We start from the raw sequence: 41,862 nt of genomic DNA, 5'->3' as shown, positions 1-41,862 counted from the left end.
GCCGCATGGATGCGGCGACCAAGCCCCCATGGATGGGTTTACGGCGTCCCCGCAAACCCACAGTGCCCCGCCATCCCACGGAATGCCCGCTATTGCTGTTGCTCTGGCTTTGGCCGTTGCATTGAGCAGGTGCAGGGGTGCAAGCCCTGCATCAAAAAACCCTTACTTCTTACGCTCGCGGGTGGGGAACGGCTCCATCGCGCGGAAGCGGTTGCTGTACTCATCGGTCAGCGTCCGCGCTTCCTGCCCGTTGCGCACGATCGTCGGGGTCAGCAGCACGATCACCTCGGAACGCTTGTTCAACCGGGCCTTGTTGCCGAACAGACCTCCCACGATCGGCAGACGGCTGAGGCCGGGCACGCCCTTGGAGCTATCTTCGTCGGAATTGGTGATCAGGCCCGCCAGCATGATCGTGTCGCCGCTCTGCAGCGCCGCCTCGGTGGAAATCTTGCGGGTGTTGATCGGCGGGTTGCAGGTGGTCTTGGTCGGGTCGCAGCCGGTCGGCACGGCGCCGGCCGAGCTGACTTCCTGCACGATGTCCAGGAACACCACGCCATCACGGGTGATGCGCGGGCGCACCTTGAGGATCACGCCGGTGTCCAGGTACTGCACCTGGCTGTAGGTGCTGTCGCTGATGCCGGTGTTGACCGACACCGAGTTGATCGGAATCTTGGTGCCGACGTTGAGCTGCGCTTCGGCGTTGTTGCGCACGAAGATGGACGGGGTCTGCAGCAGGCGCAGGTTGGTCACCTGGTCCAGCGCGCTCACCACCGCGGCAGCATTCTTGCCGAGGAAGGTCCAGCCGGTCTCGCTGCCGGTGATGGCGCCGGCGAAGCTGCCCCAGATGTTGCGGCCCAGCGCGCTGGGCAGAGTGGCGCCGCCGGTGGCACCGGTGAAGCTCTGACCTTGGACGGCGTTCTCGAAGAACCAGTTGACGCCGTACTTCAGGTCGCCGTTGAGGTCGACCTCTGCCACCTGCGCTTCGATGTGCACCTGCAGCGGCATCACGTCCAGCTTCTCGATCACTTCGCGGATCGAGCGCCAGGCCTGCGGGGTGGCGCGCACCAGCAGTGCATTGGTTTCTTCCACCGCCGAGACGCCGACCGTGTCACCTTCCACATCGAGGCTGACGCTGATGTTGCCTTCCTGCCGCTGCGGCAGGTTCATCGTGCTGGCCATGCCGCCGTTGGCGCTGGACGAGGTGCCGGTGCCGTTGGTGTTGTTGCTGCTGCCATCGCTGGTGTTGCTGAAGGTGTCCCCACCCCGGCTGTCCAGCTGCATCGGCGTCGCGCCCGGCGCCAGCCCGGCGCTGGAACCACGGTTGTTGCGGTTGTTGCTGCTGGCGAAGGCTTCGGAGAGGCGCTGGGCCAGGTCGCGCGCCTTGATGTAGCGCAGCTCGTAGGAGAACAGGCGGGCGCTGCCACCGGCGGTGTCGATGCGGTCCAGCCACTGCTGGATCTGGTCCAGGTAGCGCACCTGCGGGGTGATCACCAGCACGGCGTTGGCATTTTCCAGCGGCAGGAAACGAAACATGCCGGCGCTGGGCGTCTTGCTGTCTTCGCCGAATACTTTCTCCAGGTCGCTGGCGACCTGCTCGGCCTTGCCTGACTGGATCGGGAACACGCCCACCGACATGCCCGACAACCAGTCGACGTCGAAGATCTCGACGGTGTGCAGGTAGTTTTCCAGCTCGGCGCGGGTGCCCCCGAGGGTGATCACGTTGCGGCCGGTATCGACGTTGACGATGGCATTGGGCCGCGCGTACGGCTCCAGCACCTTCTTCATCTCGCTGGCGGAAATGAACTGCAGCGGCACCACGCGCACTTCGAAGCCGCGGGCACTGGAGGCCGGCGCGGTGCTGGGTGCGACGGTGCCGGCCAGCGCCTGGTCGGCGGCGACGATGTTGTAGCGGCCACCGCTGTAGACCATGCGGGCGTTGTTCCAGCCCAGCACCATCTCCAGCAGGTTGAGCGCCTGCGCCGGCGACACCGGCTTGGGCGTGGCCAGGGTGACCGTGCCCTGCACGCCCGGCGCGATGACGTAGTTCTGCCCCAGCATGTCGCCGAGGATCGCCTTGACCACCGCGTGCACCGACTCGCCTTCGAAGTTGAAGGTGGCGCTGCCGCCGCTGGCCGAATGCAGGGCCGGTGACGGCGCGCGCGCGGCCTCGCGGTTGATCATGGTGCCGCTGCCACGGCGGATTACCGCCTGCGGCGTGCCGGCGGCAGCATCGCCTTCGACCACCTGGGGATCGGCGGCGGCGGCACCGGCTTCCGGTGGCGGCGTGGTGGCACTGCGATGGACATGCGGGCCGGACACGGTGGCGCAGCCGACCAGCAGCGTCAGGGCAAGGGACCAGGGCAGAAAACGCAGGTTCATGCATTCACTCTATCGGTTGGAGCCATCGCCCGGGGGCGGCGACGGTTGTTGCTGCTGTTGCTGCAGCTGACGGCGACGGGCCTGGATGCGTTCGCGGATGGCCTGCATCTGCGCTTCGCTGGGGCCGTTGTTGGCGGGGGCGGCCGGCGATGGCGCGCTTGCCGGGGCGGCCACGGCCCCGGCGCCGCTGACGACATCGGGGCTGGGCCGCGCATTGGATGCGGCAGCAGCGGCGGGTAGCGGCGGAGGCGGCGGCACGACACCGGCGGGCGGGACTGTGCCATTGGCACCGCGCAGCACGGTCGGCGGTTCACCGCCCTGCCCGTTGAAGGTGGCCAGTTCCAGCACCTGGCTGCCGCTGGGGCCGATCACCGTGGCCTGGCGAGGCTCCAGCGCGACCAGCTGCCAGCCATCGACCGCCTCACCATTCAGGCGCAGGCGCACCGAGCGGTTCTGTTCGGTGGTGAAGGTGGCCATGCTGAAACTGTCAGTGAGCAGCACGCCGGTCAGGCGCAGCGCGGCACTCGCGGCCGGTTCGCTGCCACCCAGCAGATACGGGCGCGGCCGCCGGTCTTCGGCGAACAGGGGGCGTTCGCCGATGGCGCTGAAGCTGTCGGCAGCGGCCATGCGCTCGGCAGCCATCGGCGGCAGGGCCGGCAGCGTGGCCTGCGCGGCGGCATCACTGTCGGCAGCCGGCAGGCGACCGCCGAGGCCGAAGCCGGTAGCCAACCAGGTGGCGCCCGCCCAGCCAGCCAGGGCCAGCAGGAAGCCGGTACGCAGGGTGATCGGGTCACGTTTCATCGGTGCCCTCCGCTTCCACCGGCGGCTCGGCCGGTGTAGGGCTGGCATCGGCGGCAGGCGCCGATGAAGGGGCATCCGTCGCAGGCGCGGCGGCGGCATCGCCACCGGCCCCGGGCAGCAGGTAGCCGGCCAGTTCAAACGACACGTCCAGGCCCAGGCCCGATTCGTTCGTCGATTGCTGGAAGCGCTGCGCGATCATGTTGAGGTTGTCGACGAACAGGCGCGGGCTGCCGGTTTCCAGGCTGTGCAGCACGGTGGCCAGTTCGGCCACGCCACAGCGCAGACGCACCTGCATGGCCACGCGCACGAACTCGGCATCGCGGCGGTTGTCAGTGAGCGGCGTGCGGTTGCTGATGGTGCAGCTGCGGTTGCCCGGGCTGGCGGTGGCGACCGCATCCTGCACGCGCGCGCCGAGGGCCGCGGCAGCGGCTTCGGCGGTGGCCTCACGCAGGAAACCAGGCCGCTGCTGCAGGGCCTCGCGGGTCTGCTGCAGGCGCTGTTCGATCTGCGGCTGCTGCTGCAGCTGTGCCTGCACGCGCTGCTGGCGCTCGCGCAGCGCGGCTACGTCGTCGTTGATGGCCAGCAGCGGCTGGGTGAACCACGGGTGCACCAGCAGCAGGTAGGCCAGGCCCAGCACTGCCACCAGCAGTACCAGCGCCAGCCAGCGGTCACGGCGTGCGCTTGGCATCGGCATCGGCCGCCTCCTTGGCTGGGGCGGCAGGGGCGGCGGCAGGGGCGGCGGCAGGGGCCACCGGCACCGGCTGCAGCTCGGCGGTCAGGGTGAAGCGATCACGGCCGCTGCCGGCGCCGTCGGCCTGCAGCACGCCGGTCAGGTTGACCTTGCGCCACTGCGGTGCGTCCTGCAGCAGTTGCACCAGCTGCGAGGCTTCGCTGCTGAGGCCGATCAGCTGCAGGTTGTTGTTCTCGATGGCCAGTTTTTCCAGGTAGGTGCCGTTGGGCAGGCGCTGGGTCAGTTCGTTCCACAGCTCCACCGTGCTGGCGCGCTGCGCGCGCTGCTTTTCCAGGAACGCGGCACCGTCCAGCAGCGCCTGCAGTTCGCTGCGCTCGCTGGCCACGCCACGCGCACTGCGGGCGCTGCGCTCGACCTCGTCGCGCAGCGCGTCGGCAGCCTCGCGGCGGTTGTCCAGCAGCTGTGCGGCAGCCAGCACCAGCATCACCAGTGCAGCCAGGCCGAGCAGCAGGTTCCAGCGCCGCATCGGGTCATGCCGCGGCTGGCGCTGGGCCTGCGGCAGCAGGTTCACCTGCAGCGGCTGGCCCTGCGCGTCGAGGGCATCGACACCGGACATCGCATCGGCCCAGGCGCCGACCTGGCCGCGCCAGGCATCGAGCTGGCGCAGCGGCCAGGCCACCAGTTCAACCTGCAGCAGGCCTTCGCCGGAACTGCCGCGTTCGCGCACGTCATAGCTGACCTGGCTGGATTCGAATGGCGTCTGCCGATCAATTTCATAGCCGACCACCGCCCGCAGGCGGTCGCCGGCGGCCATCGGCAGGCGCAGGTTGCGGCGCAGGACCTGCGGTTCGGCCAGCAGCCAGACCCGCGGCAGGCTGCGCAGGCGCGCGTCGAGGACGCGGTCCAGTTCAGCCGGCTGGGTCGGCCATGGCAGGCTGGCCACGGGTTCCAGGCCCTGCCCGGCTTCGCGCCAGACCTGCAGCAGGTCGCCCTGCCGCTGCAGCAGCAGGCGGGTCTGCGACCAGCCGAGCGCCCACTGCCAACGCGCCGGTACCCAGGCCAGCAGGGACTGCCGCCACCAGCGCAGGAAACGGCCCGCACCTGGGCCGATCCGCCCCTGCACCTGCCGCAGGCTGTCCTGCCATGCCGTCATCTTGCTGCCATTCCCTGCTCCCAGCGAAGCACCGTGTAGGTTCGTCCGGGCACACCGCCCGATCCATTGCGTACCACCGCCTGCAGGACCGACAAGCGACCGCTGCCGTCGATGGCACGGGTCTCGATACTATAGGTGCCGCTGCCGCTGGCAAGCATTGACGGCGCCGCACCGGAACCTTCGTCACGCTCCTGCTGGGCGCGCTGCGCCAGCACCTGCTCGGCATCCAGGCCCAATGCGGTCAGCACCGGCGCCCCCGCCACGCGCGGATCCGGCCGCGCCTGGCGGCTGTACAGCGTCAGATACGGCAGCATCACCGTGTACAGCGAGGCACGCATGCCAAGCACGCGCTGCAGTTCGCCCAGGGTTTCGAAGCGCTTGTTGCGCGGCCCATACGGCAGGCCCGCCGCTGCATAGTCCGGCGCCTCGGCGCCACCACCGGGCTGCAGAAGGCTGTCTGCGTCGCGCCAGTCAATGATGGCACCGGCCAGCTGCCGGGCCTGCTCGGCAGGTTCGCCCAGCGCCTGCAGGAATGCAGTCAGCAGCGTCGCGTCGGCCAGGTTCAGGTTGATCTTGCCGTTCTCGTCCAGCACCCGGATCTCGACCGGAACATCGTCGTACTGCCAGCGGTAGGTGCGTCCATCGGCCTGCCAGGCCGGCCGCTGCGGGTCCGGGCGCAGGCGCAGCAGTGCATATTCCAGCCCGGCACGGGCACGTTCCTGGCCACGCGCATCATCGTCGAGCACGCGCTGCTGCAGGTGCTCCACGCGTGCGGTCAGCGCGAAGGCACCGACCAGCGCGGTCATCAGCGCGATCAGCCACAACACCAGCACCAGGGCGGCACCGCGCTGTGCCTTCATCGTGCACCGCCCATGCCGCCGCTACGCGGTGCGACCACCAGCGGCGGCCACGGCGCGCCACGCTGCGGCACGATCTGCACTTCCACCAGCAACGGCAGCCGCCGAGTGTCGTCCCAGCGCGGCAGCCAGTCGCTCATCTGTCCGTTGGCCGGATCGATGCCGCGGTAGCGCAGCTTCACTTCTTTCAGTGCATCGGCCAGCACTTCGGGTGGGCGCGGCGGCGTTTCCGGCAGGCGTTCACCTTCCTGCAGCAGCACCAGGTGCAGCAGCAGGCGGCGCTGGCCGGGCGCGCCATCCACCTGCAGGGTATGCAGGTAGGGCCCGCCGCGACCGAGATAGCCGGGCAGATCGGCGACGAACTGCATGCCTTCGTCATCGCCCTGGAAGAACACCGGCTCGCGGGTCGGATCGGGCACCTCGATCGGGCTGCGCAGCGCACCACCCAGCTGGCGCCGCAGCAGCGCCTGCACCGCGCGCATGCGTTCGCTGTCGGCCGCGATCTGTTCGCCGCGTTGGCTGACCGCCATCGCCGCACGCACGCTGGCGAATGCCAGGGCCAGGCCACCGGCCAGCAGCACGGTGGCCAGCATCACTTCGACCAGGGTGAAGCCGGCGGCGCGACGCTTCATCGTGCGCCCTCCAGGTCCGGTGGCAACAGGCGCAGGCTGCGCCACTGCAGTTTCTCGCGTTCGCCGTCGCCCCAGCGCACCTGCAGCTGCAGTTCGGCCAGCCACGGCGCACCCGGTGACTGCGTCGGCGCGACATCACCGGCACGCGGCTCGCTCCATGGCTGCACCTGCAGCTGCCAGTGGTAGCGGCCCTGTTCCCATTCGCCACTCTGGCTGCCGACCTGCAGCGGCGCGTCGACGCCGGCGCTGGCCAGCAGCGACTGCGCATGCAGCACCGCACGGGTACGCAGCTCGCCACCGCGGACCTGTCGCGCGCCGCCGGACAGGCTGCCCAGCAGCAGGGTCAGGGCCAGGCCCAGCAGGGCGAAGGCCACGATCACTTCAAGCAGGGTGAACCCACGCGCCGACTGTTTCATTGCGGCCGCCACGGACCGGAGCGGACCTCGCCGGTCAGCCAGCCGACATCGATGCGCCATTCGGCGGCGTCGCGCTGCAGGCGGATGCGGCCGCCACTGGAACCACCATCGGGATGGAATTCGATCACGCCCTGCCCCGGCGCATCGCTGAGCTGCGCGGCGCCTTCAAACACCACCTGCACCGGTTCGGGCACGCTGCCACGGCGCTCGTTGGCGCCCTGCCAGCGGTGCTCGGCCGGCTCGATGACGAAGCGCTGCGGTTCACCGCGGGCAATCGCCTGCGCGCGCACCATGCGCAGCTGGCTGGCGATGTCCTTGCCCGCGCTGCGCAGCTGCATGCCGGCAAAGCCACGCGACAGGCCAGCCGCCGTGATCAGGCCGATGGCCGCGATCAACGCGATCACCAGCAGCATCTCCAGCAGCGACAGGCCGGTCGCGCGCCTGCCGTGCAGGCGCGGGCTGGGCAGCCGGCGCGGCAGGTACGGCGTCATGCGGGATTACGGCTCGTAACGGATGTCAGCATCGACGCTGCTGCCGCCGGCCTTGCCGTCCTTGCCCAGGCTGATCAGCTCGTAGGCCTGGCCTTCGCCCGGCGCGCGGTATTCCAGCGCGTGGCCCCACGGATCGTTCAGATCGGCAGGCTTGGCATACGGACCCAGCCAGCCACCGACACCGGCCGGCGAGGTCACCAGGTCATTGAGCGAACCGGGCAGCTTGCCGGTGTCGATCTGGTAATTGTCGATCTTGGAGGCGACGGTCTGCACCTGCGCCTTTGCGATGTTCGCCTTGCCGCGGTCGGCGCCGCCGAGCACGCGGCTGGCGACCAGGGTCAGCACCGCGCCGATCAGCACGATGACGATGATGATTTCCAGCAGGCTCATGCCGGTCTGGTGGCGTGCGCTGGCGAAGGACAGGCGGATCGGGCGACGGGAAGCAAGCATGGTCGGTCCTTTCAGTTGCGGTGAGTCGGGGTTGCAGGGAAAGCCATCATCAACCGATGGCGTTGGTGAGGTCGTACAGCGGTACGAGCACGGCCACGATGACCGCGCCGACCACCGAGGCCAGCACCAGGGTGATGGCCGGCACCATCGCCGCCAGCAGGCGGTCGATGCGGCGGGCGCTGTCCTGTTCGAAGGTGTCGGCGGCCTTCAGCAGCATGGTGTCGAGCGCGCCGGATTCCTCGCCGACCTGGATCATCTGGAGGGCCAGGCGCGGGAAGCGCTTGCCGCGCGACAGCGCCAGCGACAGGCCGGCACCGTTCTTCACTTCGTCGGCGGCGGTGTCCAGATCGGCGGCCAGCGCGCGGTTACCCAGCACGTTGCGGGCGATGCCCAGCGCGCCCAGCAGCGGCACGCCGTTGCGCAGCAGCGTGCCGAGGGTGCGGGCCAGGCGTGCGGTTTCCAGCTCGCCGAGCAGGCGGCCTATGCCGCGCCGCTGCAGCAGCCAGCCATCCAGCGCCAGGCGCGCGGCGGGCTGGCGGAAATGGCGTTCCAGCAGCAGTGCCAGCACCGCCGGCACCACCAGCAGCAGGATCCACCAGTCACGCACGAACAGGCCCAGCTGCAGCACCGCGTTGGTGAACCACGGCAGCGCCACGTCCAGGCTTTCATACATCTGCGCGAACTGCGGCACCACGTAGCCAAGCAGGAACAGCAGCGCACCACCGACCACCACCAGCAGGATGGCCGGGTAGACCAGCGCGTTGACCACCTTGCCCTGCAGCGCGCGGCTGCGTTCGAGGTAATCGGCCAGGCGCTGCAGGGTCTCGTGCAGGCTGCCACCGGCTTCACCGGCGCGCACCATGTTCACGTACAGGCGCGAGAACAGGCCGTGCTGCCGCTCCAGCGCGGTCGACAGCGGCGCACCGCCGCGCACCACGTCGCGGATGTCGGTGATCGCGCGCCGCGAACGTTCGTCCTCGGGCAGGCCGAGCAGGATCGACAGCGCACGGTCCAGCGGCTGGCCGGCGCCGAGCAGGGTCGAGAGCTGCTGGGTAAACTGCAGCAGCGCCGCGCCCTGCAGCGGACGCGGGCGGAACAGGTTGCCCAGGCTGCTTCCTCCTACCCCGCCACCCTCGGCAGCCAGGCGTGTTTCCATCGGCAGATGGCCCTGGTCCTGCAGGCGGGCGATCAGCTCGGCTTCGCTGGCCGCTTCCATCTGCCCGTCGAAGACCTCGCCGTGCGGGTTCAGTGCCTTGTAACGATAGGTGGGCATGTCAGCGTCGATCTCCCGCGCGCATCAACCCTCCTCGGTCACGCGCAGGACTTCCTCGATGGTCGTCTGCCCGCTCAGGGCCTTGGACAGGCCGTCTTCGTACATGGTGCGCATGCCGGCCTCGCGGGCGATGCGTTCGATCTCGCCCATGCCGTCGCGACGCATCACCGCGCGCCGCAGCGCGTCGTTCATCACCAGGAATTCCATGATGGTGGTGCGGCCCAGGTAACCGGTCGGTGCCAGTGCCGAGGGCTTCGGGCGGAACAGGTGGATTGGCCCCTGCGGCTGCAGGCGGCGCAGTTCGAAACGTTCGATCTCCTCCGGCGAGGCTTCGTAGCGCTCGGCGTGGGTGGGTTCCAGGCGGCGCACCAGGCGCTGGGCGAGGATGCCGTTGATGGTGGACGTGAGCAGGTAATCCTCCACGCCCATGTCGAGCAGGCGGGTGATGCCGCCGGCCGCGTTGTTGGTGTGCAGCGTGGACAGCACCAGGTGGCCGGTCAGCGCCGACTGGATGGCGATGCGCGCGGTTTCCAGGTCGCGCATTTCGCCGATCATGATGATGTCCGGATCCTGGCGCACGATGCTGCGCAGCGCGTTGGCGAAATCCAGGCCGATCTGCGGCTTGGCCTGGATCTGGTTGATGCCTTCGATCTGGTATTCGACCGGGTCCTCGACCGTGATGATCTTGACGTCGGCGGTGTTGAGCTGGCTCAGCGCGGTGTACAGCGTGGTGGTCTTGCCCGAACCGGTCGGGCCGGTGACCAGCAGGATCCCGTGCGGCTGTTCCAGCACCTTGCGGAACTGCGGCAGGAACGCATCGGTGAAACCAAGCCGGTGGAAATCGAACACCACGGTTTCGCGGTCCAGCAGTCGCATGACCACGCTTTCGCCATGCGCGGTCGGCACGGTGCTTACGCGCAGGTCCAGTTCCTTGCCCTGCACGCGCAGCATGATGCGGCCGTCCTGCGGCAGGCGGCGCTCGGCGATGTTGAGCCGGGCCATGATCTTGATGCGGCTGATGACCGCGGCAGTGAGGTTGGCCGGCGGGCTTTCGCCTTCCACCAGCACGCCATCGACGCGATAGCGCACCTTCAGGCGGTTTTCAAAGGGTTCGACGTGGATGTCCGAGGCGCGCAGTTCCACTGCACGCTGGATGACCAGGTTGACCAGACGGATGACCGGCGCTTCGGAGGCGAGGTCGCGCAGGTGTTCGATGTCATCGACCGCGCCGCCTTCGCCGTCCGCGGTTTCCACGATGGCGCCCATCGCGCTGCGGCCCTGGCCGAACCAGCGCTCGACCAGATCGTCGATCTCCGCGCGCATGCCAAGCACCGGGCTGACCGGCACGCCCAGCGCCAGCTGCACGGCCTTCTGCGGGTAGGCATCGTGGGCATCGGCCAGCCACAGGCGGACGCCGTGTTCATCCAGCGCCAGCGGGCAGACGTGGAACTGCTTGAGGAAACGCAGCGACAGCGGCAGGCCTTCGGCCAGCGACTGCGGCGGTGCCTCGGGCAGCTGTTTCGCTTCCAGCAGCGGCAGGCCCAGCACGTCGGCGCTGGTCTGCGCCTGGTCACGTTCGGACACCAGCCCCAGCCGCACCAGCAGGCCCAGCAGGCTGCCGCCGGCTTCGGCGTGCAGCGGCCGCGCACGCGCCAGATCCCCTTCCTTGAGGCGCCCGCGCGCCAGCAGCGCATCGAGGATGCGGCCTTCGGCGTCGTCGATGGCGGTGGCAGCGAGCGCGTTCACATGACTCTCCTGTCGATCCTCCCGACTTTAGCAGTTCAGCCCGGACTTCCGCTGCCTTGTGCGCGCAGGACCAAGAAAGACGACGCCCGTCACCTTCCGGTAACGGGCGTCGCCAATTCACTTACGACATTACGTGCAACCGTGGCCCTTACTGGGTGGCCAGGATGGTCACGCCGTTGAAGGCCGCTTCGCCCACCACCTTCACGTAGTAGGTGCCGGCCACCGGCTTGGCCACGCGCACGGTTTCGGTGTTGCCCGGGCGGCTCGACTTGGCGTCGTTGTCGGTGGCGGTCGGCACACGGCCCTGCGCCACGTACACCGAGACGTTACCGGTGCCGCCGTAGGTCAACACGCTCAGCTGCTTGCCGGCGACGGCTTCGAAGGTGTACACGGTCTCGCTGCCGGTCGCACCGGCAACACCGGCGAGAGCCACCTTGTTGGTCAGCGGGATGCCTTCGGGTTCGCAGTTCTCGGTGCACGGCTCGGCCAGGGCCTTGGCCAGCGCGGCCTTGGCGTCGACGATGCCGGTGCCGATCGGGGTCGATGCCGGAATGGTGACCGGGAACGGACGCGCGGTTTCCTTCAGCAGCGTACGCATCGCCGCCGGGGTCAGCGGATCCTTGCCACTGGCGATGAGCGCGCTCTGCACCAGCGCAGCAACGCCGGCCACGTGCGGCGAGGCCATCGAGGTACCGCCCAGGCCCATGTAGCTGTAGGCGCCCGAATCCGGAGTGGTTGCCGCATCCGAACCGGCCTGCCAGATGTAGCCGCCCGGGTTGCCGTCCACGCTGCCGCCACCGCCCGGGCCGGACAGGTCCACGCGCGTGCCGTAGTTGGAGTAGTAGGTGATGCCACCGGTGATGCGCGTCGCACCCACGGTCACCACGCCGTCGCAGCTGGCCGGGCGGTAGTTGGCGGCGTTGTCGGTGTCGTTGCCGGCGGCCACCACCACGGTGGTGCCACGCGAGATCGCGCCGCTGATCGCATCCTGGTAGGCGCCTGCGCAGGCACCGCTGCCACCCAGGCTCATGTTGATGATTTCGGCCGGGTTGGTGTTGGCGGGAATGCCGGCGACGGTGCCACCGGACGCCCAGGTGATCGCGTCGGTGATGTCGGAGAGGTAGCCACCGCATTTGCCGAGCACGCGCACCGGCAGGACCTTGGCCTTGTGTGCGACACCGGCCATGCCGACGCCGTTGTTGGTCTGCTCGGCGACGGTGCCGGCCACGTGGGTACCGTGCCAGGAGCTGTCTTCCGGCTGCGAGCCGTTGTAGCACTCGTTGGCGTTCTCGACCCAGTCACCGTAGTCCTGTGCACCCGGCACGCGGTCGTCGGTGGAACGGCGCGAGGTCTCGGCATCGCTGATGAAGTCGTAGCCCGGAAGCAGGTTGCCGACCAGGTCCGGGTGCTGCGGCAGGATGCCGGTATCGAGCACGGCAACGACCACGCCCTCGCCCTGCGAGACGTCCCAGGCCGACGGCGCGTTGATGCCACCGGTCGGGTTGCTCAGGTGCCACTGGTACTGCGCGTAGTAGGGATCATTCGGCACCAGGGCCGGCTTCACGTCGCCCGCGCGCAGCTCGGTGCGGCGCAGCTTGACATCGGCTTCGGCGTACTTGACCGAGGGATCGGCCTTGAGCTCCTTCAGCACGCGCTGCAGTTCCGCCGGGGCCAGGCGGCCCTGCAGGCGGATCACATCGGCACCGATGCCGAGCTTGCGCACCACCTGCGGACCCATCGCGCTGGCGCGGCTGGTGCCACCGGACAGGCTGGCGCGGGTGAGTGCGGACTGCACGGTGGACAGCTTGGCCGAGCGATCGCTGGCGGCCAGGGTGCCCTTCGCGTACATCACGATGATGCGGTCGGTGCCCGTTTCGGCGGTGCTGGCCTGGCGTACCGGCTCGCGGGTCGGCAGGCCGGCAGCGTGGACCGCGCCTGCGGCGGTCACCGACAGCAGGGCGGCGGCAAGCACGTTGATGCGAAGGTTCTGCTTATTGATCACGTCACATTCCTCTTCTGGGTCATGGTTGGATCCAACACTGCGGCCATCAATCCTTGACGGATCCCGGCTGGCCGAGCCGGGGTTGCCGAGACCTCCCCTCAGGCCCTGTAGCAGAAGCAGCACCGGCGGCGTGACCGCCGGCGCGTTGTTGCCTTACCAACCGAAGCCGGCACCGACGCCGACCGAGGCGTCATCACTGCTGAACGCACCGCCGAGGGTGACCGTGGCGCGATCGCTGATCGCACGCTGGTAACCCAGCGACATCGCCGATTCACCGCCCTGGAAACCGATGCCGACGCCGACCCGGTTCTGGGTGCGGATGCCGGCGGCACTGGTGGCCATGTTGAGCATGGCCGCGCTCATCGCGCCCTGGCGGTCGATGCGGCGATCCATGTGGCGCAGGCGGCCATCCACTTCGCCCTTGAACACATCGAAGCTGTCGGCGACGGCCTGCACGCGGCTGTCGGTGTAGCTGTTGGCGGTGGTGATACCGCGGTCCAGCTGGCCCTTGTTCACCGCATCGGTGGCCGCGGTACCTGCGGCCACGTTGGTGACCTGGCGTTCGTTGCCTTCGCTGCCCACCGACACCGTGTTGGCGCGGTCGGCGACCGAGCCCTGGCCCAGTGCAACCGCATTGGCGGCGGTGGCCGATGCGCCCTGGCCGATGGCCGTGGACGAAGCGCCGCTGGCGACGGCGCCGTCACCCATGGCGACTGCGTTGGCACCGACGGCCGGCTGCGCCGCCGTGGCGCCTTCGACGCTGGGCTTGGCCACCACGTTCGACCGCGAGGCCACTGCATCGGCCTCGGCCACGGTGGCGACCTGGGCGGTGCTCGCCTGCACGCTGGCGCTGCGCAGGCTGGCCGTTGCCGTGCGGCTGGTGCCACCGGCAGTGCGCTGGTCAAGCTCGGTCACCTTCCTGTCCAGTGCACCCAGTGCGTCGCCGACATTGCTGTAGGTCGAGCCCTGGATGACGTAGTTCGGCGCGATGAACACCCCCTGCATGCCGACGCTGGCACCGCCGCCGAGGATGCTGGCGGCATCGCTGAGCGACTGGAACAGCTGGCCGCCGTTGATCGCCTGGCGGCTGCCGGACGCGATGCTGCCGGCGCCGACGTTGTTGATGACGGTGCCTTCGATGCCGGACAGGGTCAGCTGGTCGCGGGTGGCATCGTCGTAGGCCACCGCGTTGGCCGAGGTGGATTCCACCGTGGCGATGCGCGAATCGAAATCACCGACGCGGGTTTCGACTGCACCCACGCGCTGGTTGGTGACGTTGAGCTGCGAACCGGTGACTGCGTCGCTGCTGCCGGCGGCAATGCGGCCGTCGGCCACGTTGACGATGCGGCGGGTGGCTGGACCATCGGTGCCGTTGCCGCCACCGACCGAGACCACGTTGGCTTCCACCGCACGCGCGCCGACACCCAGGGCCACCGAGTTGTTGCCGCTGACCGCACTGTTGGCACCCAGCGCCAGCGATGCATTGCCGATGGCGTTGGCGCTGCTGCCCACGGCATTGCTGCGGTTGCCGCTTGCAGTCGCGCCCGAACCCACGGCCACGGCATCGGTGCCGGTGGCGGTAGCCACGCCACTGCCATTGGCCTTGAAGCGCTGGCCGACCGCATCGGCGGTAGCGGCCACGGCGTCGAGCTGGCCCTTGTTCACCGCATCGGTGGTTTCGGTACCGGCGGCCACGTTGGTGATCTGCCGCTGCGCGGCCGCGTTGCCCACCGACACCGTGTTGGCGCGGTCGGCCTGCGAGCCGTTGCCGAGCGCGACGCTGTTGGCCGCACTGGCGGTGCTGTTGGCACCCAGCGCGGTGGCATCGGTCGCGTCGGCCCAGGCGTTCCAGCCGATGGCGCTGGCGTAGTCGCTGGTCGCCCAGGCACCGGCACCGAAGGCCGCCGCGCCGGTACCGCTGGCCCGCGCCGGGATCAGGCCGAAGTAAGTGCTGCCACCGATGGCCACGCTTTCATCACCCGTGGCTTCGCTGGACTGGCCCATCGCCACCGCGTTGGCACCGGCCGCAGCGGCACCGAAGCCGACCGCGGTGGTGTTGGCGCCGGTGGCCGCCGAGCCGTAGCCCAGTGCGGTGCCGAGGCGGCCGCTGGCTTCGCTGTAACCACCGACGGCGGTGGTGCCATCGGCGGTGGCGGAGGCGCGGAAGCCGCTGGCCAGCGACTGCGCGCCGCTGGCGATGGCTTCGGCACCGCTGGCCGTGCTGTAGACACCCGTGGCCTGCGCCGCGTTGCCGGTGGCGGTGCTGCTGATCTCGCTGGCCACCGCGCCGCTGCCATAGGCCGCGCTGTTCTCGCCGGTGGCCTGCGCCTCGTTGCCGACGGCCGCGGCATTGCCGCCGGTGGCCAGGCTGTTGAAGCCGACCGCCGTGGCATTTTCAGCCAGGGCGGTGGCGCCGCTGCCCAGCGCGGAGGCGCCGTTGCCGATGGCGTTGGAGGCTTCACCGGCAGCCAGTGCGTTGTCGCCTTCCACATAGGCGCCGGCATCGCTGTCGGCGCTGCCGCTGGCTTGAACGTACTTGCTGGTCTGTTCAGCAGTAGCAGCCACGGCATCCAGCTGGTTCTTGTTCACCGCATCGGTGCCTTCGGTACCCGCTGCCACATGGGTGACCTGGCGTTCGCCGCCATCGCTGCCGACGGCCACCGTGTTGTCACGGTCGGCCGTGGAGCCTGCGCCCAGCGCGACACTGTTGATGCCGTTGGCAGTGGCCCCGGCACCCAGCGCGGTGGACTGCACTGCGCCGGCCCAGGAGTTCCAGCCGATGGCGGTGGCGTAGTCGTCGGTCGCCCAGGCACCGGCACCGAAGGCCGCCGCGCCGTAACCGCTGGCCCGCGCCGGGATCAGGCCGAAGAAGGTGCTGCCGCCGATGGCCACGCTTTCATCGCCCGTGGCTTCGCTGGAATCACCCATGGCCACGGAGCTGGCACCGCTGGCGGTGGCGAACACGCCGGCCGCGGTGCTGTTGGCACCGCTGGCCAGGGTGCCGTAGCCCATGGCGGAGCCGAGGCGACCGCTGGCTTCGCTGTAGCCGCCGACGGCGGTGGTGCCATCGGCCGAGGCCGAGGCACGGAAGCCGCTGGCCAGCGACTGCGCGCCGCTGGCGATGGCTTCGGCACCGTTGGCAGTGCTGTACGCGGCAGTGGCCTGCGCGCCGGCACCGGCGGCGGTGCTGCTGGTTTCGCTGGCGACGGCACCGCTGCCAAGGGCGGCGCTGTCTTCGCCGGTGGCCTGGGCGTTGTTACCGATCGCTGCGGCGTTGCCGCCGGTCGCCAGGCTGTTGAAGCCAACCGCGGTGGCGTTGGCCGCCACTGCGGTGGCACCACTGCCGAGCGCGGTAGCACCGTCGCCGATGGCATTGGCGGCCTCACCGGCGGCCAGTGCGTTGTCGCCTTCCACATAGGCGCCGGCATCGCTGTCGTCGCTGCCGCTGGCCTGGAAGTACTTGCTGGTGTTCTCCGCGGTGGCGGCGACGGCATCCAGCTGGTCCTTGTTCACCGCATCGGTGCCTTCGGTGCCGGCCGCGACGTTGGCGATCTGGCGCGTGTTGCCAGCACCACCGACCGAGACCGTGTTGTCGCGGTCTGCAATCGAGTCGGCGCCCAGGGCCACGCTGTTGGCGCCCTGTGCTTCGGCTGCATTGCCCAGCGCCGTAGCGTTGGTGCCCGGTGCCCAGGCACCACCACCGACCGCGGTGGAGTAGTCACCCGACGCTTCGGTGGCGAGCAGGCCGAACAGCGAACCACCGATGGCCACGCTGTTCACGCCGGTGGCCAGGCTGCCCTGGCCGGTGGCCGTGGCATAGGCACCGGAGGCTTCCGAATCACCACCGAGCGCCACGCTGTTGGAACCGGAGGCGTTGGCGAAGTTGCCGAACGCGGTGGCGTTGAAGGCCGATGCGCTGGCATAGCCGCCGATGGCGGTGCTGTAGCCGCCGGTGGCTTCGGCACCGATGCCGAACGCTGCCGAAGCGGTACCGCTGGCGACGCTTTCGCTGCCGACCGCGGTCGCGGCTTCGCCGCTGGCGGTGCTGAAGTAACCCACCGCCACGGCTTCCTCACCGCTGGCTTCGGACAGCACGCCGGTGGCGGTGCTGCCGGCACCACTGGACACGGCAGCGGCACCGAAAGCCGCACTCTGCTCGCCGCTGGCTTCGCTTTCCGCACCCTGCGCGGTGGCGTACTCGCCGGTGGCCTGCGCGTTGGCGCCGATGGCGCTGGCGTTGTCCGCCGTGGCCAGGGCATTGAAGCCGATCGCCTGCGCGTTGCTGCCGATGGCATTGGCACCGCTGCCCAGTGCGACGGTGCCGTCACCGATGGCATTGGCGGCTTCGCCGGCGGCCAGGGCGTTGTCACCTTCCACGTAGGCGCCGGCATCGCTGTCGTCGCTGCCGCTGGCCTGGAAGAACTTGTTGCCGGTGCCTGCGCTGGCGGCCACGGCATCCAGCTGGGCCTTGTTCACTGCATCGGTGGCCTGGGTGCCGGCGGCGACGTTGGTGACCTGGCGTTCGCTGCCGGCGCTGCCGACCGACACGCTGCGGTCGCGGTCAGCCACCGAGCCTGCGCCCAGGGCCACGGCATTGTTGCCGTTGGCGGTGCTGCCGGCACCGAGGGCGATGGCACTTTCGCCACCGGCCACGGTATTGGTGCCCACCGCGATGCTGTTGACGCTGTTGCCGAGTGCCTGGAAGCCCAGCGCCAGGCTGTAATCGCCGTAGCTGAAGGCACCGCGACCGACGGCGGTCGAGCTGACACCGTTGGCCCAGCTGTTGTAGCCGATGGAGGTCGCGCCGTTGGCACTGGCCCAGGCCGCCGGGCCGAAGGCCGAGGCGTTGGTACCGGTCGCCCACGCACCTGCACCGAAGGCGGTCGCGCCTTCTTCGCTGGCGGTGCTGTAACCACCGACGGCGGTGCTGTCATCGGCCTTGGCAAAGGCACTGTCGCCGATGGCGACGGCATAGCTGCCGTTGGCGCGCGACTTGCCGCCCGCGGCGAAGCTGTTGTCACCGGTCGCCTGCGCGGCATTGCCGAAGGCGCTGCTGCTGGCGCCGGTGGCCTGCGCGGCGTTGCCCACCGCAGTGGAACCGGCCGAGGCGGTGGTGCCGATCTGCACCGGATTGCCTTCGTCGTCCAGCAGCGGCTGGTTGTACTCGTCGTACGCCTGGCCTAGGCCACCGATGGCGACAGCACCGTCGCCGTCGGCGAAGGTGTTGCGGCCGAGGGCCACGGTGTCGGCGCCGATGGCAGCGGCACCTGCGCCCTGCGCAAGCGCACCTGCGCCGATCGCGTTGCTGGCCGAACCCGCAGCCACCGCACCTTCGCCCTCGGCGTAGGCGCCGGCATCGCTGCCCTCCTCGCCCTGCGCCTGGAAGAAGCGCGCGGTGGTGTCGGCGGTGCTGGCCACGGCATCGAGCTGGGCCTTGTTCACCGCATCGGTGTCTTCGGTACCGGCGGCCACGTTGGTGATCTGGCGATCGTTGCCTTCGCTGCCGACGGCCACGCTGTTGTCGCGCACCGCTTCGGAGTTGGCACCGAGGGCGATGCTGTTGGCGCCACGCGCGGTGGCGTAGTAGCCCACGGCGGTGCTCTGCGCACCACTGGCCCAGGTCTGCGCACCCAGCGCGCTGGCGTTCTCGCCCGGCGCATAGGCGAAGTAGCCCACCGCCGTCGATTCGGCGCCGGAGGCTTCGGTCAGGCTGCCGTTGGCCACGGCATGATCGCCGCTGGCGATGGCACCGGCACCGACGGCCGTGGCGGCTTCGCCACTGGCCTGGGTCTGCACGAAGAAGCCCAGGCCCGGGATCAGGTCGGCCGGGCCACCGATGGCCACGCTGCTGGTGCCGGTGGCGTTGCTCTGCGTGCCCAGCGCGGTGGAGTAGTCACCCACTGCATTGGCCACCGCACCGAAGGCCGAAGACTGCGCGCCGGCGGCATAGGCGCCGACACCGTAGGACGAGGCGGCAAAACCGCTGGCTTCGGCGCTGGCACCGACGGCGGTACCACCGACACCAGCGCTGGTGGCGCCGGTTTCCACCGGCACGCCACCGCTGGTGATCAGCGGGTTGCCGTCTTCATCGACGGCAGCGCCACCGACGGCGACGCTGCCCGGGCCGGCGGCCTGTGCGTTGTTGCCGAAGGCGGCGCTGTTCTGGCCGCTGGCCAGTGCGTTGTAGCCCACGGCCGTGGCGTTCTGGGCGACGGCGGTCGCGCCGGCACCGACCGCGGTGGCGCCGTTGCCGATGGCATTGGCGGCCTCGCCGGCGGCGAGCGCGTCGTCACCGTCGGCCAGCGCACCGGCATCGCTGTTGCTGCTGCCGGTGGCCTGGAAGCGCTTGGCAGTGGTATCGGCCACCGCAGCCACGTCCTTCAGCTGGCCGACGTTGACCGCATCGGTGTCTTCGGTGCCTGCGGCGACATGGGTCACCTGACGTTCGTTGCCATCGCTGCCGACGGCCACGGTGTTGTCACGGTCGGCCTGCGAGGCCGCGCCGAGGGCGACGCTGTTGCTGCCGTTGGCGGTGGCGCTGGCACCGAGCGCGGTGGACTGCGCGCCGTCGGCCCAGGCATTCCAGCCGATCGCGGTTGCATAGTCTTCGGTGGCCCATGCGCCGGCACCATAGGCCGATGCACCGTAGCCGCTGGCGCGCGAGGTGATCAGGCCGAAGTAGGTGCTGCCGCCGATGGCCACGCTCTCGTCGCCGGTCGCTTCGCTGGCTTCACCGACGGCGACGGCGCCGGCACCGGTGGCCGTGGCGAACACGCCAGCGGCGGTGCTGTTGGCGCCGCTGGCGACGGTGCCATAGCCCAGTGCCGAACCGAGGCGGCCGCTGGCTTCGCTGTAGCCGCCGACGGCGGTGGCGCCGTCGGCCGACGCCGCCGCGCGGAAGCCGCTGGACAGCGACTGCGCGCCGCTGGCAACGGCTTCGGCACCGGTGGCGGTGCTGTAGACCGCCGTGGCCTGCGCACCGGCGCCGGTTGCGGTGGTGCTGGTTTCACTGGCCACCGCACCGCTGCCCAGCGCGGCGCTGTCGCTGCCGCTGGCCTCTGCGTTGGTGCCCACGGCCGAGGCGTTCTCGCCGGTGGCCAGGCTGTTGTAGCCGACTGCCGTGGCCTTCGCGGCAATGGCCACGGCACCGCCGCCGAGCGCGGTGGCGCCATCGCCGATGGCGTTGGCTGCTTCACCGGCGGCAAGCGCGCTGTCGCCCTCGGCCAGGGCGCCGGCATCGCTGTCTTCGCTGCCAGTGGCCTGGAAGTACTTGCGGGTGTTCTCCGCGGTCGCGGCGACCTCGTCCAGCTGATCCTTGTTGACCGCGTCGGTGCCTTCGGTACCGGCAGCAACGTTGGTGATCTGGCGCGTGTTGCCGGCGCCACCGACCGAGACGGTGTTGTCACGCTCGGCGATCGAATCGGCACCCAGCGCGACGCTGTTGGCGCCCTGTGCTTCGGCGGCGTTGCCCAATGCTGTGGCATTGGTGCCCGGCGCCCACGCGCCGCCACCGACGGCGGTGGAGTAATCGCCCGAGGCTTCGGTCGGCAGCAGGCCGAACAGCGCGCCACCCACGGCTACGGAGTTGGTGCCGGTGGCGAGGCTGCCCTGGCCGGTGGCGGTGCTGTAGGCGCCGCTGGCTTCTGCATCGCCGCCGACGGCCACGCTGTTGGAGCCGCTGGCATTGGCGGCGTTGCCGACCGCGGTTGCGTTGAAGGCCGAGGCGCTGGACAGCCCGCCCAATGCGGTGCTGTAACCGCCGCTGGCTTCGGCACCGACGCCGAAGCTGACCGATGCGGTGCCGCTGGCGGTGCTGCCTGCGCCGACGCTGGTGCTGCCGCTGCCCAAGGCCTGCGACTGCGCGCCGACGGCGGTGGCGCTGCCAGCGATCGCCTGTGCGTTGTGGCCCAGCGCCGTGGTGTCGTCGCCATCGGCGGTGGCGGATGCGCCGGCGGCCAGTGCGCCTTCGCCATCGATCTGCGCGGCGTCGCTGTCATCGCCCGCACCATCGGCCTTGAAGTAGCGGCGGCCCTGCGCGGTGGCAGTGGCCAGTGCGGCCTGGGTGGCCTGCGCCTGCGCATCGAGCTGCGCGCGGTTGACCGCATCGGTGGCCGCCGTACCAGCGGCCACGTTGGTGATCTGTCGTTCGCTGCCGGTTGCGCCCACCGACACGGCATTGGCGCGGTTGGCAAGGGAGCCTGCACCCAGCGCGACGCTGTTGGCGGCGCTGGCGGTGCTGCCGGTGCCCACGGCCACCGCGTTGCGGCCGCTGGCGTTGGCGCTGCCGTCGACCACGCACTGGTCGATCAGGCTGCTGCTGAGGGTCACGCAGTTGGCGTTGCCGCCCACTTCCACCGACTGTGCGGCGGCGAGGCCGGAGCCTCCCAGTCCCATGGCCAGGGCAAGCGCTGCGGCCAGGGTCACCGGCCGGACGTGGTCGGCATCGCGGCGCCGGTCGACGACCCCACCGCGGGTGTCGGAAGAGGCCAGTTCCGAGGCCACCACCAACTGACCCAACGCTTTGTTCCAGACCTTGCGATAAATCCGATTCATCGGTACGGCTCCTGATTTTTTGGACTGGTTTTAGGCAAAGCAACGCCATCGCCGGACCTTCTGGTCCAACGTCCCCCAAGGGCGTTATTCGCGTGATTTACTGCGGGTATTGCCGAACGCCGCGCAGCGACAGAAAACCGGGCGCAGAGCGACGTGCGGTTACTGCGATATGAACAGATTTGAAACAGGGCCCAAGTGTTAACGGGAACTTTCCTTATCGTCAAGACTTTGACGCAGGAAAAGCGGTTGCCGTGACCCAGTTCACTTTTTCGCCTATTTATTCTGCGATTTTGTTATTTGTTTGTGACGAGATATCGACGCCATGTAAATGCATGTAACTCACCGCTGCGGCAGGATTTTCTGCCCGCATAAAGAAAAACCCGACAGTCGCCTGCCGGGTTTTCCGTACTTCATCGCATTGCGGCCTGCGCGGCGATTACGCCGTCAGCCGCACCACACCCGCGCGTTGCGGAACATGCGCATCCACGGCGAATCACCCTGCCACTCGGCCGGGGCCCAGCTCAGGTTGAGCGCACGCGGCGTGCGTTCCGGGTGCGGCATCATGATGGTGACGCGACCGTCGGTGCTGGTCAGGCCGGTGATGCCGTCCGGCGAACCGTTCGGGTTCAGCGGGTACTGGCTGGCGACGTTGCCGTTGCCGTCAACGTAGCGCAGCGCCACGCGGGCGGTGGCCTGGTCCACGGTGTTGTCGAACACGGCCTGGCCTTCGCCATGTGCCACCGCTACCTGCAGGCGCGAACCGGCCATGCCACGCAGCAGGATCGACGGCGACTCCACCACTTCCAGCAGCGCGGTGCGGGCTTCGAACTGCTCGCTGGCGTTGCGGCGGAACTGCGGCCAGTGCTCGGCACCGGGGATGATGTCCTTCAGCTGGCTCATCATCTGGCAGCCGTTGCACACGCCCAGGGCGAAGCTGTCCTCGCGGGCGAAGAACGCGCCGAAGGCATCACGCAGCGCGCTGCGCTCGAGGATCGAGGTCGCCCAGCCACGACCAGCACCGAGCACGTCGCCGTAGCTGAAGCCGCCACAGGCCACCAGGCCGGTGAACTCCTGCAGGGCGACGCGGCCTTCGATGAGGTCGCTCATATGCACGTCGTACGCGCGGAAGCCGGCACGTTCGAAGGCGTTGGCCATTTCGATCTGGCCGTTGACGCCCTGTTCGCGCAGCACGGCCACGCGCGGACGCGCGCCGGTGCTGATGAACGGCGCGGCCACGTCTTCGTTGAGGTCGAAGCTCAGCTTGGGCTTCAGGCCCGGCGCGTTGAACGCACGCGCCACCTCACGCTCGGCATCGGCGTTGGCCGGATTGTCGCGGCGTTTCTGCATCGCGTGGGTGACCGACCACCAGGCGTCGAACAGCGCTTCCCAGCGCCATTCGGCCAGGTTCTCGCCGCCCAGCGACACGCGCACCACCGGTGCGGTGGTCGGCTTGGCGATGCGCTGCGCGCACTCGATCAGTGCATGGCGCTCGACCAGGTCTGCGAAGGCCGCACGGTCTTCGCGGGCGATCTGCACCACCGCACCCAGTTCTTCGTTGAACAGGCTGCGGAAGGGATCATCGCCCCAGGCATCGAGGGTGATGTCCAGGCCGAGACGCGAGGTGAAGGCCATTTCGCACAGTGCGGCGAAGGCACCACCGTCGCTGCGGTCGTGGTAGGCCAGCAGCAGGCCGGCCTGGCGCGCATCGCGGATCAGTTCGAAGAAGCCACGCAGGCGCTGCGGGTCATCCAGGTCCGGGGCGGCACCGGCGAACGCCGGCAGGTCGCCGTGGTCGGCATGCACCTGGGCCAGGATCGAGCCGCCCAGACGCTGCTTGCCGGCACCGAGGCCGATCAGCCACAGCTCGCTGTCCACGTCGCGGTCGAGCAGCGGGGTGAGCTGCTGGCGCACGTCGGCGACCGGCGCGAACGCCGAGATGACCAGCGACACCGGCGACACGCTCTTGTGCGCTTCGCCCTGGTCGTGCCACTGCGCCTGCATCGACAGCGAGTCCTTCCCCACCGGAATGCTGATGTCCAGCTGCGGGCACAGTTCCATGCCCACGGCCTTCACCGCGTCGTACAGCAGCGCGTCTTCGCCCGGGTGGCCGGCAGCGGCCATCCAGTTCGCCGACAGCTTGATCTCATCCAGCGCATCGACCGGGGCCGCGCACAGGTTGGTCAGCGCTTCGCCCACGGCCATGCGTGCCGAAGCAGCGGCATCGAGCAGGGCCAGCGGGGTGCGCTCGCCCAGCGACATCGCTTCGCCGGCTACGCCGTCGAAGTCGGCCAGGGTGATGGCCGCATCGGCCACCGGCAGCTGCCACGGGCCGACCATCTGCTCGCGCGCGGTCAGGCCACCGACGCTGCGGTCACCGATGGTGACCAGGAAGTTCTTCGAGGCCACGGTCGGGTGCGCGAGCACGCGCAGGCCGGCTTCCTGCAGGTCCAGGGCACCGGTCTTCAGCGCCGGCCAGCGCGGGGCCGGCGGGTGCGCGGTGTCACGGTGCATCTTCGGCGGCTTGCCGAACAGCACGTCCATCGGCAGGTCGATCGGCGCATCGGCCGGGGTGTGGCCCGGCACGGCGCCGTAAGCCACGACCAGGTGTTCCTCGGCGGTGGCCACGCCAACGGCGGCGAACGGGCAACGCTCGCGGGCGCACAGCGCGGCGAACTCGGCCAGGCGCTCCTGGGCCACGCCCAGCACGTAACGTTCCTGCGATTCGTTGCACCACAGCTGCATCGGCGACAGCGACGGATCATCGGTGGGCACCTTGCCCAGGTCGATGACGCCGCCGACATTCGAGTCGTGCAGCAGTTCGGGGATGGCATTGGACAGGCCACCGGCACCGACGTCGTGGAAGAACTTGATCGGGTTGTTGGCGCCCATCGCCACGCAGCGGTCGATGACCTCCTGGCAGCGGCGCTCCATTTCCGGGTTGTCGCGCTGCACGCTGGCGAAGTCCAGGTCCTCGGCGCTTTCGCCGGAGGCCACCGAACTGGCGGCACCGCCACCGAGGCCGATCAGCATCGCCGGGCCACCGAGCACGATGACCGCATCACCGGCCTGCAGCTGGATCTTGTCGACCTGGATGCGGTCGATCGCGCCCAGGCCACCGGCCAGCATGATCGGCTTGTCGTAGGCGCGCACCAGATCGGCGCCTTCAGGCAGCTCGAAGCTGCGGAAATAGCCGAGCAGGTTCGGGCGGCCGAACTCGTTGTTGAACGCGGCGCCGCCGAGCGGACCGTCGGTCATGATTTCCAGCGCGGGTGCCATGCGCGGGTTCAGCGCGCGCGGCGCTTCCCACGGCTGCGGCAGCTCGGGAATGCGCAGGTGCGAGACCGAGAAACCGGACAGGCCGGCCTTCGGCTTGCCACCGCGGCCGGTCGCGCCCTCATCGCGGATCTCGCCACCGTTACCCGTAGAGGCGCCCGGGAACGGCGCGATCGCGGTCGGGTGGTTGTGCGTTTCCACCTTGATCTGGAAGGCGCTGGGCACCTGCGGTTCGCGGCGGTACTCGCCACTGGCCGGATCGGGGCGGTAGCGCGAGGCCAAGTGGCCTTCGATCACCGCGGCATTGTCGCTGTACGCGCTGAGCGTGTGCTGCGGGGTCTGCTGGTGGGTGTTCTTGATCATCCGGAACAGCGAACGGTCCTGTTCCTGGCCGTCGATGGTCCAGCTGGCGTTGAAGATCTTGTGGCGGCAGTGCTCGGAGTTGGCCTGCGCGAACATCATCAGTTCGACATCGGACGGCGAGCGGCCCAGCGAGGTGAAGCGTTCGCGCAGGTAGTCGATCTCGTCCTGGGCCATGGCCAGGCCGAGGCGCTGGTTGGCGGCCTCCAGCTGGTCCACCGGCACGCGTTCCAGTTCACCCCGCGCCGGGGTGGTGAACAGGGCCTGGCCCTGGTCGACGGTGTCCAGCACCGACTGGGTCATCGGGTCATGCAGGGCCTTGACCAGCGCCTGCTGGGCGGCGGCGTCGGTCGGCCAGCCCTGCACGTCGATGCGCAGGCCGCGCTCGACCCGGCTGACCGGCTGGCCGGCACCGCGGACCAGTTCGGTGGCCTTGCTGGACCAGGGCGACAGGGTGCCCAGGCGGGGCACGACGATGCGGCTGACGGCGCCGTCGGCGATGGCCTCGGCCTGCGGCTGGGCTTCCAGGATGCGGCACAGCGTGGCCACGTCGGGGGCGGCCGTGCCTTCGGGCTGGACGAAGTAGACGTGCCAGGCACCGCTTATGCGCAGGGAGGGAGCGATGGACTGCAGGCGGGATTCAAGGCGTTCGCGGCGGAACAGCGACAGGGCGGGCGCGCCCTCGAGGACCATCATGTCCGGGGAACCGTAGTTGGGAAACGGGCCCGACATTGTACCGGAACCGGGGGGAGGGCTTTGGCCGGGCGGCGCCCGGCACCCGCAGAGGCCAGGGCAACGGCCAGAGCCAGAGCAACAGCCAGAGCAACAGCGGTCCTGGACTGCTGCGGGTTGGGCGGGGCGGTGTGGGCTTGCAGGACACGCCGTAAACCCGTCCATGGGGGCTCGTAGGCGCCATCCATGGCGCCTGCGGTCCTGCAAGCCCACACCACCCCACCCCTGACAGGTCCACGCGGCTGTTGGTAGGTGTCGACCTTGGTCGACACGGCCATGCGTGGATGCCGCCCGGTGCCGCTGGCCGGCAACGGGGAAGCAGATCAGAAGCAGGAAATGAGGCATCAGGAGCGAAGCGACCGGCGTTTGCTTTTGAATTTTTCTTTTGTCTTTCGTGGCTGGCGCGCGCAGGAACCTGTCCGTGGCCGGGCGGGTGGGTTGCGCAGGGGCGCAGGCGCCATGGATGGCGCCTACGAGCTTACATGACGTACTTGCAGCGTCCCCTGCGCAACCCACCCGCCCGGCCCTCCCACAGAAATCCGCTCTTCGCGGAAATTCCCAGCCACGAGGGGGCTCCGCCGATGGCAGCCAACCGCGCGCAAGCGCCGCTCTTAGCCGGAATGCCGGAACCATGCACTCGTTCACGGATTGCCACGGCAATTGATGACAACGTTGTCCCTACTTGGCCCCGGACTCTCTCCCCGGTCAGCCAGGTACCCCGTCCGCCCCCACCGTCGCCCCTCTCCCGGGCGACGTCCGGACCTGCGTCACGCGCGGCGCCATCCGGCCCGCGCGCCACCGGAAGTCGGAGACACACCATGTACGACAAGCTTGTGCAGAGTGCCGATGTACGCAGTGCCGAACGTTCCTCCCGCTCACCCCGCCCGCGCCGCCTGGCCTGGCTGCTGGCCCTCGCCGCCGGGGCGACCGCCCTGCCCGGCCTGGCCCAGGCCGCCAGCTGTGCCGGCGTGGCGCAGTGGGACCAGGCCAAAATCTACCGGGGCGGCGACACCCTGCAGAAGGGAGGCGTCCTCTATCGGGCGAACCAGGACATCTGGAACGCACCGCCGGACCATCCGGCCGGCGCGCCCTACTACACCAACCTCGGCGCCTGTGATGGCAGCGGCGTCAACCAGCCGCCCGTGGTCAGCCTGACTTCGCCGGCCAACGGCGCCACCTTCAGCGCCGGCAGCACGGTCACCGTCAGCGCCACGGCCAGCGACCCGGATGGCAGCGTCAGCAAGGTCGAGTTCTTCCGCGATGGCAGCTCGATCGGCGTCGACACCAGCACGCCCTACAGCGCCAGCTGGGCCAACGCCAGCGCCGGCAGCCACACCTTGCGCGCGGTGGCCACCGACAACAACAACGCCACCACAAGCACGCCCACCGTCACCATCACCGTCAACGCGGCCAGCGGCGATACCACCGCGCCCAGCGTGCCCGGCGGCCTCGCCGTGGGCACCCGCACCGCCAGCAGCATCGCGCTGAGCTGGAGCCCGTCCACCGACAACACCGGCGGCAGCGGCCTGGCCGGCTACGATGTGTACCGCAACGGCAGCCTGGTCGGCTCGCCATCCAGCGCCAGCTACGTCGATGGTGGCCTGAGCGCCTCGACCACCTACCGCTACCGCGTACGCGCCCGCGACAACGCCGGCAACGCCTCGGCACAGGGCACCGAGCTAAGCGCCACCACGCTGGCCGGTGACGGTGGCGGCACCGGCAAGCGGGTCATCGGCTACTTCACCCAATGGGGCATCTACGGCCGCAACTACCGGGTGAAGAACATCGACAGCAGCGGCTCGGCCGCGCGCCTGACCCACATCAACTACGCCTTCGGCAACGTGCGCAACAACCGCTGCGAAGTGGGCATCACCCAAGCGTCGGACCCCAACACCGGCGCCGGCGGCGATGCGTTCGCCGATTACAGCAAGGCCTTCGGCGCGGGTGAGAGCGTGAGCGGCGGCGCCGATACCTGGGACCAGCCGCTGCGCGGCAACTGGAACCAGCTCAAGCAGCTCAAGGCCAAGTACCCGAACCTGAAGGTGCTGATCTCGCTGGGCGGCTGGACCTGGTCACGCGGCTTCTCCAGCGCAGCACGGCCGGAAAACCGCCAGGCCTTCGTCGCCTCCTGCATCGATGCCTACATCAAGGGCAACCTGCCGGTGACCGACGGTGCCGGTGGTGCCGGCGCGGCGCTGGGCGTGTTCGACGGCATCGACATCGACTGGGAATACCCGGTGGCCTGCGGCATCGAATGTGGCAAGCCGGAGGACAACGCCAACTTCACCGCGCTGATGGCCGAGTTCCGCCGCCAGCTCGATGCGGTGCGGCCGGGCCTGCTGCTGACGGTGGCGGTGGGTGCAGGCATCGACAAGATCCGCGTCACCGACCCGGCGGCGTACCACCCGTACCTGGACTACATCAACGTGATGACCTACGACTTCCACGGTGCGTGGGATGCGAAGACCAATCACCAGTCGGCGTTGTTCGATTCGCCGAATGATCCGTCCACCGGCGACCAGAAGCTGTACAACAGCAACGACGCCATCGAGGCCTTCATCAGCCGCGGCGTGCCTGCGGCCAAGCTCAACCTGGGCATCGGCTACTACGGTCGTGGCTGGACCGGGGTGGCCAGCGGCAACAATGGCATGTACCAGACCGCCGGCGGCGCCGCACCGGGCACCTACGAGGCCGGCATCGAAGACTGGAAGGTGCTGAAGAACCTGGCCTGGCAGGGCTATACCGACAACACCGCCGGTGCCACCTGGATCTACAACGGCAGCACGCTGTGGAGCTTCGACACCCCGGCCAACATCACCCGCAAGATGGGCTATGTGAAAACGCAGGGCCTGGGTGGTGCGTTTGTCTGGGAGTTCAGTGGTGACGATGCGCAGGGCACGCTGACCAAGGCGGTCAGTGATGGCCTGAAATAAGCAAAAACGCCGGGGACGCACCGCGTCCCCGGCTTTCCCCATGGATTCAACATCCGCCGGGCATGGCCCGGCGCTACCCGGCCATCCCACGGTAGTGCGGGGCCATGCCCGGCGACATTACGGTCAGCGCTTGGCGGACAGCTTTTCCAGCGCTGCACGCAGCTGCGCCGGCGGCAGGTAGCCACCCAGCTGGGTGCCATCGGCCGCGAAGATCGCCGGCGTGCCGTTGACGCCCAGCTGCTGGCCCAGCGCGTACTGCATGGCCACCGGGTTGGTGCAGTTCTTCGCCGGCACGCTGTCGCCACGCTTGGCGTTGGTGAGTGCCTGGCGACGATCGGCGGCGCACCAGACCGAGATCATGTCGACGTAGTCCTTGCTGCCCAGGCCCATGCGCGGGAAGGCGAGGTATTCCACCGAAATGCCGTTGCGGTTGAGCTCGGCGATGTCCTGGTGCAGCTTGCGGCAGTAACCGCACTCGATATCGGTGAACACGCTGATGGTGTACTTCGCATTGGGCGCGGCAAACACGATGCGGTCACCGTGGTTGGCCTTGGCCAGCAGGTCGCGGCGGTAGCCGAGCAGCCCTTCGCTGTTGGCCGGGCCCTTGGCCTGGATATCGTAGGGCTGCGACTGGAACAGGTAGCGACCGTCGTCGGACACGTACAGCAGCTGGCCGGACACCAGCACTTCGCGGAAGCCCGGGAACGGCGCCGAGCCGATGTAATCCACCTTGGAGCCGGGGATGAGCGTGGCGAGTGCGGCGCGCACCGACTGTTCGGAGGCGCCGTTGGCGCCCGGGCTGGCCTTGGCGGCAGCGGCCGTCGGGGCCTTGGCGGCGGGCGGAGCCGGTTGGGCGCAGGCGGTCAGGCTGACCGCGCTGAACAGTGCAGCGATGGCAAATCGGAACATGGGCAATCCGCTGGGAATCAGACCCCGGATTCTGACACAGGCCCGTGTGACGGGCCGCGACCGTGCACACGCCCCGTGTGACGCCCCGTGCGGTCCATTCAGCCGCGTGGGTGATGCCGCGCGTGCAGCTTCTGCAGGTGTTCGCGCGCCACCAGGGTGTAGATCTGGGTCGTGGACAGTGAACTGTGGCCCAGCAGCATCTGCAGCGCGCGCAGGTCCGCGCCCCGGTTCAACAGGTGCGTGGCGAAGCTGTGGCGCAGGCCGTGCGGGCTGATCCGCGCCGGATCGATGCCGGCCACCTGCGCATGACGCTTGACCAGATGCCAGAACGCCTGCCGGGTCAGCGAATGCAGGCTCGGCTCGATGAACAACGGCGTCTGCCCATCGGCCAGCGCGTGCACCTTGCCCTTGCCCACCAGCTGCGGCCGCGACTGCTGCAGGTAGCGTTCCAGCCAGTGCTGCGATTCCTCGCCCAGCGGCACCAGGCGTTCCTTGCTGCCCTTGCCGGTCACCCGCAGCACGCCCTGGCGCAGGTTGACCGCAGTGGCCGGCAGCAGCACCAGCTCACTCACGCGCAGGCCGGCGGCGTACATCAGTTCCAGCATGGCGCGGTCGCGCAGGCCCAGCGGGCTGTCGATGTCCGGCGCGGCCAGCAGGGCGTCGATCTGGCTTTCGGCCAGCGCCTTGGGCAGCAGCCGGGGCAGCTTGGGCGGGTCCAGCAGCGCGCTGGGGTCTTCGTTGCGCTCGCCGCGGCGCACGCCATCGGCGAAGAACGCGCGCAGCGCCGACAGCAGGCGCGCGTTGCTGCGCGGCGACCAGCCATGGCGGGTGCGCCAAGCCAGGTAATCGAACAGGCCCGGGCGTTCGATGCCGGCCAGGCCGCCCTCGCGGCCATCCATCCAGCGCGCGAGCCCTTCCAGGTCACGCCGGTAGCTGTCCAGGGTGGCGCGGGCCAGGCCGTTCTCGGCCCAGATCGCATCGAGGAAGCGCTGGATGCGCACGCTGTCGTCGGCGCGCAGTTCCGGCAGCTGGGTGACCAGTTGGCGGCGTTCGGCAGGGGTGGAAATGACGGCCATGCGTGCAGGATACGAGGACCACTGCGGGCGCGGCCAGCTTTGCGTATGCTCGGCGCATGTCCCGCCCTGCCACCGACACGGCCACTGCGGCCGCCACCGAAACGCCCCGCCCGCGTGCGCTGCTGCCGTGGCGCGTGCTGGCCATGGTCTATGACGCGTTGCCGGTGCTGGCGCTGTGGATGCTGGCCGGCACGCTGTTCACCCTGGCCTACACCTTCAGCGGCCATGCGCAGCGCGAGAACATCGCGCCCTTCAGCGCCTGGCAGTGGCTGCTGTGGGCGGTGTGCTGGGCGGTGACCGGGTGGTACGCCACGGCCAGCTGGCGCCGCGGCGGGCAGACCCTGGGCATGCGGCCGTGGCGGCTGAAGCTGGAATCACGTGATGGCACGCCGCTGCGGCGCCGCCAGCTGTGGCTGCGCTACGCGGTGGCCACGCTGTCGCTGCTGCTGGGCGGGCTGGGCTTCTGGTGGGCGTGGCTGGACCGGCAGCGCCTGACCTGGCACGACCGCGCCAGCGGCACCCGCGTGGTGCGGATGCCGAAGCGCTGAGAAAACCCGCCGGGCATGGCCGGGCGCTACCTGCGCCGGAACAGCCAGCCGGATACCGCCAGCATCACGATGGGTGGCAACGCGTAGGCAATGCGGTAATCGAATTTCAGCGCACCGGCCATGCGCCCGAAGAACAGCTGCAGCAGCCAGAAGCCCAGCGCGAACAGGATGCCCAGGAACAGGCGCTTGCCCATGCCGCCGCTGCGCAGCGAACCGAACGCGAACGGCACGGCGGCCAGGCACAGCGCCAGCACGTTCAACGGGTAGAACCAGCGGCTCCAGTAGATATCCTCGAAATCGCGGGCATCCAGGCCGTTGCGCTCGCGGTATTCGATGCTGGTGCTCAACTCGCTCAACTTCAGGTTGCGCGGCTTGGAGATGCCGGTCGCCAGCGCGCCGGCATCCAGCTTGGAATCCCAGGGCTCGCGTGCGGCTTCTTCGCGGGTCGCGCCACGCTCGGCGAAGGTGTCACGCTTGACCCCGGTGAGCACCCAGCCGTCCTTGTCGTGCTCGGCGGTGGCGGCGTGGGTCAGCGAGGCGATGTTGCCGTCCTCGGCGATGCGGTACAGGCGCACGTCGCGCAGAATCAGCCGTGTGCCCTTGTCACCGACCAGCTGCTCTTCGCCGCTGGCGGCGTTGAGGAAGGTGTCCCCCTCGCGTGCCCACAGGCCCGAATAGCGGGCCGTGGTCGCATTGGTGCCCCACTTGGCGCTCATCTTCAGCGCGTCGGCGCGGTTCTGGCCCCACGGCCCGAGGGTCTCGGCACTGATCACCATCAGGCCGGTCAGCAGCGAAAGGGCAATCGCCACCGAGACACTGAGGCGCTTGCGCGACAGGCCCAGCGCGCGCAGCGCGGTCAGCTCGGAGGTGGCGGCCAGCTGGCCCAGGCCCATCAGTGCGCCGATCACCGCGGCGGTCGGGAAGAAGGTGTAGGCCCGGCGCGGCACGGTGTACAGCACCCAGGCCGCGGCATGGCCCAGCGAATAGCCGTTCTTGCCGATGTCCTTGAACTCTCCGGAGAAGGCCATCACCACGTCCAGGCCGGTCAGCACCGCCCAGGTGAGCAGCACGGTGGTGAACACCGCACGGCCCAGGTAGAAATCGAAACGCATCGGTCGCAGCTTCATGCGCGGGCTCCCTTCGGGCGCGCCAGGCGGCCATCGCGGAAATACATCCACAGCGCGAAGCCAAGCAGCGGCAGGGTCAGCCACCACAGGCCGACGGCAGGCGGAATCCTGCCGTTGGCGATCCAGCCACTGCCGATGAACATGAGGTTGGTGCCGACCATGTAGGCCAGCAGGGCCAGCATCATCCGGCCATAGCGCTGCTGGCGCGGCGAGCTGCGGCCCAGCGGCACGGTCAGCAGGGCGAAGGCCAGGGCAATCAGCGGCGGGGCGATGCGGCGGTGCAGCTGGGCCTTGGCCTCGGCGCGGTCGTCACCCAGCAGCTGCAGGGTCGGCATCAGTTCGGGGTCATCCTCGTCCTTGGCCTGGGCACCGTCGGGCAGGGCCACGTCATTGCGGGCGAAGGTCGCCAGGCGGTAATCCAGCGCGCCGGCCAGCGGGCCCTCCACCTGGTGGCCATCGTCCAGCTCCAGGAAGCGCTGCTGCTTGCCTTCGAAGAACATGCGGCCGCCGGCGGCGGAGACCACCTCCAGGCGGTCATCCTTCTGCCGCTGCAGGAACACCCGGCCCAGCTTCGTGCCATCGGGCGAGATCGAGGACAGGTAGACCACCCCGCCATTGGGCAGCGAGGTAAAGCGGCCCGGCTCCAGGCCGGCCATCAGCACGCTGCGGTTGGCGTCCTGGATCATCTGCTCGGCGGTGCGGCCGGCCCAGGGGCCAAGCCACAGCGAGCACGCGCCGACCAGCACCACCACCGGCACCACCAGCATCAGCAGCGGCCGCAGCAGGCGCTTGGGCCCCACGCCAATGGCGGTGATGACCGCCATTTCCGAATCGCGGTACAGGCGGGCGATGGACAGCAGCAGGCCCAGCATCAGTGCCAGTGGCAGGATCAGCGGCATGTAGGCGATGAACTGCAGGCCCAGCTGCGAGAACAGCAGCTTGGCCGGCAGCCGTCCGTCGGCGATGTTGCCGAGGATGTCCACCAGCACGCCGCCCACGCTGACCACCAGCAGGACGATCAGGGTAGCCAGGAAACTCTGGACGAAATCGCCCAGCAGGTATCGGTCGAGCTTCAGCATGGGGCGGTGGTTTAAACTCTGGGGTTCGTTCGCGGTGCCGCCCAGTCTACTGTCTGGGCGTAAACGGCCTGCGATTGTACGGACTCGCCAATGGAATCTGCTCAATGGCCCTCGAATTCACCCTGAACCACCTCGCGCCGGCCGCCGCCGGCGTCGACTGCCTGGTCGTCGGCGCCTATGCCGACCACTCCCTGACCCCGGCCGCCCAGGCCCTGGACGCCGCCAGCGGTGGCCGCCTGGCCGCCCTGGCCCAGCGCGGCGACCTGTCCGGCAAGACCGGCGCCACCACCCTGCTGCATGACCTGCCGGGCGTCAGCGCCCCGCGCGTGCTGGTGGTCGGCCTGGGCGAAGCCGCCCGTTTCGGCGTCCCGCAGTACCTGAAGGCCGTCGGCGACGCCGTGCGCGCGCTCAAGGCCGGCGCCGCCCGCAGCGCGCTGTTCACCCTGTCCGAAGTGGCCGTGAAGGACCGCGACGCGGCCTGGGCGATCCGCCAGGCGGTGATCGCCGCCGACCACGCCGCCTACCGCTACACCGCCACCCTGGGCAAGAAGAAGGCCGATGACGCCGGCCTGGCCCAGCTGGCCATCGCCGGTGACGACGCCCAGGCCCTGGCCCAGGGCCAGGCCATCGCTGCCGGAGTCGAGTTCGCCCGCGAGCTGGGCAACCTGCCGCCGAACTACTGCACCCCGGCCTACCTGGCTGAAGTGGGCGTGAAGTTCGCCGGCGAGCACGACGGCGCCGAAGCCGAGATCCTCGATGAGCACCAGATGGAAGCATTGGGCATGGGCTCGCTGCTGGCCGTGGCCCGTGGTTCGGCCAACCGCCCGCGCCTGGTCGTGCTGAAGTGGTCCGGTGGCGGCGACGCCAAGCCGTACGTGCTGGTCGGCAAGGGCATCACCTTCGATACCGGTGGCGTGAACCTGAAGACCCAGGGCGGCATCGAGGAGATGAAGTACGACATGTGCGGTGGCGCCAACGTCATCGGCACCTTCGTCGCCGCCGTGAAGGCCAAGCTGCCGCTGAACCTGGTGGTGGTCGTGCCGGCGGTGGAAAACGCCATCGACGGCAACGCGTACCGTCCGTCCGACGTGATCACCTCGATGTCGGGCAAGACCATCGAAGTCGGCAACACCGACGCCGAAGGCCGCCTGATCCTGTGCGACGCGCTGACCTATGCGCAGCGCTTCGAGCCGGCCGCGCTGGTCGACGTGGCCACCCTGACCGGTGCCTGCATGGTTGCCCTGGGCCACCAGACCGCCGGCCTGATGAGCAAGCACGACGACCTGGCCAACGAGCTGCTGGCCGCCGGCGAGCACGTGTTCGACCGCGCCTGGCGCCTGCCGCTGTGGGATGAGTACCAGCCGATGCTGGATTCCAGCTTCGCTGACGTCTACAACATCGGCGGCCGCTGGGCCGGCGCCATCACCGCCGGCTGCTTCCTGTCGCGCTTCGCCGAAGGCCAGCGCTGGGCCCACCTGGACATCGCCGGCGTGGCCAGCGACGAAGGCAAGCGTGGCATGGCCACCGGCCGCCCGGTCGGCCTGCTGAGCCAGTGGCTGCTGGACCAGGTCGCCCGCGCCTGATGCCGTACCTGCCCCTGGCCGGCGCCCGCCGGCCGGGGCATCCTCCGGCCTGCCCCCGCCCGGCACGCCGGGCCCCTGCCCGACCCGGACCCTGCCATGCCCCGCGCTGATTTCTACCTGATCGCCAAGCGCCGTTTCCTGACCGAGCCGCTGCGCCTGGTCTGCGAACTGGCGCGCAAGGCCAACGATGCCGGGCTGCCCGCCCTGGTGCTGGCCCGCGACCAGGCCCAGGCCGAAGAGCTGGACGAACTGCTCTGGTCGTTCGACGAGGATGCCTACATCCCGCACCAGATCGTCGGCGAGGACGTGGACGAGGAAGAGGCCGTGGTGCTGATTTCCATCCCGGGGGACGAGGCGCCGATGCGCCCGCTGGTGATCAACCTGCGCGACGAACCCTGGCTGGGCCAGTGCGAGCGCGTGCTGGAAGTGGTGCCGGCCGACCCGGAAGCGCGCGAACCGCTGCGCGAACGCTGGCGCCAGTACAAGACCGCCGGCTACGACCTGAACAAGCACGACATGTGAGCGCGGCGTGGCCCCCTTGATGGGCCGCCCCACTGCCCTGATCCTTCAACGATTACCTCCTGGTTCCCCCGCATGACCCAACTCGCCTCCAGCTACGACCCGAAGTCCTTCGAGACCGACCTCTACAAGACCTGGGAGGACGCCGGCCATTTCAAGCCGTCCGGCAAGGGCGAGCCGTACACCATCCTGCTGCCGCCGCCGAACGTGACCGGCACCCTGCACATGGGCCACGCGTTCCAGCAGACGCTGATGGATGCGCTGGTGCGCTACCACCGCATGCGCGGCTACGACACGCTGTGGCAGGTCGGTACCGACCACGCCGGCATCGCCACCGAAATGGTGGTCAGCCGCAACCTGGCGCTGGAAGGCAAGGGCGAGACCCGCGATTCGCTGGGCCGCGAAGGCTTCATCGGCAAGGTGTGGGAGTGGAAGCAGCAGTCCGGTGACATCATCGAGCGGCAGATGCGCCGCCTGGGCACCTCGGCCGACTGGTCGCGCAGCACCTTCACCATGGACCCGCAGCCGTCCGAAGCGGTGATCGAGGCCTTCGTGCGCTGGCACGAGCAGGGCCTCATCTACCGCGGCCAGCGCCTGGTCAACTGGGATCCGGTGCTGAAGACCGCGATCTCGGACCTGGAAGTGGAGAGCGCCGAGGAAGACGGTTTCCTGTGGTCGATCGCCTACACGCTGGATGAAGGCCTGAGCTACGAGCACGTCGAGCGCGATGCCGACGGCGTGGAAACCCTGCGCGAAACCCGCGATTACCTGGTCGTGGCCACCACCCGCCCGGAAACCCTGCTGGGCGATACCGCGGTGATGGTGCACCCGGAAGACGAGCGCTATGCGCACCTGATCGGCAAGAGCGTGGTGCTGCCGCTGACCGGCCGTCGCGTGCCGGTGATCGCCGATGACTATGTCGATCGCGCATTCGGTACCGGCGTGGTCAAGGTCACCCCGGCGCACGATTTCAACGATTACCAGGTGGGCGTGCGCCACAGCCTGCCGATGATCAACCTGTTCACACCGGTGGCGGCGCTGAATGAAAACGCGCCCGAACGCTTCCAGGGCATGGACCGCTACGAAGCGCGCAAGGCCGTGCTGGGCGAACTGGAAGACCTGGGCATCCTGGTCGAGACCAAGGCGCACAAGCTGCAGGTGCCGCGCGGCGACCGCACCGGCCAGGTGATCGAGCCCTACCTGACCGACCAGTGGTTCGTGAAGATGGACGAGCTGGCGCGTCGTGGCCTGGAGCTCGTGGAGAACGGTTCGATCGCCTTCGTGCCGCCGAACTGGATCAACACCTACCGCCACTGGATGAACAACATCCAGGACTGGTGCATCAGCCGCCAGCTGTGGTGGGGCCACCGCATTCCGGCGTGGTTCGATGCCGCCACCGGCAGCTGCTACGTCGGCCGCAGCGAAGGCGAAGTGCGCGCAAAGAACAACCTCGGCAGCGACGTGGTGCTGAGCCAGGAAAGCGACGTGCTGGAAACCTGGTTCTCCTCGCAGATCTGGCCGTTCTCCACCCTGGGCTGGCCGAATGCCCAGGCCATGGCCGAGCGTGGCTTCGACCGTTACCTGCCGTCGTCGGTGCTGGTCACCGGTTTCGACATCATCTTCTTCTGGGTGGCCCGCATGATCATGGCCACCGACAATCTGACCGGGAAGATCCCGTTCAAGGACGTTTACTTCACCGGCCTGATCCGCGACGGCCAGGGCCAGAAGATGTCCAAGAGCAAGGGCAACGTGCTTGATCCGCTGGACATCATCGACGGCATCAGCATCGACGACCTGGTCGCCAAGCGCACCGGCGGCCTGATGCAGCCGAAGATGGTGGAGAAGATCGAGAAGGCCACCCGCAAGGAATTCCCGGACGGTATCGCCGCCCACGGTGCCGATGCGCTGCGCTTCACCATCGCCGCGCTGGCCACCCACGGCCGCGACATCAAGTTCGACATGAACCGCGCCGAGGGCTACAAGAACTTCTGCAACAAGCTGTGGAACGCCAGCCGCTTCACCCTGATGAACACCGAGGGTGCCGCGTTCAACGGCGTGCCGCAGCCGCGCACCGATGCCGAGCGCTGGATCCTGGCGCGCCTGGCCGCGGTCTCCGCCGAGGCACAGGGCCACTACGCCAACTACCGCTTCGACCTGCTGGCGCAGTGCCTGTATGAGTTCGCCTGGAACGAGTTCTGCGACTGGTTCCTGGAACTGAGCAAGCCGGCACTGAACGGTGGCGACGCGGCCGACGCCGACAGCACCCGCCACACCCTGCTGTACGTGCTGGAAGCGCTGCTGCGCCTGCTGCACCCGCTCACCCCGTTCATTACCGAACAGCTGTGGCAGCAGCTGGCCCCGCGCCTGGGCCTGGCCGAAACCACGCTGTCGCTGCGCCCGTACCCGACCGCCGACGAGTTCGCCGGTGATTTCGCCCAGGCCGAGGCCGACGTGGAATGGCTGAAGGCCGTGATCAGCGCCGTGCGCCGCGTGCGCAGTGAACTGAACGTGGCCCCGTCCAAGCTGGTGCCGCTGCGCCTTCAGGCCGGCCTCGCACTGGACCGCGTGCGCATCGAACGCTTCAGCGCCTCGCTGTCGTTCCTGCTGAAGCTGGACAGCATCCAGTGGCTGGGCGAAGGCGAAAGCGCCCCGCCGGCCGCCGCCGCGATCGTGGGCGAGCTGAAGCTGCTGGTGCCGCTGGAAGGCCTGGTTGATCTCGACGCCGAGCGTGCGCGCCTGGACAAGGAGATCAAGCGCGTGGAAAGCGAGAAGGAAAAGAGCGAGGCCAAGTTGGCCAAGTTCACCGACAAGGTGCCGCCGGCCGTGGTCGAGCAGGAGCGCGTGCGCCTGGTCGACTGGAACACCCAGCTGGCCGGTCTGCAGGAACAGCGCGCGAAGCTGTAACGCCTGTGGTCCGGGTGCCAACCAAGGTTGGCATCTACCAACGCGGTATCGGAAACGCCGGGCATTGCCCGGCGTTTCCATTCTGCCCCGTGGCATCATCGGGCGATGCCGCTTTCCCTCTTCCTGCTGGTCCTGGCCGCTGCTGCCCTGCATGCCAGCTGGAACGCGATCGTCAAACGCGGGCCGGACAAGTTTCTCGGCACCGTGCTGGTGACCGGCAGCGCCGCGCTGCTGTCGGCTGCCGCCCTGCCCTTCCTGCCCATGCCCGCGGCGGACAGCTGGCCGTGGCTGGCGGCGTCGGTGCTGCTGCAGGTGACCTATTACGGTCTGGTCGCACGCTGCTACCAGCAGGTGGACATGAGCCTGGCCTACCCGCTGATGCGCGGTTGCGCGCCGATCCTGGTCGCATTGGCCGGCAGCCTGTTCGGCCAGTCGTTGCCGCCAGCGGCGTGGCTGGGCGTGGTCCTGGTCAGCACCGGCATCCTGTGCATGGCGCTGGGCGCACGCCGCGGCCAGCTCGGCCTGCCGCTGCTGACGGCGCTGATGATCGCCACCTACACGCTGGTCGATGCACAGGGCGCACGCCAGTCCGGCAGTGCGCTGGCCTATACGCTGTGGCTGTTCCTGCTGTCAGGCCTCCCGCTGCCGGCATGGGCGCTGTACACCCGACGTGGCGCAGTGCTGGCCTACGCGCGCCAGCATTGGCCGCTGGGGCTGGCAGGTGGCTTCGGCACCACCGCGTCCTATGCGATGGCGCTGTGGGCGATGACCCAGGTCCCGGTGGCGATGGTGTCGGCGCTGCGCGAATCGTCGATCCTGTTCGCGCTGCTGATCTCGGTGTTCGTGCTGCGCGAACGCGTGCCACGGGTGCGCTGGCTGGCAGCGGCATTGATCGTGGCTGGCGTGCTGGCGCTGCGTTTGACACCACGGTAGCGCCGGGCCATGCCCGGCGAGCGCAGCGGTAAACCGTCTCCGTTACAGCGGCGGCATCGTCTGCAGGTCGTCGTTGACCAGCTCGATCGCCATCACCAGCGCATCCTCGCGACCGTTGGCGGCCGGGTAATAGCGCGGGCGGCGGCCGATCTCGTTGAACCCTTCGCTGTGGTACAGCGCCAGCGCCGGGGTATTGGACGGCCGCACTTCCAGGAACACGCGCTGCGCGCCGCGGTCAACGGCCAGGCGCACCAGTGCGCGCATCAGCTGCCGGCCGAGGCCGTGCGACTGCTCCAGCGGATCGATGCAGATGTTGAGCACGTGGGCCTCATCGGCGGCCAGGCTCAGCACGCCGTAGCCGATCAGCAGGCCGTCGCGTTCCATTGCCAGGCCGGGGTAGCCGGCGCGCAGGCAGTCGAGGAAGATGCCGCGGGTCCAAGGGTAGGGATAGCCACGCACCTCGATGGCCATCACCGCATTGAGGTCGCTTTCGCGCAGGGCGCGCATCGATACCGGGCCCGGCCGGGCAACCGCGCTCACGGCGCGCCCCGCTTGCGCAGCGCGCGCAGCTGCGGCCACAGCGCACGCTTGGCCTTCGGATCGCGGCGCAGCTGTTCCAGCGGCCAGCTGTCCATCAGGGCCTGCGTGGCCGGGTCATTCGGGTTGCAGCCCGATGCGCGCAGCAGCGCGATCTGCAGGCGGTCAGGCAGGCGTACCGACGGCTGCCGGGCGTTGCCACTGGGCAGCGGCCGCGATGCGGCAGGCGCCGTATCCGGTGCAGCCACCGGGGTGGTCCGTACTGGCGGTGCCGGGCGTTCGTACGGGGCCGGCGCGCGTTCGGTCGGCGCATCAGTCTGGCGTTGCTGCTGCCGTGGCGCTTCACTGCGCGCCGGTGCGGCCGCGGCTTCGGCCTCGGCCACGCTCAGCTGCAGGGCCGCGTCCAGCTCGGCGGCCAGCTGGCCATCGTGGAAGACGGTGTAGCCCATGGCCTGCAGCCAGGCCTGCTGGGCCGGGGACCACAACACGGGCAGGTCCTCGCTCACGCCGCCTCGGGCTTCTTGCGCAGGCGCTGCAGGGCCCACATCACCGGGCCGGACAGCGCGTAGAGGATGCCCACCACGAACAGCACGCGCGGCAGGTCGATGACCGCGATGGCGATGGCGATCGGCACCAGCGCCAGCACCAGGAACGGCACACGGTCGGAACGGGTGCCCTTGGCGGCACCGCCCTTGAAGCTCCAGAAGCGGATGCGGCTGACCATCAGCAGGGCCGCGACCACGGTGACGGCCAGCGCGACGAAGCGCAGCTCGTTGCCATTCCAGCCCAGGCCGCCATCGGCGAAGGCCCAGACGAAGGACATCATCAGGCCGGCCGCGGCCGGGCTGGCCAGGCCGACGAACCAGCGCTTGTCGACCACCGCCACCTGGGTATTGAAGCGGGCCAGGCGCAGCGCCGCGCAGGCGGCATACAGGAAGGCCACCGCCCAGCCGAGGCGGCCAAGCAGTTCTCCGTCGTACTTCAGCTCCGATAGTGACCAGTGGTACATCACCAGCGCCGGGGCCATGCCGAAGCTGACCAGGTCGGCCAGCGAGTCGTACTGCACGCCGAACTCGCTGCTGGTGCCGGTCAGGCGCGCGACACGACCGTCCAGGCCATCCATCACCGCTGCCACGAACACGGCGATGCTGGCATTGACGAAATCGCCATTGGCCGCCGCGATGATCGCGTAGAAGCCGGAAAACAGGCCGGCGGTGGTGAACAGGTTGGGCAGCAGGTAAATCGTGCGCGAGCGCGGCGGCGGTGTGATCGGGTCCATGGAATCCAGTTTAATCGACTTGCCAGCCGTCGGCGGCAATGCTGCAATCGGCGTTCTACGCCCATTCTGCGGAGTTTGCCATGCGTGCCTTGTCCTGCCTGGGATGCCTGCTGCTGTTGGCCAGTGCCAACGCGGTGGCCGGACCTGTCTACAAGTGGAAGGATGCCAAGGGCGTGACCCAGTATTCGGAGACGCCGCCGGCCGGGGGCAAATACGAAACCCGGGAGCAGGCCCGCGGCACGCAGCCGGCCGCACCGGCCACCGCCGAGGCCGCGCCGGTACCAGAGCAGTGCAGCACCGCCCGCGCCAACGTGGCCCTGCTGGACGGCAGCGGGGAGGTCATGCAGGACACCGACGGGGACGGCAAGGCCGATACCGCGCTGACGCCGGAGCAGCGCAACGCGCAGAAGGGATTGGCTGAAGCGGCGATCAAGGCCTACTGCCCGCCGGCGGGTTAAGGGGCTTTTTTGGCAGGGCTTGCAGCCCTGCACCTGCTTGCAAGCCAAGGCAGCATCAACGTCAAAAGCTGGTTTCCTGTGGGTTGGCGGGGCGGTGTGGGCTTGCAGGGGGGGGGGGGGGGGGGGGGGGGGGGGGGGGGGGGGGGGGGGGGGGGGGGGGGGGGGGGG

Annotated in this window: 28 protein-coding genes; 7 read left to right on the top strand and 21 right to left on the bottom strand. The window is 69.3% G+C overall.

Annotated features, from left to right (window positions below):
- Positions 1-162: 162 nt before the first annotated feature.
- From gspD to purL, 14 genes are all read right to left on the bottom strand, one after another.
- A complete protein-coding gene (gene gspD / locus NQ204_RS16780) occupies positions 163-2,379 on the bottom strand; it encodes a type II secretion system secretin GspD (protein WP_256644469.1) in 2,217 nt (738 codons plus the stop codon).
- 9 nt (positions 2,380-2,388) lie between these two features.
- On the bottom strand, positions 2,389-3,180 hold the full coding sequence (locus NQ204_RS16775; protein WP_256644468.1) for a general secretion pathway protein GspN: 792 nt from the start codon (positions 3,178-3,180) through the stop codon (positions 2,389-2,391).
- A complete protein-coding gene (gspM, locus tag NQ204_RS16770) occupies positions 3,170-3,874 on the bottom strand; it encodes a type II secretion system protein GspM (protein ID WP_256644467.1) in 705 nt (234 codons plus the stop codon). Before gspM ends, NQ204_RS16775 begins: the two co-directional genes overlap by 11 nt.
- Entirely contained in the window at positions 3,849-5,024 is a 1,176-nt protein-coding gene (locus tag NQ204_RS16765) for a PilN domain-containing protein (protein WP_256644466.1), read from the bottom strand. The genes gspM and NQ204_RS16765 overlap by 26 nt, the downstream gene beginning before the upstream one ends.
- On the bottom strand, positions 5,021-5,884 hold the full coding sequence (locus NQ204_RS16760) for a type II secretion system minor pseudopilin (protein ID WP_116864289.1): 864 nt from the start codon (positions 5,882-5,884) through the stop codon (positions 5,021-5,023). Before NQ204_RS16760 ends, NQ204_RS16765 begins: the two co-directional genes overlap by 4 nt.
- Positions 5,881-6,513 (bottom strand): type II secretion system protein J, encoded by a 633-nt coding sequence (locus NQ204_RS16755; protein ID WP_116864290.1) that lies wholly within the window; start codon positions 6,511-6,513, stop codon positions 5,881-5,883. Before NQ204_RS16755 ends, NQ204_RS16760 begins: the two co-directional genes overlap by 4 nt.
- Entirely contained in the window at positions 6,510-6,929 is a 420-nt protein-coding gene (gene xpsI, locus NQ204_RS16750; RefSeq protein ID WP_256644465.1) for a type II secretion system protein XpsI, read from the bottom strand. Before xpsI ends, NQ204_RS16755 begins: the two co-directional genes overlap by 4 nt.
- Positions 6,926-7,420 (bottom strand): type II secretion system protein XpsH, encoded by a 495-nt coding sequence (gene xpsH, locus NQ204_RS16745; protein ID WP_116864292.1) that lies wholly within the window; start codon positions 7,418-7,420, stop codon positions 6,926-6,928. Before xpsH ends, xpsI begins: the two co-directional genes overlap by 4 nt.
- Positions 7,421-7,426: 6 nt before the next feature.
- Positions 7,427-7,870, bottom strand: a complete 444-nt coding sequence (gene gspG, locus NQ204_RS16740; RefSeq protein WP_116864293.1) for a type II secretion system major pseudopilin GspG — start codon at positions 7,868-7,870, stop codon at positions 7,427-7,429.
- Positions 7,871-7,919: 49 nt separating this feature from the next.
- Complete coding sequence (xpsF, locus tag NQ204_RS16735; protein WP_256644464.1) at positions 7,920-9,143, bottom strand: type II secretion system protein XpsF; 1,224 nt, start codon at positions 9,141-9,143, stop codon at positions 7,920-7,922.
- A 24-nt stretch (positions 9,144-9,167) separates the two neighbouring features.
- Complete coding sequence (gene gspE / locus NQ204_RS16730) at positions 9,168-10,889, bottom strand: type II secretion system ATPase GspE (RefSeq protein WP_256644463.1); 1,722 nt, start codon at positions 10,887-10,889, stop codon at positions 9,168-9,170.
- Positions 10,890-11,037: 148 nt separating this feature from the next.
- Positions 11,038-12,891, bottom strand: coding sequence for a S8 family peptidase (locus NQ204_RS16725; RefSeq protein ID WP_116864296.1), 1,854 nt, complete (start codon positions 12,889-12,891; stop codon positions 11,038-11,040).
- Positions 12,892-13,044: 153 nt separating this feature from the next.
- A complete protein-coding gene (locus tag NQ204_RS16720; protein WP_256644462.1) occupies positions 13,045-21,444 on the bottom strand; it encodes an ESPR-type extended signal peptide-containing protein in 8,400 nt (2,799 codons plus the stop codon).
- Positions 21,445-21,888: 444 nt separating this feature from the next.
- Positions 21,889-25,773 (bottom strand): phosphoribosylformylglycinamidine synthase, encoded by a 3,885-nt coding sequence (purL, locus tag NQ204_RS16715; protein ID WP_256644461.1) that lies wholly within the window; start codon positions 25,771-25,773, stop codon positions 21,889-21,891.
- A gap of 854 nt (positions 25,774-26,627) precedes the next feature.
- Between purL and NQ204_RS16710 the strand changes: the two genes are divergently transcribed.
- Entirely contained in the window at positions 26,628-28,742 is a 2,115-nt protein-coding gene (locus NQ204_RS16710) for a glycosyl hydrolase family 18 protein (protein WP_256644460.1), read from the top strand.
- 123 nt (positions 28,743-28,865) lie between these two features.
- Here the strand turns inward: NQ204_RS16710 and NQ204_RS16705 are convergent, their stop codons facing one another.
- Both NQ204_RS16705 and xerD read right to left on the bottom strand, forming a co-directional pair.
- Entirely contained in the window at positions 28,866-29,651 is a 786-nt protein-coding gene (locus NQ204_RS16705; RefSeq protein ID WP_256644459.1) for a DsbC family protein, read from the bottom strand.
- A gap of 98 nt (positions 29,652-29,749) precedes the next feature.
- Positions 29,750-30,727, bottom strand: a complete 978-nt coding sequence (gene xerD / locus NQ204_RS16700) for a site-specific tyrosine recombinase XerD (protein ID WP_256644458.1) — start codon at positions 30,725-30,727, stop codon at positions 29,750-29,752.
- A 56-nt stretch (positions 30,728-30,783) separates the two neighbouring features.
- On the opposite strand from xerD, the gene NQ204_RS16695 reads away from it, so the two are divergent.
- Positions 30,784-31,275, top strand: coding sequence for an RDD family protein (locus NQ204_RS16695; RefSeq protein WP_256644457.1), 492 nt, complete (start codon positions 30,784-30,786; stop codon positions 31,273-31,275).
- A gap of 26 nt (positions 31,276-31,301) precedes the next feature.
- Here the strand turns inward: NQ204_RS16695 and lptG are convergent, their stop codons facing one another.
- Together lptG and lptF are read right to left on the bottom strand one after the other, a co-directional pair.
- Entirely contained in the window at positions 31,302-32,402 is a 1,101-nt protein-coding gene (gene lptG, locus NQ204_RS16690; protein WP_116864884.1) for an LPS export ABC transporter permease LptG, read from the bottom strand.
- Positions 32,399-33,481 carry an LPS export ABC transporter permease LptF gene (lptF, locus tag NQ204_RS16685; RefSeq protein ID WP_256644456.1) on the bottom strand — a complete coding sequence of 361 codons (1,083 nt, stop codon included), beginning with the start codon at positions 33,479-33,481 and terminating at the stop codon, positions 32,399-32,401. Before lptF ends, lptG begins: the two co-directional genes overlap by 4 nt.
- A 104-nt stretch (positions 33,482-33,585) precedes the next feature.
- On the opposite strand from lptF, the gene NQ204_RS16680 reads away from it, so the two are divergent.
- From NQ204_RS16680 to NQ204_RS16665, 4 genes are all read left to right on the top strand, one after another.
- Entirely contained in the window at positions 33,586-35,064 is a 1,479-nt protein-coding gene (locus NQ204_RS16680) for a leucyl aminopeptidase (RefSeq protein ID WP_116864882.1), read from the top strand.
- A 96-nt stretch (positions 35,065-35,160) separates the two neighbouring features.
- Positions 35,161-35,586 (top strand): DNA polymerase III subunit chi, encoded by a 426-nt coding sequence (locus NQ204_RS16675; RefSeq protein WP_256644455.1) that lies wholly within the window; start codon positions 35,161-35,163, stop codon positions 35,584-35,586.
- A gap of 72 nt (positions 35,587-35,658) precedes the next feature.
- Entirely contained in the window at positions 35,659-38,487 is a 2,829-nt protein-coding gene (locus NQ204_RS16670) for a valine--tRNA ligase (protein ID WP_256644454.1), read from the top strand.
- Between the two features lie 105 nt (positions 38,488-38,592).
- Complete coding sequence (locus NQ204_RS16665) at positions 38,593-39,420, top strand: EamA family transporter (RefSeq protein WP_256644453.1); 828 nt, start codon at positions 38,593-38,595, stop codon at positions 39,418-39,420.
- 42 nt (positions 39,421-39,462) lie between these two features.
- On the opposite strand, the gene rimI is transcribed toward NQ204_RS16665, so the two are convergent.
- Genes rimI through pssA form a run of 3 tightly spaced genes read right to left on the bottom strand, consistent with a single transcriptional unit; the run spans position 39,463 to position 41,236 of the window.
- Positions 39,463-39,960, bottom strand: a complete 498-nt coding sequence (rimI, locus tag NQ204_RS16660; protein WP_116864890.1) for a ribosomal protein S18-alanine N-acetyltransferase — start codon at positions 39,958-39,960, stop codon at positions 39,463-39,465.
- Positions 39,957-40,406: a hypothetical protein gene (locus tag NQ204_RS16655; RefSeq protein ID WP_256644470.1), complete on the bottom strand. Its 450-nt coding sequence runs from the start codon at positions 40,404-40,406 to the stop codon at positions 39,957-39,959. Before NQ204_RS16655 ends, rimI begins: the two co-directional genes overlap by 4 nt.
- Before the next feature lie 53 nt (positions 40,407-40,459).
- Positions 40,460-41,236 (bottom strand): CDP-diacylglycerol--serine O-phosphatidyltransferase, encoded by a 777-nt coding sequence (gene pssA, locus NQ204_RS16650; protein WP_108767665.1) that lies wholly within the window; start codon positions 41,234-41,236, stop codon positions 40,460-40,462.
- An 80-nt stretch (positions 41,237-41,316) separates the two neighbouring features.
- Here pssA and NQ204_RS16645 point away from each other — a divergent pair, with 80 nt between their 5' ends.
- Positions 41,317-41,694 (top strand): DUF4124 domain-containing protein, encoded by a 378-nt coding sequence (locus NQ204_RS16645; protein ID WP_116864889.1) that lies wholly within the window; start codon positions 41,317-41,319, stop codon positions 41,692-41,694.
- Positions 41,695-41,862 lie beyond the last annotated feature (168 nt).

The sequence above is a fragment of the Stenotrophomonas testudinis genome (genome assembly GCF_024499815.1).
Classification (GTDB): Bacteria; Pseudomonadota; Gammaproteobacteria; order Xanthomonadales; family Xanthomonadaceae; genus Stenotrophomonas.
This window is presented reverse-complemented; position numbering and strand designations above follow the sequence as displayed.

Coding starts and splice junctions, on each gene's coding strand:
- gspD (WP_256644469.1), bottom strand. CDS start 2,379: ATGAACCTGCGTTTTCTGCCCTGGTCCCTTGCCCTGACGCTGCTGGTC.
- NQ204_RS16775 (WP_256644468.1), bottom strand. CDS start 3,180: ATGAAACGTGACCCGATCACCCTGCGTACCGGCTTCCTGCTGGCCCTG.
- gspM (WP_256644467.1), bottom strand. CDS start 3,874: ATGCCGATGCCAAGCGCACGCCGTGACCGCTGGCTGGCGCTGGTACTG.
- NQ204_RS16765 (WP_256644466.1), bottom strand. CDS start 5,024: ATGACGGCATGGCAGGACAGCCTGCGGCAGGTGCAGGGGCGGATCGGC.
- NQ204_RS16760 (WP_116864289.1), bottom strand. CDS start 5,884: ATGAAGGCACAGCGCGGTGCCGCCCTGGTGCTGGTGTTGTGGCTGATC.
- NQ204_RS16755 (WP_116864290.1), bottom strand. CDS start 6,513: ATGAAGCGTCGCGCCGCCGGCTTCACCCTGGTCGAAGTGATGCTGGCC.
- xpsI (WP_256644465.1), bottom strand. CDS start 6,929: ATGAAACAGTCGGCGCGTGGGTTCACCCTGCTTGAAGTGATCGTGGCC.
- xpsH (WP_116864292.1), bottom strand. CDS start 7,420: ATGACGCCGTACCTGCCGCGCCGGCTGCCCAGCCCGCGCCTGCACGGC.
- gspG (WP_116864293.1), bottom strand. CDS start 7,870: ATGCTTGCTTCCCGTCGCCCGATCCGCCTGTCCTTCGCCAGCGCACGC.
- xpsF (WP_256644464.1), bottom strand. CDS start 9,143: ATGCCCACCTATCGTTACAAGGCACTGAACCCGCACGGCGAGGTCTTC.
- NQ204_RS16720 (WP_256644462.1), bottom strand. CDS start 21,444: ATGAATCGGATTTATCGCAAGGTCTGGAACAAAGCGTTGGGTCAGTTG.
- purL (WP_256644461.1), bottom strand. CDS start 25,773: ATGATGGTCCTCGAGGGCGCGCCCGCCCTGTCGCTGTTCCGCCGCGAA.
- NQ204_RS16710 (WP_256644460.1), top strand. CDS start 26,628: ATGTACGACAAGCTTGTGCAGAGTGCCGATGTACGCAGTGCCGAACGT.
- NQ204_RS16705 (WP_256644459.1), bottom strand. CDS start 29,651: ATGTTCCGATTTGCCATCGCTGCACTGTTCAGCGCGGTCAGCCTGACC.
- xerD (WP_256644458.1), bottom strand. CDS start 30,727: ATGGCCGTCATTTCCACCCCTGCCGAACGCCGCCAACTGGTCACCCAG.
- NQ204_RS16695 (WP_256644457.1), top strand. CDS start 30,784: ATGTCCCGCCCTGCCACCGACACGGCCACTGCGGCCGCCACCGAAACG.
- lptG (WP_116864884.1), bottom strand. CDS start 32,402: ATGAAGCTGCGACCGATGCGTTTCGATTTCTACCTGGGCCGTGCGGTG.
- lptF (WP_256644456.1), bottom strand. CDS start 33,481: ATGCTGAAGCTCGACCGATACCTGCTGGGCGATTTCGTCCAGAGTTTC.
- NQ204_RS16680 (WP_116864882.1), top strand. CDS start 33,586: ATGGCCCTCGAATTCACCCTGAACCACCTCGCGCCGGCCGCCGCCGGC.
- NQ204_RS16675 (WP_256644455.1), top strand. CDS start 35,161: ATGCCCCGCGCTGATTTCTACCTGATCGCCAAGCGCCGTTTCCTGACC.
- NQ204_RS16670 (WP_256644454.1), top strand. CDS start 35,659: ATGACCCAACTCGCCTCCAGCTACGACCCGAAGTCCTTCGAGACCGAC.
- NQ204_RS16665 (WP_256644453.1), top strand. CDS start 38,593: ATGCCGCTTTCCCTCTTCCTGCTGGTCCTGGCCGCTGCTGCCCTGCAT.
- NQ204_RS16655 (WP_256644470.1), bottom strand. CDS start 40,406: ATGGGCTACACCGTCTTCCACGATGGCCAGCTGGCCGCCGAGCTGGAC.
- pssA (WP_108767665.1), bottom strand. CDS start 41,236: ATGGACCCGATCACACCGCCGCCGCGCTCGCGCACGATTTACCTGCTG.
- NQ204_RS16645 (WP_116864889.1), top strand. CDS start 41,317: ATGCGTGCCTTGTCCTGCCTGGGATGCCTGCTGCTGTTGGCCAGTGCC.